Raw genomic sequence first — 57,671 nt, forward strand, 5'->3', positions numbered from 1 at the left:
CCGGTGTCGACCACCGTGAACCGGCGTCCCCGCCAGGTGGCGTCGTAGGTGACACGGTCGCGGGTCACCCCCGGCACGTCCTCCACGACCGCCTCGCGGCGGCCGATGATCCGGTTGACCAGGGTGGACTTGCCCACGTTGGGCCGGCCCACCACGGCCACGACGGGCTGCGGGGCGTTGTCGTACGCCTCGTCCCGGTCGCCCCCGTCGTTCGTCGAGCTGTCGTCGGTCCCCGGATCGGCGAGCTCCGCGTCGATCCAGCCGTTGTCGTCGTCGTATTCCCCGGTCACGCCTTTTCCTTAATCACACGCAGTATTTCGGCGATGACCTCTTCGAGGTTCAGCGCCGTGGTGTCGAGCTCGACGGCGTCGTCCGCCTTGGCCAGCGGGGCCGTCGCGCGGGTCGAGTCGAGGGTGTCGCGGCGGGCCATCGCGGTCCGCTGCGCCTCCACCGTGGTGTCGTTCAGCTCCGCCGTACGGCGCAGCGCCCTGGCGTCCGCGCTCGCGGTCAGGTAGATCTTGACCGCGGCGTCGGGCGCCACGACCGTGCCGATGTCACGGCCCTCGACGACGATCCCGCCCGTGCCGATGATCTCACGCTGCTGGGCCACCAGGCGGCGCCGTACCTCCGGCACCGCGCTGACCGCCGAGACGGCCGCGGTGACCTCCGCGGTACGGATCGGCCCGGCGGCGTCGGCTCCGTCGACGGCCACCGCGGGGGCGTCCGGGTCGGTGCCCAGCGTGAGGACCGGGTCGAGCGCCCGCGCGGCGATCGCGCCGGGGTCGGCGAGGTCGACGCCCCGCTGGAGCATCCACCAGGTGATCGCCCGGTACATCGCACCGGTATCGAGATAACGCAGCCCAAGGGCCCGCGCCACCCCTCGTGACGCGCTCGACTTGCCCGATCCCGAAGGACCGTCCATGGCGACGACCAGTCCGGTCACGACGCCTCTCCCTTGCAGCCCGCTTCAGTTGTCCGTACGAGGCTACCGGGAGCCGGGAAGGAACCGCGCATCGAGCGCCCGCCCCCCGTCCGGGGACGGTGGTGGCCGGCCCTCGCAAAGCCGCCCCCGGGGAAACCCGAGCCCCCTCGCCGGAGGGCCCGAGCGGCCCTCAGGGCAGGTGCCAGCCGTGCTCGCGGAGGGCCTCGCTCAGCGTGGGCACCGCCTGGGGCTGCACCCAGAGCTCGGCCGCTCCCAGCGGCAGGCCGGGGGCGTGCTCCAGCCGCACGTCCTCGATGTTGACGCCCACCGCCTCGGCCACCTTGAAGAGCCTGGCCAGCTCACCGGGACGGTCACCGATGATCACCTGGACGGTGGAGTAGGCCCGCGGGGGGCCTCCGTGCTTGCCGGGGATGCGACCGGTGCCCGCGACGCCGCGGTGCAGCAGCTCGGTGACGGACGCCATGGCGGCGGGGTCGGCGGCCGACCGGAGCGAGGCCGCCGCGGCCGCCAGGTCGGCCGCCACCGCCTCCAGCACCTCGGCCACCGGCAGCGCGTTGCCCGACAGGATCCCGGTCCACAGGGCCGGGTCGCTCGCCGCGATCCGGGTCACGTCCCGTACCCCCGGCCCGGCCAGGCCGAGCGCGGCGGCCGGGGCGTCCGCGAGGCGGGCGGCCACCGCGGAGGCGGCCACGTGGGGGGCGTGCGAGACCACCGCGACGGCCCGGTCGTGCTCCTCGGCGCCGATCCTGACGGCCTCGCCGCCGCAGAGCTTGACGAGCCCGTGCATGATCTCCACCGCGTCGGCCGAGGCCTCCTCGGTCGGGCAGAGCGCCCAGGGGCGCCCGAGGAACAGATCGGCCCGCGCCGCGGCGGGCCCGGAGCGTTCGCGGCCGGCGAGCGGATGCCCGGCCACGTAGGTCGTCAGGTCGCATCCCAGCTCGGCCGCCCGGCCGAGCGGCAGCACCTTGACGCTGGCCACGTCGGTGTAGAACCGGGCCGCCCCGGCCTTCTGGAGGACGGCGAGCCGCTCCGCGACCGCGTGCGGCGGGATCGCGATGACCGCGACGTCCACCCGCGTCCCCTCGTCCCACTCCACGCCCGCGCCGAGCTCCCGTGCCAGCCGCAGGGACGCGGCGTCGCGGTCGGCCAGGTGGACGGTGACGCCGTGCTCGCGCAGCGCCAGGGCGATCGAGGTGCCGATCAGCCCGGTACCGACGATCAGGACGCTCTCGAGACCGCTCACGCGCGCTCCTCGGGGGTGGTGACGACGTACGAGGAGGTCACTGGGCGATGTCCACGCGCAGGGCGACGGCCCCGCGCAGGTAGACGTGCTGGATCTCGTGGCGGGGGCGGTCGACGTCGACGTGGGCCATCAGCCGCACCACGCGGGGCAGCGAGCCCGGGACGTCGATCTCGGAGGCGCAGATCAGCGGGACGTCGTGGAAGCCGAGCTTGCGGGCGGCGAGGGCGGGGAACTCGGCGGTGAGGTCGGTCGTGGCCGTGAAGATGACGCTGATCACGTCGTCGGTGGTGAGCCTGTTCCGGCCCATCACCTCGGTGACAAGTTCGGTGACCCCGGACAGGATCTCGTCCCGGTCGTTGGCCTCGACCTGGATCGCACCGCGGATCGCCCGCACCATCGCCGTTCCTCCATATCGACCCACGCCGGACCACCCCGAGGGGTGATCCGGCGTGTTCTGACTCGCGTATCAGGAAGGTTACAGCCCGACGGCCGCGTAGAGCTCCCCGACCTCGGTGAGGGTCAGCGCGCGGACCGTGCCCGGCTTGAGGCGGCCCAGCTTGACCGGGCCGAACTCGATGCGGGCCAGGTCGATCACGGGGTGACCGACCTCCTCCAGCATCCGGCGGACGATGTGCTTGCGGCCCTCGTGCAGCACGATCTCGACCAGGGCCTGCTGGCCGTGCTCCTGGACCAGGGTGAAGGAGTCGGCCTTGGCCAGGCCGTCCTCCAGCTCGATGCCCTTCTTCAGGCGGCGGCCGAGGTCGCGCTCGATCCGGCCGGGCACCTTGGCCCAGTACTTCTTCTGCACGCCGTAGCTCGGGTGGGTGAGGCGGTTGGCCAGCTCGCCGTCGTTGGTGAGCAGGATCAGGCCCTCGGTCTCGGTGTCGAGACGGCCCACGTGGAACAGGCGCTCGGTGCGGTCCGCCACGAAGTCGGCCAGCGAGGGCCGCCCGTCCGGGTCGGACATGGTGCTGACCACGCCGATCGGCTTGTTGATCGCGAGGTAGACGAGGTCGGGCATGGTCGGCAGGCGCTTGCCGTCGACGTGGATGACCTGCCTGGCCGGGTCGACCCGGGCGCCGAAGCGGCGCACCGTCTGGCCGTCGACCGTCACCCGGCCCTCACCGATCATGTCCTCGCAGGCCCGGCGGCTGGCCACGCCCGCCTGGGCGAGGACCTTCTGCAGCCGGATGCCGTCCGGGACCTCGGTGGTGTCGCGCTCGTCGACGTAGTCGCGGTCGTAGAAGTCGGGGTCGCGCTTGGGCTGGCGGGCGGTCTTGAACCGGTCGTTCGCGATCGTGCCGGGCCGCAGCGGCGCCTTGGCCGCGGGAGCCCGCCCGGTGGTGCCACGGCCGGTGGAGGAACGGCCGGTGGAGGAACGACCCGCCGGGTTCCGGTCGGAGGTACGGCGCTCGCCGTACGCCTCGGCACGGTCGCCGCCGATCGTCTGGATGCCGTCGCGGCGGTCGGTCCTGCCGAAACGGCCACGGGAGCCTCCGGAGGGCGCGTCACCGCGGCGGTCGGAGCCGGGCCTTCCGCGGGAGCCGTCCCGCTCGGCGCGGAAGCCGCCCCGGTCCTCACGGCGCGGGCCGTCGGCGCGGAAGCCGCCTCGGTCCTCACGACGCGGACCGTCGGAACGGAAGCCGCCTCGGTCCTCACGGGGCCTGTCGAAAGAGGAACCACCACGGTCGTCACGACGCGGACCGTCGCTGCGGAAGCCGCCGCGGTCCTCACGGCGCGGGCCGTCCGAGCGGAAACCGCCCTGCGAACCACCCGGGGAACCGTCGAAGCGGCTGCGCGAACCGTCGCGCTCGGCACGGAAACCACCGCGATCGTCGCGGCGCGGGCCGTCCGAACGGAAGCCCCGGTCGTCGCGGCGCGGACCGTCGGAACGGAAACCGTGGTCGTCGCGGCGCGGCCCGTCCGAGCGGAAACCGCCCTGGGAGCCGCCCTGCGGCCTGCCGTACGAGGATCCGTCGCGGTCGTCGCGGCGCGGCCCGTCGGAGCGGAAACCACCCTGTGAACCGCCCTGCGGCCTGCCGGAGGGTCCGCCCCGGTCGTCGCGGCGCGGCCCGTCGGAGCGGAAACCGCCACCCTGACCACCGGAGGAACCGCCGAACCGGCTCCGCGAGCCGTCGCGCTCCGCGCGGAAGCCACCGCGGTCGTCACGGCGCGGAGCGTCCGAGCGGAAACCGCCCGACGAACCACCGGACGAACCACCGCGGGAACCTCCCGAGGACCCGCCCCGGGAACCGCCCGAGGACGATCCGCCCCGGGATGATCCACCCCGGAATCCACCGGACTGCGACCCTCCGCGGGAACCGCCGCGCGGGGCTCCGCCACGGCCTTGACCGCGTCCATCACCGGACGGGGTGCTGCGCCTGTTGTTCACTGCTTCTGCTCCTCTAGGGATTCCATGTCGTCGGGCAGGAAGGGCGCCAGTTCGGGAAGCTCACCGAGCTCCCGCAGGCCCATCCGCTCGAGAAAATACGAACTCGTCCGGTAGAGCACGGCTTGGCTCTCCGGTTCGGTGCCGGCCTCCTCGACCAGCCCCCTGGTCACCAGCGTGCGCATGACGCCATCGCTGTTGACACCGCGGATGGCCGCCACCCGGGCCCGGCTCACCGGCTGCCGGTAGGCGACCACGGCCAGGGTCTCCAGCGCGGCCTGGGTCAGGCGCGTCTGCTGGCCGTCGCGGACGAACCGCTCGACGAGAGGAGCGCACTCGGCCCGCGTGTAGAACCGCCAGCCGCCCGCGACCTCTCTGAGGTCGAAACCCCGTCCGGCCCTCGTGTATTCCGCCGAGAGCTCCCGGATCACCCGGGCGATCTCGGCGACGGGCCGGTCCAGGACCTGGGCCAGGGTGACCTCGGCGACGGGTTCGTCCACCACCAGCAGGATCGCCTCCAGCCCGGCGCGCAGCCCCGGCTCCGAGGCCGCGTCCGGGACGAAGCCCGCGATCGTGTCCGGGACGAAGCCCGCGATCGGGGCCGGGCCCGGCTCGGGCGCCACGTCACTCATCGGCGGGCTCTCTCCTCGCGGTGGTCTCGTCGTAGTCGTCGGCCACGGCGACGTCGCCGTCGTCACTGCCGGTCCAGGTCACGTGCAGGTCCCCGAGAGGCTCCACCTGCTCGAAGGAGACGGCCGCCTCCCGGTAGAGCTCCAGGACGGCCAGGAAACGCGCCACGACCTCGAAGGTGCCGGTGCAGTCGGAGGTGAGGGCCCGGAAGGTCGCCCGCCGTACCCGGCGCAGCCGCTCGACCAGGATAGCCGCCTGCTCGCGGACATTGGCGAGCGGTTGGTAGATGTGGGCCACCGAGACCGACGGCGGCGTCCTGGGCGCGAAGGCCCGCCGGGCGATCTCCGCCAGCCGGTCGGGGCCGATGCCCAGCACCAGCGCGGGCAGCAGGCTCGCGAACCGCGCCTCCATCGGCACCGTACGGGGGAAACGCAGCGCCGCCTCGGCCATCCGGGCGGAGAAGACCTTCACGACCTCCTTGTAGGCCCGGTACTGCAGCAGGCGGGCGAAGAGCAGGTCCCGGGCCTCCAGCAGGGCCAGGTCCTCCTCGTCGTCGACCTCCCCGGACGGCAGCAGCCGGGCGGCCTTGAGGTCGAGCAGGGTGGCCGCGACGAGCAGGAAGTGGCTCGTCTGGTCCAGGTCCCACTCCGGGCCCCTGGCCCGGATGTAGGAGATGAACTCGTCGGTGACCTGGCTGAGCGAGACCTCGGTGATGTCCAGCTTGTGCTTGGAGATCAGACCGAGCAGTAGGTCGAACGGGCCCTCGAAGACCTCCAGATGCACCGTGAAGGCGTCATCCACGGCTCGCGGCTGCTCGGTCATCCCCCCAGTGTCCCGTACCCGGCCGTCCCCTACCCGCAGGAGGGGATCACTGCTCCAGCGCGGCCCACCTGGCGAGGACCTCCCTGGCGAGCTCCCGGTAGGCGCTGGCGCCGAGCGAGGACGAGTCGAAGCTGGTGATGGGCTCACCGGCCACGGTCGCGTCCGGGAAGCGCACGGTCCGGTTGATCACCGTGTGGTAGACCTTGTCGTCGAACGCCTCCACGACCCGGGCCAGCACCTCGCGGCCGTGCAGGGTGCGCGCGTCGTACATGGTGGCCAGCAGGCCCTCGATGACCAGCTCGTCGTTGATGCGCTCCTGGACCTTGATGATCGTGTCCATCAGCAGCGCCACGCCGCGCAGCGCGAAGAACTCGCACTCCAGCGGCACCATGACGCCGTGCGCGCAGGCCAGCGCGTTGATCGTGAGCAGGCCCAGGGACGGCTGGCAGTCGATCAGGCACACGTCGTACTCGGGCAGCAGGGGCTTGATGACCCGGCCGAGCACCTGCTCGCGGGCGACCTCGGTGACGAGCTGGACCTCGGCGGCCGACAGGTCGATGTTGCTGGGCAGCAGGTCCATGTTCTCGACGCCGGTCTCCAGCAGCACGTCCCTGGCGGTGATCTGCCGCTCCATCAGGAGGTTGTAGACCGTCAGGTCGAGCTGGAGGGGGTTGATGCCCAGGCCGACCGACAGGGCGCCCTGCGGGTCGAAGTCGACGAGCAGCACCTTCAGCCCGGCCTCCGCCAGCGCGGCTCCCAGGTTGATGGTGGTGGTCGTCTTGCCGACCCCGCCCTTCTGGTTGACCATGGCGACGACCCTCGCCGGCCCGTGCACCGTACGAGGGGGCGGGTCGGGGAAGACCGGCCGGGGGCGCCCGGTCGGGCCGAGGACTCCCCCGCTGCGAGGGGTCCCGGCGGTCTTGGTGTCGCCCCAGGGATTCTCGGGGTTTGCCGGAGTAGCCCCCCGGATAGAACCGTCGGTGGTCACAGTCACCAGTCGAACCTCCCTGACGGCCTCTAACCGGAACCGTCCGGACGGACACTATGGCGTCAACACGTATGCGGCAAGGCGGCACGCCCGGACATAAGCAAGGTCAATCCCGCGTGCGCGGATGAGCAGCGGCACAGACCCCTCGGAGCTTGTCGACCGTCACCTGGGTGTACACCTGGGTGGTGGTCACCGAGGCATGGCCGAGTAGTTCCTGAACCAGCCTAACGTCCGCACCCCCGTCGAGGAGGTGGGTTGCGAACGAATGTCGCAACATATGTGGCGACACGCCGTCCAGCCCGCCGCGTTCCGCGGCGCCCCGGAGGACCTCCCAGGCCCCCTGACGGGTCAGCCGGCCGCCCCGGGCGTTGAGGAACAGCCCCGGGCCGCCGCGCCCCTGGGAGACGATACGGGGGCGGGCACGGGTGAGGTAGGCGCGCAGGGCCTCCCCGGCGAAGCCGCCCAGCGGCACCAGCCGGGCGCGCCCGCCCTTGCCGCGCAGTCGCACCCGCCAGGCCCCGGCCTCCAGGTCGACGTCGTCCACGCAGAGCCCCACGGCCTCGGAGATGCGCGCGCCGGTGCCGTACAGCAGCCCCAGCAGGGCCCGGTTGCGCAGCGTCAGGGGGGCGCCGTCGGAACCGCAGGCGGCGATCAGCCGTTCCACGTCGCGGGCGCTGATCGCCTTGGGCAGCCGCCGCAGCTGGCGGGGCGGGCGTACCTGGTGGGCGGGGTCGTGCCGGCAGATGCCCTGGGTCAGCGCGAAACGGTGCAGGCCCCGCACGGCGGAGACGGCCCGCGCCGCCGAGGCGGCGACGAGGGCCTGGTGCGCCTCGTCGCCCTCCCTGAGCGCCGCCACGAACGCGGAGACGTCGCCCTCGGCGACCCCGCCGAAGGTGACGTGACCGCGGCTCTTCAGATGTTCCAGGTAACGCAGGAGGTCACGGCGGTAGGAGGCCAGGGTGTTGGCGGCCAGGCCCCGCTCCACCGCCAGGTGAGCGAGGTAGCTGGACAGGACGGCCTCCGTCTCGCTCAGGGTGTCCTCCTGATCATGCCTCCGGTGCGTCGGCGGGCCGCAGCGAGGCGAATCCATCCGCCGAAGCGGCGTATGCGGCGAGAATACCGGCCACGGCTTGGGAATTGTGGATCATTCCCGCCATGGCACGCCGAACCGCGTCGGACAGGGGAATCCAGGCCAGCGGCATGTCGGCCTCCTCGTGCCGCCGGACGAAATCGAGTTCCCCCTCGGGCAGGAGGGCCAGATCCCTGGCCAGGAAGATCCGGGTGCGCTCGTTCGCCATGCCCGGCGAGGTGAAGGCGTCGACCAGGACGTGCCAGGTCCCCGCCCGGTAGCCGGTCTCCTCGGCGAGCTCGCGGGCCGCCCCGACGTGCAGGGGCTCGCCGTCCACGTCGCGCAGCCCCGCGGGCAGCTCCCACAGCAGCCGCCGTACGGGATGGCGGTACTGGCGCAGCAGCAGGATCCGGCCCTGCTCGTCCAGCGCGACGACCGCCACCGAGCCGGGATGGACCACGTAGTCACGGTCGGCGATCTCGCCGTCCGGCATCACCACGGCGTCGGTGACGCCGGTGATCACCCGGGCGCGGAAGCGCTCGGTGCTGGAGTCGACCTTCCACTCCTCGGGCACGTCCCGGACCTCCAGGTCCTCCGGTCCCCCGACGAACTCGATCCGGCCGGCGGAGCCGGTGCCCTCCGCGGTGCCGCTCACTTGCCCCGCCCGGCCTTCGCGGCGGTGCCTCGGATGTCGGCGTACGTCAGGGAGGCGGAGATCAGGCCCTTGAACAGCGGGTGGGCGCGGGTGGGGCGGGAGCGGAACTCCGGGTGCGCCTGGGTGCCGATGAAGAAGGGGTGGACGTCACCGGGCAGCTCGGCGTACTCCACCAGGCGGCCGTCGGGCGAGAGCCCGGAGAAGACCATGCCGACCTTCTCCAGCTGCTCGCGGTAGGAGTTGTTGACCTCGTAGCGGTGGCGGTGGCGCTCGTCCACCTTGGCCATCCCGTACAGCCTGCGGGCCAGCGACTCCTCGGCGAGCCTGGCCGGGTACAGGCCGAGCCGCATGGTGCCGCCCATGTCGCGCTCGCCGGAGACGACGTCCTGCTGGTCGGCCATGGTGGAGATGACCGGGTGGGTGGTCTCGGCGTCGAACTCGGTGCTGCCGGCGTCCTCGATGCCGGCCAGGTGGCGGGCGGCGTCGATGACCATGCACTGCATGCCCAGGCAGATGCCCAGCAGCGGGACCTTGTTCTCCCTGGCGTGCCGGATCGCGCCGACCTTGCCCTCGATGCCGCGCACGCCGAAGCCGCCGGGGATCAGCACGCCGTCGACGCCGTCCAGCTCGCGGGCGGCACCCTCGGGGGTCTCGCAGTCGTCGCTCTTGACCCAGCGGATGTTGACGCGGGCGTCGTTGGCGAAACCGCCCGCGCGCAGCGCCTCGGTGACCGACAGGTAGGCGTCGGGCAGGTCGATGTACTTGCCGACGAGCGCGATCGTGACCTCGTTGGCCGGGCGGTGCACCCGGCGCAGCAGCTGCTCCCACTCCTTCCAGTCCACGTCCCTGAAGGGCAGGCCCAGGCGGCGCACCACGTAGGCGTCCAGCCCCTCGGAGTGCAGCACCTTGGGGATGTCGTAGATGCTGGCGGCGTCGATGGCGGAGACGACCGCGTCCTCGTCCACGTCGCACATGAGGCTGATCTTGCGCTTGATCGCGTTCGTGACCGGGCGGTCGGACCGCAGGACGATCGCGTCGGGCTGGATGCCGATGCTGCGCAGCGCGGCCACCGAGTGCTGGGTCGGCTTGGTCTTCAGCTCGCCGCTCGGGCCGATGTACGGCAGCAGGGAGACGTGCAGGAAGAACACGTTGTCGCGGCCGACCTCGTGACGGACCTGGCGGACGGCCTCCAGGAAGGGCAGCGACTCGATGTCGCCCACGGTACCGCCGACCTCGGTGATCACCACGTCCACCTCGGGCCCGGCCATGGACCGGATGCGGTCCTTGATCTCGTTGGTGATGTGCGGGATGACCTGCACGGTGTCACCGAGATACTCGCCGCGCCGCTCCTTGGCGATGACGTTGGAGTAGACCTGGCCGGTGGTCACGTTGGCCGAGCCGTGCAGCTCGGTGTCGAGGAACCGCTCGTAGTGGCCGACGTCCAGGTCGGTCTCGGCCCCGTCGTCGGTGACGAACACCTCACCGTGCTGGAACGGGTTCATGGTGCCGGGGTCGACGTTGAGGTAGGGGTCGAGCTTCTGCATGGTGACCCGCAGGCCGCGCAGCTTGAGAAGGCGTCCGAGGCTGGAGGCCGTCAGTCCCTTTCCCAGGCTGGAGGCGACGCCGCCGGTGACGAACAGGTGTTTGGTGTGTGCGGCGCTGCGCAAGAAGGCTCCCGTGGTCGTTACAGATCAGTCGGCGCACCCTTATGAATGGCCTACAGGTCCACGGGCTCTCAGAATATCAAACGGCGCAGGCGGACGGCCCGGACGATCTCGACCCGCATGCCGAGGGTCCCCGACCGAGCGGTAACTTGTTCCGTCATGTCACTTCGTGGTGTGGTGCGGCGTGCCGCCGGCAGCCTCGTTCACCGGCTCTGGGCCGCCGCCCGCGAGGCCGGCACGGTCACTCCGGCCAGTCCCGGCGGTTACCGCTTCCGCCGGCTGGGCGAGGGCGCGTGCCTGTCGTTCCCGGTCGGGGCGATCTTCGGCGAGGCCTGGATCGAGATCGGCGAGCACTCCCTGATCGGCGAGCGGGTCTCCATCTCCGCGGGCATGGGACCGGGGGTCGACCTGGGCCCGGACTCGATCGTGCGGATCGGCCGGAGCTGTTCCATCGGCCGGGGCAGCCACATCGTGGGCCACCAGTCGATCGACATCGGCGACGACGTCTTCACCGGCCCGTACGTCTACGTCACCGACCAGAACCACGTCTACGACGACCCCGAGGCGCCGATCGGCCGGCAGTGGCCGCGCAACAACCCGGTCTCCATCGGGGCGGGCTCGTGGCTGGGCACCGGCGCGATCATCCTGCCCGGTACCAGGATCGGCAGGCAGTGCGTGGTGGCGGGCGGGGCCGTGGTGCGCGGGGAGTTCCCCGACCACAGCGTGATCGCCGGCATCCCGGCCAGGGTGGTGCGCCACTACGTGCCCGGCCGGGGCTGGCTGCCGCCCCACCCCGACGGCACCGACGCCGGGACGGGCATCGCCGCGGGCGCGGACATCGCGGGTGCGGACATCGCGGGTGCGGACATCGCGGCGGTCGTCGGCACGGGCGCGGGCATCGGGGCGGACCTCGACGTGGGCGTCGGGGCGGACGCCGGAGCGGACCTTGACGCGGGCATCAGGGCGGACCTCGTGAACGCGGCCGAGGGCGCGGGAGCGCGGGCGGCACGGGGGCGCCCGCCGATACCGGAGTGATATCCACCGAGGCGGCCGATCGGGATCGTTCGGCGGGCGGTGACCGTTGAACCCCGCAGAGAACACTACGGAGGTGCGATGCTCGCGGCACTGACAGGCCTCGGACTCTCCACCGCGGCCGGGCTCAACGCCTACATCCCGCTGCTGGTGGTCGGCCTGCTCGCCAACTTCACCGACCATGTACGGCTGCCGCAGGAGTTTTCCTGGCTCACCAACGGCTGGGTGCTCGGGATCATCGGGGTGCTGCTCCTGGCGGAGTTCGTGCTCGACAAGGTCCCGGTGGTCGACAGCGTCAACGACATGATCCAGACCGTCGTCCGCCCGGCCTCCGGCGGCGTGGTCTTCAGCGCCACCGAGGCGGCGGCCCGGCTGGACGGCTCGACCTGGATGAGCCACAACCCCTGGCTCAGCTGGGTCCTGGGCATCGGGATCGCGCTGGCCGTGCACACCATGAAGGCGGCCACCAGGCCGGTGGTGAACGCCACCACGGCCGGGGTGGGAGCGCCCGTGGTCAGCACGGTGGAGGACGCCGGATCCCTGGGCATCAGCCTGGTGGCGATCTTCCTCCCGGTCCTGGTCGTCGTGGTGGTGGCGGTGCTCGCGGTGCTGGCCTGGCTGGCGACCCGGCGGATACGACGGCGGCGCGCCGCCCAGCCGAGCCTGAGATGACGGCGCTCCGCCCGGCGCCTGCCGGTTCCGCCGCGTCCGGCGCCCTCGCGGGGGCACCGGCGCGGGCTATGCTCGAAACACCGCGTCCAACCCCTGTCGGGAGGTGGCTCCGATCGGCGATTTCCTCATCGTCCTGCTGGTGATCCTGCTGTTCCTGCTTCTCCTGGGAGGCGTCGGGATCTACCTGCTGGTCCAGGTCGGCAAGAAGGCCAGCAAGAAGGCCAGGAAGGTGACCGAACGGGTCACCTCGCACATGGCGGCGATGGGCACCGGCGACGCCGCCGAGACCGAGCGGATGCGGCTCGACCTGCGGCGCGAGGTGTCGCTGACCCGCCAGGCCGTGGAGCACGCGCTGCGCGGCGGCTGGGGGCTGGGCGACCTGCCCCACCTGGTGGCCGAGATCTCGGTGCACGCCGACCAGCTGGACGCCCAGCTCGCCCACTACGCCCAGGAACGCCGGGTGTCGCCCTACGTCGACCACACGGCCCTGAGCAGGCTGCGCGAACACCACTCCAAGCTGACCACGTCCTGCGCCCGGATCAGGGCCGACCTGCGCAACGACCAGATGGAGCACGCGGCCGGGAACATCGACCAGATCCAGGGCCGTACCGATCTGGAGATCGAGGCCCGTCGCCGCGCGCCCGACCCGCTGGACGAGATCGACGAGCTCTACAACCGCACGATGATCAACCGCTCCCGCCCGGACGACGCCCGCTGACCCTCAGCTCCGCTCCCCGGCCGCACGAAGCCCGAACGGCCCGCGCGCCGGGCACGGAGAGTGACATCATGACTCCGTCGGATAATGTTCCAGGGTGCCGACGAAGGAGGTTCTCTGATGACAGCCGTTTTCCCCGAGTGGTTCTACCCGGGACCGGCCGGCGGGTGGACCGCCGACATGCTCGACGACCTCCCTGCGGACGCGCCCCGGCATCTCGAACTGATCGACGGGTCGCTCATCATGATGTCTCCCCAGACCGCTTTCCACATGTTCGTCATCAATCTGATGATCGATCGCCAACGCGGTATACGACCGCCGGATCACCTTGCCGTCGTCCGGGAGATGACCGTGACCCTGGGGATCCGGCAGCGGCCCGAGCCCGACATCATGGTGGTGTCGAGGTCCGCGCTGACGAACCTGAGGACGACCTCGTTCAGACCCGAGGACGTGCACCTGGTGGTCGAGGTGGTCTCTCCCGAGTCGCTGGAGCGAGACCGCACCACCAAGCCCAGCAAGTACTCCGGCGCCGGGATCAGGCATCTGTGGCGCGTGGAGCAGGAGAACGACAAGCCGGTCGTCTACACCTTCGAGCTGGAGCCCGCCGTCAGGGCGTACGTCCCCACGGGCATCCATCGCGATCGGCTGACGACGGACATCGGTTTCCCGGTCGACATCGACCTGGACCTGAGCACGTTCATCGGCCCATGATCGCGAGGTCGGCGAGGTCGGCGAGGTCGGCGTAGGTGGCTCCGGCGTTGATCCGGGCGCGCAGCGCCTGGGCCTGGGGGGTGCTGGGCAGGAAGCCGTCCAGCAGGGCGGGCAGGCAGAGTCTCCAGCTGAGCAGGGCCCGCGGCGACTGCCGGTGCCCGGCGCGGACCACCGAGACGCCGACCCTGATCGCGTGCTCGTTGCCGGGCGGTACGCGGGGACGGTCGATCTCGACGGCCGAGTAGCGGAAGCCGTCGGCGAGGTCGCACGGCGGGCAGCCCCGGGGCCCCCTGCTCAGCGGGCCCCGGCATTCACGGCAGACGATCCGGTCGAGAGCGGCGTCGACGACCCGCCAGCCGTGCCGGTCGGGCTCGTCCGCGATCATCTCGGCGATGACCGGCTCGTCCTCGGGGGACGGCCCGTCCGGGCCGAAGCGTTCCCGCAGGAACTCCCGCCAGCCGTCCTCCACGATCCGGTCGACCAGTGCCGCGCACCTGTCACAGCCGGGCGCCCCGCCGTACTCCCAGCAGCCGCATCCGGCGCACCGTCGCATCCCCCGACCGTATCCGCGGCCCCCGGAGAGCGGCGAGCCGTTTTACGGCCGGAGCGAGCCGTTTTACGGCAGGGGCGAGCCGGTCGCCACCGGCCGGGTCCCACTCCCCCGCGTGTCCCGCGCCCGATGGCCCCGGACCCTCCCGTGAGGGCCCGGGATCGCGTGGTCGGCGGCCGGGGTGGCCGGAGTGGCCGGAGTGGCCGGAGTGGCCGGTCAGGAGACGCCGGCCTCGCGCATGTCGCGTACCTCCCGCTTGAGCTCCTTGATCTCGTCGCGGAGCCGGGCGGCGACCTCGAACTGGAGGTCGGTGGCGGCCTGGTGCATCTGCGCGGTGAGCGACTCCATCAGCGCCTCCAGCTGTGCCCTGGGCATCTCACCGGCGATCGCCTTGGCGTGCTGGCCCGCCTGCTTGAGCGCGAAGCCGGGCACCGGGGCCTTGCCGCGCGACTGCTGGCGGCCGCTGCCGCCGAGAAGCTGCTCGGTGTCGGCGTCCTCGCGGTTGAGCGAGTCGAGGATGTCGGCGATCTTCTTGCGGAGCGGCTGCGGGTCGATGCCGTTGGCCTCGTTGTAGGCGATCTGCTTGGCCCGGCGGCGGTTGGTCTCGTCGATCGCCCGCTCCATGGAGGGGGTGATCCGGTCGGCGTACATGTGCACCTGGCCGGAGACGTTCCGGGCCGCGCGGCCGATGGTCTGGATCAGGGAGGTCTCCGAGCGCAGGAAACCCTCCTTGTCGGCGTCGAGGATGGCCACCAGCGACACCTCGGGCAGGTCCAGGCCCTCGCGGAGCAGGTTGATGCCGACCAGCACGTCGAACTCGCCCATCCGCAGCTCGCGCAGGAGCTCGATGCGGCGCAGGGTGTCGACCTCGCTGTGCAGGTAGCGGACCCGGATGCCGAGCTCCAGCAGGTAGTCGGTGAGGTCCTCGGACATCTTCTTGGTCAGCGTGGTGACCAGGACCCGCTCGTCCCGCTCGGTGCGGACGCGGATCTCGTGGATCAGGTCGTCGATCTGCGACTTGGTCGGCTTGACGATCACCTCGGGGTCGATCAGGCCGGTCGGCCGGATGACCTGCTCGACCACGTCGCCCTTGGAGCGGCCGAGCTCGTAGGTGCCGGGGGTGGCCGACAGGTAGACCGTCTGGCCGATCCGCTCCAGGAACTCCTCCCACTTCAGCGGGCGGTTGTCCATCGCCGACGGCAGGCGGAAGCCGTGGTCGACCAGGGTGCGCTTGCGGGAGGCGTCGCCCTCGTACATCGCGCCGATCTGCGGGACGGTCTGGTGGGACTCGTCCAGGACGAGGAGGAAGTCCTCGGGGAAGTAGTCGAGCAGGGTGTTGGGCGCGCTGCCCGGGGCCCGGCCGTCCATGTGGCGCGAGTAGTTCTCGATGCCGGAGCAGCTGCCGATCTGGCGCATCATCTCCAGGTCGTAGGTGGTGCGCATGCGCAGCCGCTGGGCCTCCAGGAGCTTGCCCTGGCGCTCCATCGTCTCCAGGCTCTCGGCCAGCTCGGCCTCGATGCTGCGGATGGCGCGCTCCATCCGCTCGGGGCCCGCGACGTAGTGCGAGGCCGGGAAGATGTAGAGCTCGTCGTCCTCGGTGATCACCTCGCCGGTCAGCGGGTGCATGGTCGAGAGCTTCTCGATCTCGTCGCCGAACATCTCGATCCGCACGGCGAGCTCTTCGTACTTGGGGATGATCTCGACGGTGTCGCCGCGCACCCGGAAGGTGCCCCGGGTGAAGGCCATGTCGTTGCGGGTGTACTGCATGTCGACGAGACGGCGCAGCAGGACGTCGCGCTCGATCTCCTGGCCGACCTTGAGCCTGGTCATGCGGTCGACGTACTCCTGGGGGGTGCCCAGGCCGTAGATGCACGACACCGAGGCCACCACGATGGTGTCGCGCCGGGTCAGGAGCGAGTTGGTCGCCGAGTGGCGGAGCCGCTCGACCTCCTCGTTGATCGAGGAGTCCTTCTCGATGTAGGTGTCGCTCTGCGGGACGTACGCCTCGGGCTGGTAGTAGTCGTAGTAGGAGACGAAGTACTCGACGGCGTTGTTGGGCATCATCTCGCGCAGCTCGTTGGCGAACTGGGCGGCGAGCGTCTTGTTCGGCTGGATGACCAGGGTCGGCCGCTGGAGGCGCTCGATCAGCCAGGCGACCGTGGCGGTCTTGCCCGTGCCCGTGGCGCCCAGCAGGACGTTGTCCCTGTCACCGCCCTTGACGCGCCGTTCGAGCTCGGCGATCGCGGCGGGCTGGTCACCCGAAGGGATCATGTCGGTGACGACCTCGAAGGGGGCCACCTTGCGCTGCAAATCTGTTACCGGCCTCACCTGTCTCACTGTAGGCGGCGCGACCGACAGTTCTCCCCCGGACGGCCCCGCCCGGCCCGGACGGCCCCCCGCCCTTCATCCCGGCGACCGCGTCCCTTCCCCGGACGGCCGTGTCGGGCCCGTAGGATCCCCGCGCGGACGCGTCCCTTCCCCGGACGGTCGCGTGGACCCCGGACGATCCCCGCGCGGCCGCGTCAATCGTCCGGCAAGCGGTTCGCAAGCGGGTTCCCCTTTACTGTCCGGAGTGCGCACGATCACAAAGCGTGATATATGGGCCTTTCTAGTTATGAATAATCCGGAGGTGTGATGTCCCGGCCAAGGGAAGCCATGCAGTACGCCAGGACCGCGGCCCAAACGATAGGCCAGGGCGGCGACATGCGCCAGGTGGTCGGCCAGGCCGCCCAGCAGTTCGCCGGCCAGGTCCAGGGCCAGTTCACCGGCCAGGGTCAGGGCGGCGGACAGGGCGGGCCCGGGGCGGCCATGGGCTTCGCGCTCACCCCCTCCGACTTCACCGCGGCCCGCGACCAGGGCGCGTCCGTGGGAACGGTCATCGAGGCCCGCAGCGCACCGCTGAACGAGGCCGGCGAGATCGTCAACCGCAGCTTCAGCGGCCAGGGCCCGAACGGCGAGCCGGTCCACGTCATCTCCCCGGTGGTCATCCCCAAGAGCACCACCGCCAGGGTGATCGTCCCGCTGGTCGTGCTGGCCGGTCTCGGCGTGGTCGGCCTGGTGGCCACCGGGCTGCCGGAGGGCGCCCGGGTGCTGTTCGGCCCGCACTACTGGGTCGTCCTGGTGATGGCCGCGGCGTTCCTGTGGTGGCGGCGCAGCGTGGTCATGGTGCCCGAGGGCTGCAAGGCCCTGATCACCAAGTTCGGCAAGCTCGTGCAGATCGCCGATCCGGGCCGGGTGACGCTGTTCAACCCGTGGAAGCGGGTCAGCTACATCGTCAACACCACCCGCGAGTACCCCTTCAACGCGCCCATCAGCGAGGCCCCGACCCAGCAGGGCGTCAAGGCCAGCGTCGACCTGTTCCTGCAGTTCCGCATCGAGGACCCGGCCGAGTTCATCTTCGTGCTCGGCTCGGTCGGCGGCTTCCAGGCCAAGCTGCAGAACGCCATCAGCGAGGTCACCCGCTCGCTGATCTACGCCCAGCGCGCCGAGGAGATCTACGACCTGGTCGGCGAGAGCACCATGGGCATGCTGGACAACCTCAACCAGCAGTTCCTGCCCGCGGTACGGCTCACCGACGTCAACATCACGCACGCCGAGCCGACCAGCCAGGAATACCGGATGGACCTGGCCGCCCCGGAGATGATCAGGGTCGCCAAGGAGGCGTACACCTACGAGTACGAGCTCCAGCTGCGCAAGGAGCAGAACGAGGGTGACCTGATCAAGGAGCTCGCCGGGCTGCAGGAGCAGCTCTCGGCCATCCACGCCGAGATCGCCGGGCACCAGGCCAGGATCGACACCGCGCTGGAGCGCGCCTCCCACCAGGCCAAGGCCCAGGGCGGTCAGCGGCTGGTGGAGGCCGAGTCCACCGCCAAGGCCAACGCTGCGCTGCTGGAGGCCCAGGCGCTGGACATCCGCGCGCTGAGCGCCGCCCAGGCCCCCGAGATCCTCGGGTACCGCTTCCAGCAGGACCTGCTCGACAAGCTCGAGTCCGTCGCCCCGTACCTGCCCCGCCTGGTCCAGGTCGGCGACACCGCCGACGTCGACCTGCTCGCCCTGGCCGGGCAGCTCGTCGGCGGCCACGAGGCACAGCTGTTCTCCGAGGCGGACATGGCCGCGATCAGGGCCCGTACGGGCGAGATCGGCGGGCGCGTCGAGGAGCGCGGGGCGGAGATCGCCGCCCTGCTCAACGCCCCGGCCGACGTCGTCGTCCCCGTCCCGTCCTCGACGACACCCCAGGCCACGACCCCGGCCACGACCCCGGTCACGGCCGCGGGCGCGACCACCGGCGACGACGCGGCGACCGCCGTACAGGAGGAGGTCCGATGAGCGGCAGAGAGTTCTCCAAGATCAAGGAATCGCTGGCCTCCTGGTCGGAGATCCGCCAGCTGCTGCGCGGCGGCGAGTCGGGCCAGCTCGTGCCGGTGGTGATCCCCAAGGACCGCCGGGGCTTCGCCTGGGTGGGGCTGCTGCTGGCCGCCCTCTACCTGGCCGGCACCGCGGTGTTCGCCGACGGCGCCCTGTCCCTGCTGGCCGCGGCCGCGTCCGTGGTCACCATGGTCGCGGCGGCCGTCTGGCTCTGGCGCCGGGCCATCATCGAGATCGAGGAGGGCACCACGGGCGTGCGCAGCCGCTGGGGCGCCATCGTGGGCACCCTGCCGCCCGGACGGCACTACCTGTGGCTGCCCTGGGACCGGGTGGACGCGGTGGTCGACACCTCCACCGAGATCCCCTACTCCGCGCCGATCGCGGCCTGCCCGACGGCGGAGAACGTCCCGCTCAAGTCGATCGAGTTCTTCCTGAAGTTCCGCATCGTCGACCCGGTCGCCTTCGTCCGGACCATCGGGGCCGGCAACTTCGACCTCGTGCTCAGCAGCGCCGTGCAGGACGCCATCCGCCAGCGCAGCCGCCAGGTGCACACCGAGCGCGCGTACGACCTGCGCGGGTCCGACGTCGGCGACATGCAGGAGCTGCTCACCCGCCAGCTCGGCCGGTACGGGGTGCGCATCACCGGCGCCAACATCCCCGACGTGCAGCTGCCCGACCAGTACCAGCAGCACCTGGCCACCCGTGAGAAGGTCGCCAAGGAGCTGTCGGCGTTCGAGCGCGAGTGGGAGCTGACCCGCAAGCGCCGGATCGACACCCTGCTGATGGAGATCGAACGCTCCAAGAAGACCCGTGACGCGCGCATCGTCGAGGTGCGGGCCGCCGCCAACACGGCCCGCAAGGACGTCGCCCGCATGCTGGAGGAGCACGAGACCGAGGCGCAGCGGGTGCGCTGGGAGATCGAGGCCAAGGGCCGGGCCGAGCTGACCTCCGCCGAGAACGAGGCCAAGGGGCTGCGCAGGCTGGCCGACTCCTACCGCGACAACCGTGCCGTCCTGCAGTACGAGCTGGCCCGCCGCCGCCTGGACGTGGGCGCCAGGCTCGCCGAGAGCGCCCCGCGGCCGGTCGTCGTGCGCACCTCAGGAACCTCCGGCGACACCTCCGCGTTGTCCACACTGCTGCTCGCTCAGCTGCTGCCCCGGCTGAACGACGGCACGAACGGCGTCGGCGGCCTGAACGGCGCCGGCGGGCAGGCCGGACCGCAGAACCAGACCCCCTGACAGACCTCCACCGATTCCCCGCCGCAGAAGGCGGCAGTTCCCCTAGGAGAGATCAATGGTGTTCCGCAAGCTGATGGCCGCGTTCGGGGCCGGTGTCGAGGTCGACACGGTCCTGCAGAACTCGCACGTCCGGCCCGGCGAGGTGCTGCGCGGGCAGGTCAACTTCCGCGGCGGCGGCTCCGACTACAAGGTGGAGGGCATCTTCATCGACTTCACCGCCGTCGTCGAGGTCGAGAGCGGCGACAACGAGTACAAGTCGACCTACAGCTTCCTGCGCCAGCAGATCACCGGCTCCTTCCAGCTGGCCGCGGGCGCCCCGCAGTCGGCCCCCTTCGAGATCCAGGTCCCGTGGGAGACCCCGATCAGCGCCGTCGCCGGCCACCCGCTGCGCGGCATGCAGCTGGGCGTCTCCACCGAGCTGGCCCTGGCCGGCGCGCTCGACAAGGGCGACCTCGACGCGCTGTTCGTCAACCCGCTGCCCGCCCAGGACCACGTGCTCGGCGCGCTGGGCAACATGGGCTTCGGCTTCAAGAAGGCCGACCTGGAGCGCGGCACGCTGCAGGGCTCGCGGATGCCGTTCTTCCAGGAGATCGAGTACTACGCGGGCCCCGAGTACCGCCGCCACTTCAACGAGCTGGAGCTCACCTTCATCGCGGGCCCGCAGGCGATGGACATCATCCTGGAGGCCGACAAGCGCGGCAGCTTCGGCTCCAGCCAGGACACCTACAGCCGTTTCACGGTCCACTACAGCGACCACCCCGGCCAGGTCGAGCAGTCGCTGCGCGGCGCCCTGCACTCCATGGCCCAGAAGCGCGGCTGGTTCTAGACTTGCTCCCGTACGGGTGTGCTCCGCTCTCCGGGGCACACCCGTTCCTCGTTCCGTCGCCTGGGGCCGGCCCGTCACTCCGGCGGGCACTGCTACCGGATGCTGGGCTCGTTCGACGAGGCCGAGGACCTGACGCAGGAGACGTTCCTGCACGCGTGGAGGGGCCTCGGCGGTTTCGAGGGGCGCTCGACGTTCCGGGCCTGGCTGTACCGGATCGCCACGAACGCCTGCCTGGACGCCCTCGACGGCCGCGCGCACCGGGTGCTCCCGCAGCGTCTGGCCGGGCTGCGGATCGAGGACGACCGGATCGCCGAGGTCACCGCCTTCCACGATCCCGGCCTGTTCCCGGCGTTCGGCCTGCCCATGACGCTGTCCGCGGCACCTTCCGTGAGGCTGGCGACGGCGCGCCGATGAGTTCTCGCGGGAACCACCGTCTCAACGCGGGTCACACGAAATCGACCCCGACGGAGACACCTCATGAGCAGGATGCTGTATTCGGTCACCATGTCGCTGGACGGCTTCATCGCCGGGCCGGGCGGCGACATGTCCTGGCTGACCCCGTACCTCGGGCCCGACCCTGTGGTGGACGGGCTCATCGGTGAGATCGGCGCGCTTCTCGTCGGCAACCGCACCTTCCGTGGTGACGACCCCCACCGGGGCACCGACAGGGAGGAGAAGCCGTTCGGCGGCGACTGGACCGGGCCGCAGTTCGTGCTCACCCACCACATCCCGGACACACCGGTGCCGGGCGTCACCTTCGTCGGTGACCTGGGCGGCGGTGTCGCCGCGGCCAAGGCCGCCGCGGGTGGGAAGTACGTCAACATCCTCGGCGCCGACGTCGCCCGGCAGTGCCTGGCGGTGGGTGTGCTCGACGAGATCCTCGTGTTCGTCGCGCCCGTGATGCTGGGCGACGGCGTCCGGCTGTTCGACCACCCGGGCGGGACCCACGTCAGGCTGGAGCGCGTCGACGTGGCCCGGTCGCCGCACGCCACGAGCCTCTGGTTCCGCGTCATCGGATGAGCCGTCCCGGCGCGGCGGCGGGGCGCCCGGTGACCACCGGTCCGGCCCGTCACCGCGCCGCGGGACGTCCCGGAGGCCAGCCCCTCGGTCCCCCGATCGTTCGAAAGGTCAGAGGTCGAGCTGGTACTGGAACGTCCTGTGGGTGGGCCGGTAGCCGAGCGCGTCGTTGACGGCCCGCATGCGGGTGTTGCTCTCGGCCGTGTCCGCCAGCAGCCCGGTCAGGTCCGGGTGCCGCTCGCGGACCTGCCGGATCATCTCGGCCTTCATCCACCGGGCCAGGCCACGTCCCCGGTGTTCCGGCAGGACGCCCGTGCCGTAGTGCTGGCCGTCGCCCTTGCCGTCACCGGGGACGACCAGCTCGGTGAACCCGGCGATCGAGCCGTCGGACTCGTCGACGGCGGCGACCGTGTACAGCCGTTCGCCACGGTCCTCGACGGCCCTGGCCGCCGCCCTGACCCGCTCGACGTCCCAGACCACGAGGCCGTAGTCGGTGTCGTCCATCGGCATGTCGTCCATGGCCCGGCGGGAGGCGGTGAAGGTGGCGGCGAGCTCGTCCGGCACCGTCCCCTCCCAGGACCGCAGCCGATACCCGGCGACCGGCCGTCCGGCGGCCGTGTCCGCGACGGTGTGGGCCAGGACGAGCCTGACGTAGGTCAGGGTGAGCACCTTCCGGAACCCCCGGTCGGCCAGGAAGTGGTCACCCGGCGTACCGGCCACGGCTTGGGCGAGCACGCAGCGCCGCCCCTCCCCCACGACGCCCGCAACCGCCCGCGCCAGCAGCTCGGAGCCGACACCCCTGCGCCGCTCCGCCGGATGCACGCTCAGCTCCAGCTCGGCCAGGTGGTCCTGCCCCTCGGTGTCGAACAGGCGCAGGAACGCCGACCCGAGGGGGACCCCGTCACCGCCGACGGCCAGCCACACCAGGCGGCGGCTGGACGCGCTCGGGTGGGGATCGGTCAGCGGGACGATCTGAATCGACACGGTCTCTCCATCTCGGGGCCTTCTCGGGTGCCCGGTCGCCCTCATATTCGGGACGGAGGCCGGCCCGGACGCCACCGCTCAGGATGCCTTACGGGCGAGTGTGAGCATATGGCCGCTGACGCCCAGCAGGGAGGGGACCGACTCCAGGCGGCGCTGGGCATCGAGCACCAAGGCGCGGCGCTCGGGGTCGTCGAGCCAGTCGTCGATGTCGCGGTACAGCCAGAAGGCTCCCTCCAGGCCGTGGCGGGTGGCGCCGGGAAGCCCGGCGTCGGCGAACTCGGCCGGGACGTCGTCCGGGTCGTGCAGGTAGGCGGTGAAGCCTTCGTACGCGGGGCGCAGGTTCCCGTCCGCCAGGGCCGAGAGCGCCACCTTCCGCATCTCCGGCCGCAGGTACAGCTCCAGGTGGATCATGTCGTGCACGGCCGCGGAGCGGTTGATCGTCGCGGCGGCCACCAGGCCCCCGGGCCGTACCACCCGTACCGCCTCGGCCAGCGCGCGGACCCGGTCGGCGCGGTCGGGCAGGTGGTAGAGCGGGCCCAGTAGCAGCACCGCGTCCACGCTCTCGTCGGGCACCGGCAGATGCCTGGCGTCCCCCTGTCGCGCGGTGATCCCGGCCAGCCGCGCCGCCCGCTCCACGTGCAGCGGTATCAGGTCGATCAGCTCGACCTCGTACCCGTCGGCGGCCAGCCACTCGGCGTGCACCCCGGTACCACCGCCCACGTCCAGCACCCTGGCGGGAGCGCCGGGCAGCGCCGCGCGCAGCACCTCCTGCGTCCGCCACAACTCCAACCGGCCACGTCCGGTGCGGAGCCTGTCGTGTTCCTTGTCCAGCCCGTAGTGGGCGAGGAGTTCCGGTGTCATCGCCATGCTCGATGATGTCTTCGCCCTTGGTGAAGGGGCAAACGAATTACTCCGTCGAGTGAATGGAAGGGACCGTCCGGGCGAGAAAAAGGCAGGAAAAACTCGGGTGAGACATGTGATGCTCAACGCTTTACCACAGCGGGCTCGACCACGGCGGAACGGAGACCGAGCGTGCCGGAAAAGAAGCCGGACGACACCGCGGAGCGACGGCCCTATATCGCGCTTCTCGTCCACAGGGTGGTCGTGGAGGGCGGGTACGCGCCTGCTCGTTACACCGAGGACACCGTCCTCATCCATGAGCGCTCGATCGAGGGTGCGAGCAGGCGGGCGGAGGCGATGGGAAAGGCTGACGAGGTCGCTTACCTGAACGAATTCGGTGAGACCGTGACGTGGACGCTCATGGGGGTCGCGGACGTCCGGGAGGCCCTGTACGACGACCTTGACTCGGACACGAGTCTTTATTCACGAAGCTTCGACGATCTCTCGCGATACGGCGACCTCTTCTCTTTCTCGTCACTTGGCGGTCAGGAAGCCTGAGTCCGGCACCACCGGGCCGGAACCATGCCGATCGTGAGCCTTTCCGGTCGCCTCGCAGGTGCGCCGACGCCTGCCGTACAAGGTGAGCAGAGCGGCGGTCGTCCCGTAAGACGGCGATCCTTTTACCTTTGCTCGCGCACCGATCACGGCCGCGTCACCCGGCACCAGACGCGATCCGGCCTGCATCGTCCTCATGGCGTTCCCAGAACAGGACAGCCCGGTGGACCAGGGCCTCATGGCGCTTGTGGCCCGAGGTCCCGGCCTACCTGGAGAGCCGACCTCGGACGCGCCGTACGGGTTCCCAGCGAAGCCTCCTGGCCTTTGGCTCGGTCACCAGCGGTCGGCAATTTCCTCCTGCTTCGGAAGTGCACCTGAGCACGAAGCCTTCCTCGGCCTCGGCTGCGCCTTGATCTGCTGGCGCCGCCTCAACCCATCGTGTTAACAGCTCTTAAGGAAGCCAGTCCTGAAGTCCGGCGAGATGCCCGAGTTCCGACTCGATGCGCTGCCTGTCGCTGGAGGTGAGCTCCAGAACGCGCAAATCGGCGCCCCATGGATCGATGGGCTCGCCGAGGACCATGGCCAGGTCGATGAGGTGACACAGAGCGATGGCCCGCTCGACCACCGGGGCGTCCGCACCATGCCTGCGCACCGCAGACTTGAGCGCGCGAAAAGCCTGCAGGTCATCATTCTTGAACTCACGCAGAATCCGGGCGTTGTCGAGCGCCCTGGCCAGGCCTGTCAGCTTCTTCGAGCCGCCATACTCCAGTTCGGACGGCTCGTCACGCTGGATGAACATGATCGAGTTCCCGGACGGATCGATCAGCGTGAACCGGGACGCACCTGGCCGGTAGCGGGTGATCCGCGGCAGGCCGGAACTCAGCACCTTGCCGTGGACCCGGCGCATCGCCGCGACGAACGCCGCGTGATACGACGCCACGGCGTCGACCATGACCAGGCAACCTCCGGACTCCTCCCGGGCCGGATCCAGTCCTTTGGGCGCCGGGCCGAAGTGCAGTTGGAATCCGCTCCATTGCAGCGCCAGATAGACATAGGGCTTGCTCTGCTTGCAGGTCGCCTCGAACCCCAGTGCCTCGTAGAACGCCAAGGTCTCCTCCATCGACGCGCACGGCATCAACGGCACCGTCGTCTCGTTCGGCTGAATCGCGATCTCACTCACGTCATTCCACCTTCCGGATCGTCCGACGATGCTTGCACTCTGCAGCGAACCTCGCATATGGATCGTTCCAGTCCCAGTAAGAGGTGGGTCACTGTCAATGGGCAGCCGCGACGTCTGTTCGAGTTGCAGGATGCCTGAATGCGATGAGATCACTTCACCGACTACCGAAGTGTATACGGGCCACTTTCATCAAGGGCCCTTACTCGCATAGGCCTTAAATCCGTCAGCCGCCTCGACCAGGAAACCCACGATGGAAGTGTGCCCTTTCACGGGCAATAAGGATCTTGCGGATCCGATCTCACCTTCGCCCACGTGAACAGCGCAGTTTCCTCACGGTCGTAAAGCCGGATCACTTCGCTTTGCCGATGCCACCGCTCTCGGCGACTCGGCCGGAGCGTACGGTCAGAGTCACTCTCGACCGGTGATCACATGCCCGGCCGTTTCGGCGGCCGGGCAGAGGTACGGTTTCTTCACCACGGTCTTCACTCACCCGAAGAGCCGTCCGCATGTAGTACATAAGTAGTACCATGACCATATGGAAGCCACAGCCCGGGAGTTCAACCAGCAGTCCGCTCGCATCCTCGCCGCGGCAGAGCAGGGCGAGACGATCGCGGTCACCAAGAACGGCCGCCATATCGCAACCTTGGTGCCAGCCCACCAGGCCGAGCCGCCGCTCCCGTTTCCCACCGATCCCATGGGGGACGACGATCTTCCCCTGTTCGACGGGCCCACCGATCTGTCGGCGCGGACCGATGAGTTCCTGGCCGGAGGTTTTGGTCGGTGAACGTCCCTGTGGCCATCGCTGACACCTCGGCTCTGCTGGCGACCTTCAACCGCCAGGACGCAGAGCATGACGCATGCGTCAAAGCCCGAGCTCAGGTCGGTCACCTGGTCATATCCCCCCTTGTCCTCGCCGAGCTCGACTATCTGATCACGAGCAGGATCGGCCAGCAGGCCGCCTTCGCGGTCCTCGACCACGTCATGGGCAGGATCGACGTCAAACGGTACGAGGTTCCCGAGGTGTCACCGCATCTGCGCACCGCCGGCGCGCTCATGACCCGCTACCGGACGATGAACATCGGCCTGACCGACGCGATGAACGCGGCTCTGGCGGCCGAGTTCCGTACCGACGCCGTCTTCACGCTGGATCGCGAGCACTTCCGCGCGATCCGCCCGCTTACCGGCCACGAGTGCTTTCGGTTGCTGCCCGACGACATCTGACAGGCCCGAGCGATGCGAACCGCGACCGGCGCCGCCAAGCGCCAAGCGCACGCTCATCGTTCAAGCGGTGAGCACCAGTGCCCCCACCGTCGCGGTCACGCAGGTCACCACCAGCACCGCCCCCGTCAGCACGAACGTCAGCATCGGGACCCGCACTCCCCTGCGGCGGCACCACTCGAACCACAGCAGGGTCGCGAGGGAGGCCCACGGGGTGATCACCGGGCCGATGTTGGTGCCGATGAGCAGGGCGAGCAGCAGGTCGCGCTCTCCCGCGGGGATGACGTGCTCCACCACCGTGTAGGCGGGCAGGTTGTTGATCAGGTTGGACAGCACCGCGCCGACGGCCGCGACGCGGTAGGCACCGTCGCCTCCCGATCCTCCGGAGGTCCCGGCGAGCGAGCTCATCACCGAGGCCAGGCCGTACCGGCTCAGGGTGGGCACGACCAGGAACAGGCCGACGACGAAGACGAGCAGCTGCCAGGGGAACAGCGCGGGGGTGAGCTTCGAGCGGTCGCGCCAGGCGAAGGCGGCGAGCATCAGGGCCGCCCCAGCCAGGGCGGCGAGCTGGATCGGCACCTCCAGCAGGATCGCGGCGACGAACAGCACGCACGCTCCGGTCGCGACCCTGAACAGCAGCGGGTCGGCGACCGCCTCGGCAACCGGCGGTCGGTAGCGGCCGGTTCCGCGTCGGCCCCGGCGCCAGAAGAACACCCACAGCAGGACCGCGGTGACCGTGATGGACACGAGCTGGGGGAACCACAGACGTCCGGCGAACTCGCGGGTGGACATACCGAGCCGGTCCACGGCCAGCAGGTTCGTCAGGTTCGAGACCGGCAGGAGCAGGGCGGCGGTGTTGGCCAGCCAGAGGGTGGTCATGGCCGGTGGCAGCGCGGCGATACCGGTCCGGCGACGCGGGTGGCTCAGATCAGGAGAGAACGGTACGGGCGGTTCGAAGCCCGAAGAGAACGGGGGCGGACGGCTCAGGCGGTTCGAACCGGAGAAAGGACGGTTCAGGCGGTGGCGCGGGCGGTGAGGTCGGACCAGAGGTCGTCCATCCGGGCCTCCAGCTCCTCCAGGGTGCCGTCGTTCCGTACGACGATGTCGGCGATCTTCAGGCGTTCCTCGCGGGTCGCCTGGGCGGCGATCCTGGCCCGCGCGTCCTGCTCGGTCATGCCGCGCAACTCGATCAGGCGGGCGAGGCGGACGTCGTCGGGGGTGTCCACGACGACCACGAGCTCGTACATGCCCGCGAGGCCGTTCTCGGCCAGCAGCGGCACGTCGTAGACCACGATGCTTCCGGTGGGGGCCTGTTCCTGGAGCTCGGCGATCCGGGCGCCGACGAGCGGGTGGACGATGGCGTTGAGCGAGGCCAGCTTCTCGGAGTCGGTGAAGACGATCGAGCCGAGCCTCTCCCGGTCGAGGGAGCCGTCCTCGCGGAGGATCCCGGTGCCGAAGACGCCGACGACGCGCGCCAGGCCGGGGGTCCCCGGCTCCACCACCTCGCGGGCGATCTTGTCCGCGTCGATGACCATGGCGCCTCGGGCGGCCAGCCGCTTGGAGACCTCGCTCTTGCCGGACCCGATGCCGCCGGTAAGCCCCACCTTGAACATGATCCGCAGCATACGCGGTAAGGGACACCCCACAGAATCTCCGACCCGGATCTTCCGCGGGATGCGGGTCAGGGCGGCCGTGGGCCACCTGTCGTGGCTCGTCAGGTGACGGGACCGGCAGGGGCGGCCCGAGGGCGGGATTTGGCACGCGGCCGAAGGGGAGTGTGTCACGCGGCCTCACCCATGAGGTCTCGCGTGTGCCCTGATGGCCGCTCGTGTCATGACCGGAGCACGCAAGGAGGCCATCGGGAGCAGGAGACGCTCACGTCCGCCTTCGCGGGACATCAGTTCACAGCGGTCGTCTCTGTACGACATCGGCGATGACGGCGTTCACGTCCCTGTCGGCTTTCTCCGGCTCCGGCGGGACCCTCTCCCGGCCGGCGAACGCGCCTTCGCCGGTACTTCACCCACCGCGAACCGCTGCCCAGGTTGCGAAGTGGGCATCCGCCCACGATGGTGGGCGCACGCTCATTATGGTGCGGGAGCAACCAGCGCCTCCGCGGGACGAGCTTCGTGAAGTCAGGCAGACGGCGGAGTCGTTCGGGGGCCACGCCGACCGCTACGACCGGGCCCGGCCGAGGCGGCGCAGGTGCTGCGTCCCAGCGGCCTGCCGGCGGTGTCCGCCCACGCCTGCGGCCCGCCGCCCTTCGTCGCGGAGGCGTTGGCCACGGTCTTCCGGAAGGTGGCGCCCGACTCGCCGCTCAGCCGTGGGCCGGGAGCGGCAGCGTCCCGGCGCCGGATGTCCTGAAGCTCGTCCAAGGCCGTCTTCACAACCGGCCCCCGGACAGTGAACCGCTGCCGCCGTACAACGAGATCGCCTGGGCAGGGCCGACCCGTGCGACCCGTGCGAGGTCGCGGCCTCAGGGAAGTCCCTCCGCCGTGGAGTCACCGCTTCACCCCACGGGAAACGTCACCCCGGTGAGCTCCTCGGAGACGGCCCACAGGCGCTGCTGAACGGCCTGGTCGTGGGAGTCAGGGCTGGAGGTGACCAGCTTCGGATATCCCCGGATCTCACCCCGGTTGCCGGGACCGTAGTACTGGCCGCCGATGACGGCCGGATCGGTGGCGGCGCGCAGGGTGGGCAGGGCGCCCATCTCGGCCTTCTGGGTGAGCAGCGGCGCGAGCCAGGTGACGGGCACCCGAAGCGCGGCGGGGGTGTTGCGGGTGAGTTCGGTGTTGGACACGCCGGGATGGGCGGCCACCGCGACCGTGGTGCCGTGCGGCGCTAGCCGGCGCTGCAGTTCGTACGTGAACATCAGGTTGGCGAGTTTGGCCTGGCCGTAGGCGCCGGTGCGGCTGTACGAGCGCTCCCACTGCAGGTCGTCGAAGTGGATGGCGGCCCGGATGCGGTGGCCGGTGCTGCTGACCGTGACGACGCGGGAGCCGGGGACGGGCAGGAGCCGGTCCAGCAGCAGGCCCGTGAGGGCGAAGTGGCCGAGGTGGTTGGTGCCGAACTGCAGCTCGAAGCCGTCGGCGGTGGTCTGCTTCGGGGTGTACATCACACCGGCGTTGTTGATCAGAAGGTCGATGCGCGGGTGGGTGGCGCGCAGATCGGCCGCCGCGGACCGGATCGACTCCAGGGAGGTCAGGTCGAGGGCTTGGACGGTGACGTCGCCGTCGATGCGGGCGGCCGCACGCTTGCCCTTCTCGACGTCGCGGACGGCCAGGACCACCGCCGCCCCGCGCGCGGCGAGCATCCGGGCGGTCTCGAAGCCCAGCCCGGTGTTGGCGCCGGTCACGATCGCCACCCGGCCGTGCTGATCGGGGATGTGCTGCTCGGTCCAGTTGCCACTCATGGCGCACTCCTAAAAAACCATCGGTCTGTTACGAGAGCGAGCTTAAGAGACTGGCGGTCTGATGTCAAAAGACCGACGGTCTTTAAGATACGATGAGGACGTGACATTCCAGCGGGCGCGAAGCGAGGAGCAGCGGGAGATCCGCCGCCGGGCGATCCTGGACACGGCGGCGGCGATGCTCGATGAGATGCCCGTGGCCGAGGTGAGCCTCAACGAGCTCAGCCGGCGGGTGGGCCTGGCCAAGTCGAACGTCCTGCGATATTTCGAGTCGCGCGAAGCGGTGCTGCTCGAACTGCTGGACGACTTTCTGGGAAGCTGGCTCGCCGAGCTGGCGGACGAGCTGGCCGTGGGCATCGAGGGGCACGCGGCGCCGGAAGTGCGAGCGGGCCGGCTGGCCGAGATCCTCAGCCGGTCGCTGGCGGGCCGGGTGGCGCTGTGCGACCTCTTCGGCGCGCAGGGCGGCGTCCTCGAGCACAACGTCTCGGTCGAGGTGGTCAAGCGGCACAAGCGTTCCTCCCTCACCAGGCTCGCGGTCATGACCGAGCTCGTGCGCCGCCACGTGCCCGAGCTCGGCGACGGCGCACAACTGTTCTGCCTGATGAGCCTCGTCTCGGCGGGCGCCCTGTCCTCCTACGTCCCGCCGCCGCCCAGCCTCCTCGCCGCCTATGCGGACGAGCCCGCCCTCGGCGTGCTCCACCTGGAGCTGCGTGACGCTCTGCGGATCTCCTTCACCTCGGCGCTCCTGGGTGTGCTGCCACGCTCCTGAACCTTTCGCCGACGCCTTCGGTGGGGTCCAGTCATCCGGGAGCATGCCCCACGATCCCGGACGACCTCGACCCGGGGAGCACTTGCTCAAAGCCTTTCGGCCACGCGGCGTGACAGCAGGCCTTCTCACGGCTCCCGGCGCATGTGCACCAGCGTCAGATGGTCGCTCATCCGTTCCCTGCCGGTCTCCCGGTAGCCCTGACGGCGGTACAGGCGCAGGTTGGCCTCGGACAGGTGGCCGGTGAACAGGTCGAAGGCGAGGGCCGTGGCGGCCTCGGTGTGCAGGGAGGTCAGCAGGGAGCCCCCGATGCCGACCCCCTGCCGGTCCGGGGCGACCACCAGGCGGCCGACCAGGCAGGTCGTGCCGGACATCCGGCCGCGTACCGCGCCCACGATCCTGCTCCCGTCCCTGGCGACGAGCACGGTGGCCGTCTCGACGGCCTGGCGGACCTGGTCGGCCGACTCCACCAGGGGCGGGATGAACGGGTCACCGTAGAGCTGGGCCTCACCCACGTAGGCGGCGCGCTGCACCGTCAGGATCTCGCCGGCGTCCTCGGGCTTCGCGTACTCGATCACGGTCACGGCGTCACCCTAGCCGGGCCGTGGGAGGGAGGGGTGAGCCAGGGCACGGGAACGGCCAGGGACGGAGAAGCCCACGGGGTTCGGGCCCGGGGTGCAAGCGCGGTGGGACCGGGCCGAGCCGGACCAGGACCGGGACCGGGACCGGGACCGGGACCGGGACCGGGACCGGGACGCGGAAAGGGCCCCGCCGGAGCGGGGCCCTTCCGTGGAACGTCTACCGCGTGATCAGTTCTGACCGCCCGCGAGCTTCTCGCGCAGAGCCGCGAGAGCCTCGTCGGAGGCCAGGGCGCCACCCGCCGGAGCGGAGGAGCCGCTGCTGGCGGCACCGGTGGAGCCACCACCGGCCGGCGGGGTCTCGCCGGAGTAGGACGTGGGGGCAGCCTCGCCCGCCTCGGCCTCGGCCTTGCGGGCCTCCTCGACCTGCTTCTTGTGCGCCTCGAAGCGGGTCTGGGCCTCGGCGTACTGCCGCTCCCACTCCTCGCGCTGCTTGTCGAAGCCCTCGAGCCACTCGCCGGTCTCGGAGTCGAAACCCTCGGGGTAGATGTAGTTGCCCGAGTCGTCGTAGGTCGCCGCCATGCCGTACAGCGTGGGGTCGAACTCGACGTCGGCGCCCATCGCACCCTCGTTCGCCTGCTTGAGCGACAGCGAGATCCGGCGGCGCTCCAGGTCGATGTCGATGATCTTCACGAAGATCTCGTCACCCACCTGGACGACCTGCTCGGGGATCTCGACGTGGCGCTCGGCCAGCTCGGAGATGTGCACCAGGCCCTCGATGCCCTCCTCGACGCGGACGAACGCACCGAACGGCACCAGCTTGGTGACGCGACCCGGGACGACCTGACCGATCTGGTGGGTACGGGCGAACTGCTGCCAGGGGTCTTCCTGCGTCGCCTTGAGCGACAGGGAGACGCGCTCGCGCTCCATGTCGACGTCGAGCACCTCGACGGTGACCTCCTGGCCGACCTCGACGACCTCGGAGGGGTGGTCGATGTGCTTCCAGGAGAGCTCGGAGACGTGGACCAGACCGTCGACGCCGCCGAGGTCGACGAACGCACCGAAGTTGACGATCGAGGAGACGACGCCCTTGCGGACCTGACCCTTCTGAAGGGTGTTGAGGAACGTCTGGCGAACCTCGGACTGCGTCTGCTCGAGCCAGGCACGGCGGGACAGGACCACGTTGTTGCGGTTCTTGTCCAGCTCGATGATCTTGGCTTCGAGCTCGCGGCCCACGTACGGCTGGAGGTCGCGGACGCGCCGCATCTCGACCAGGGACGCCGGCAGGAAGCCTCGCAGGCCGATGTCGAGGATGAGACCACCCTTGACGACCTCGATGACGGTGCCGGTGACGATGCCGTCCTCGTCCTTGATCTTCTCGATCGTGCCCCAGGCCCGCTCGTACTGAGCGCGCTTCTTGGACAGGATCAGGCGGCCTTCCTTGTCCTCCTTCTGGAGGACCAGGGCCTCGACGTGCTCGCCAACCTCGACGACATCCGCCGGGTCGACATCGTGCTTGATCGAGAGCTCGCGCGAGGGGATGACACCCTCGGTCTTGTAGCCGATGTCGAGCAAAACTTCGTCTCGATCGACCTTGACGACGGTGCCCTCGACGATGTCGCCGTCGTTGAAGTACTTGATGGTCAGGTCGATCGCTGCGAGGAACTCTTCCTCAGAGCCGATGTCGTTGACCGCTACCTGCGGGGTGCTCGAGGTGGCCTCAGTGCTGCTCGTCATGTGTGGAGTTGCTCCGAACGCGGACAGATGTCGATGTGGCGAACGCGCGGCAGGCCTCTTACCGTCAGCCGAAGAATTGACGTCGACATGATCGAGCGCGAGCCCACTCCGTCCGAGACACGCGCGAGCCCACAGCGCAGCGATCAGCATATGAGACCAGACGGGTATGGTCAATCCGACGACACTACGCGACCACCGGTCACGAGGTCGACGATCTCGCTCAGTATGCGTTGATCAATTGCTTCCGATCGCTCCTGATCTTACCCCGAAGCCCGCGTGGGACGGAGATGCGGTCCGGGTCGCCGTCCGCGGTGTAGCGCTCGCGCGGATGCCTGTCCAGCCACTCCAGCCAGTACTGCGAACACCATTTCCGGCATTCGCCCTTTTTACCGTTGCTTTGGATGCGCTGGATGGAGCGGTGGTCGTAGCGCCTGACGAACGGCGAGACCGACGGCTCGGCCCCGGCCAGGAAGACCCCCTTGAAGCGGTACGGGACGCCCTGCCACTTCCCGGACTGCACGGTGGCGCGCTTGCGCGGCATCGCCCCGAACGGCAGCGCCATGGTCTCCGACGGGGGCACGCCGAGCCTCTTCAGCATCCGCTCGACCCGGGCGAGCTGCCCGGCGATCTCCTTCTTCCCCAGGCCGGGCAGGTAGGGGTGGCTCCAGGTGTGGTTGGCCACCTCGAAGCCCCGCTCGACGAGCCAGCGCACGGCCCGTTCCTGGTCGCGCCGCTCCTGCAGCCCGAACGGGTACCGGTTGACCCAGAAGGTGGCCACCGGCCGGAAGCCGGGATACTTCCTGGCGACCTGGTAGATGATGCCGACCGCGCTGTTCCTCGCCGGTGTGCCGTCCGCCTGGAGCGCGAAGTGGCTGTGGTGGCCGTCGTCGAAGGTGAGCACGACCGGGTGCTTGCCCGCGGGGACGTCCATCCGGCCGGTGGCGAACTCGCGCGCGGTGACCGGCACGTAGCCGTCCCGGGCGAGCCTCTCCAGCTCCTTGCGGACCTGGTCCGGCGTACGGTCGATCGAGGCCAGCCGCCTGTGGGTGATCCGGTGGTACATCAGGATCGGGACCATGCCCGCCTCGTTGGCCTTGACCTGCCGGGCGAACTCCGGCGAGGCGGTGATCGGCGGTGGCAGCTCGGCCGAGGGCAGGCTCGGGTCCGGCGTGGGCGAGGCGGACGGCTGCGGCGGCTGGGACGGCCCGCGGGTGGGGCCGCCGGAGGCGGACGCCCCGGGCCGGGCGGGCGGGGTGGGGAGCGTGAGGAGCACCACCACCGCCATCGTGACGACCAGCACGTTGGCCAGCATGATGATCCGCGTCAGGGGGATTGAACTCAGCACAAAACTCCCGTGCCCGTCGAGCTTATCGGCTGGGCCACCACCCTAGAACAGACTCGGACAGGCCTGGCCAATCACCAGGGGACGGGCCCCCTCGGACGCCCCCGCGGGCACCCTGTGGACGGTCACGCGGAGAGCCCGGAAACGGCCCGTGAGCGGACACGCGAACGGTCTCGCGCACCCCGGTGGTCACCCCGTCCAGGAGGCCCTGGAGACCGTCTGAGGGCCGCGGAGACGGCCTCCGGGGACTTGGAAAGACAGCGGTCAGTGCCCCGCGTCCTCCCAGGTGCGTCCGACGCCCACCGAGACGGCCAGCGGGACCCGCAGGGAGTAGGCGGCGTTCATCCGGTCGGTGACCAGCTCGCGCAGGGTCTCCAGCTCGCCGGGGGCCACCTCGAACACGAGCTCGTCGTGGACCTGGAGCAGCATCCGGGAGCCGAGGGCGGCCTCCTTGAGCGCGCCCTGCACACCCAGCATGGCGATCTTGATGATGTCGGCCGCCGACCCCTGGATGGGCGCGTTGAGCGCCATCCGCTCGGCGATCTCGCGGCGCTGGCGGTTGTCGCTGTTGAGGTCGGGCAGGTAGCGGCGCCGGCCCATGATGGTCTCGGTGTAGCCGTCGTTCCTGGCCTGGGCGACGATCGCGTTGAGGAAGTCGCGGACGCCGCCGAACTCCTCGAAGTACTCCTCCTTGAGCGCCCTGGCCTCGGAGACCGGGATGCCGAGCTGTTCCGAGAGCCCGAAGTCGGACAGGCCGTAGGCGAGGCCGTAGTTCATCGCCTTGATCTTGGCCCGCATCTCCCCGGTGACCTTCTCGGGGTCGGTGTCGAAGACCCGGGCCGCGGTGGCCTTGTGGAAGTCGTGGCCGGACTCGAAGGAGGCGATCAGCGCCTCGTCGCCGGACAGGTGGGCCATGATGCGCAGCTCGATCTGGCTGTAGTCGGCGGTCAGCAGGGTCTCGAAGCCCTTGCCGACCGTGAAGCCCTGCCGGATCCTGCGGCCCTCGGCGGTGCGGATCGGGATGTTCTGCAGGTTGGGCTTCTCCGAGCTGAGCCGGCCGGTGACCGCCACGATCTGGTTGAACGTGGTGTGGATGCGGCCGTCGTCGGCGATCTCCTTGATCAGGCCCTCGACCGTGACCTTGAGCTTGGCCTGGTCGCGGTGGCGCAGCATGATCGTCGGCAGCTCGTGCTCGGTCTGGGTGGCCAGCCAGGCCAGCGCGGAGGCGTCGGTGGTGTAGCCGGTCTTGGTCTTCTTGGTCTTGGGCAGGTTGAGCCGCACGAACAGGATGTCCTGGAGCTGCTTGGGCGAGCCCAGGTTGAACTGCTCGCCGCCCATGGAGGCGTGCGCGGCCTCGACGGCCTGCTTGACCGCGGCGCCGAACTCGGCCTCCAGCGCCTCGAGGTGGTCGCGGTCGGCGGCGATGCCGGCCCGCTCCAGCTCGGCCAGGACGGTGACGAGCGGGAGCTCCACGTCGCGCAGCAGGTGGATGGCGCCCAGCGGCTCCAGGAACGCCTCCAGCGCGTCGGCCAGCTCGCCGACCGCCAGCGCCCGCAGGGCCAGCTCCCGGGCGCCGTCGGCGTCGGTGTCGTCGAAGAGGCTGGCCTGGCCGCCGTTGTCGGTCTCGCTGCGCAGCTCGCGCCGAAGGTAGACGCGGACCAGGTCCTCCAGCGGGAACGAGCGCTGCCCCGGCGTGGCCAGGTAGGCCGCCAGGGCGGTGTCGCAGTTGAGGCCGCACAGCTCCATGCCCTGGGCCCACAGGGCGAGCATCGGCCCCTTGGCGTCGTGCACGGCCTTGGGGATCGAGGGGTCGGCCAGCCACTCGCGCAGGGCCGCCTCGTCCGCCTCGGTCAGCGTGGCCGGGTCGACGAACGCCGCCCGCCCGCCGGACGCCTTCTCCGCCCCGTCGCCGGCCGCGTCCCCGGCACGCGTCCCGGCCGCCGCGATGGCGATGCCGTCGACGCGGCCGGTGCCGCTGCCGTAGGCGCCCCTGAAGGCCAGGCCGGCGCGGCCGGCGGGCAGGGCACGCAGCCAGGGGCCGACCTCGTCGGGGCCCAGGGTGACGGCCTCGACCGCGAAGCCGTCCTCGGCCTCGGCCCCGGCGCCGCCCTGGGGCGAGGCGATCGTCTTGAGCACCCGGTCGCGGATCTCGCCGCGGAACTCCAGCGTGTCGAGGATCTTGTCGATCTCCTCGCGGTGCGGCCTGCCGAGCGCCAGGTCGGTGACGTCGCGGTCCACCGGGACGTCGCGGATGAGCTGGGTCAGGCGCCGGTTCATCAGGACCTGGTCGAGGTGGTCGCGGAGCTTGTCGCCGACCTTGCCCTTGACCTCGTCGATCCGGTCGACCAGGGCCTCCAGCGAGCCGAACTCGCGGATCCACTTGGCCGCGGTCTTCTCTCCCACGCCGGGGATGTTCTTGAGGTTGTCGCTGGAGTCGCCACGGATGGCGGCGAAGTCGGGATACTGCGCGGGGGTCAGCTCGTACTTCTCCAGGACCGCCTCGGGGGTGAAGCGGGTCATGTTGCTGATGCCGACGCGGGTCATCAGCACGGTGACGTGCTCGTCCACGAGCTGCAGCGCGTCGCGGTCGCCGGTGACGATCAGCACGCTCATGCCCTGCGCGGAGGCGCGGGTGGCCAGGGTCGCGATCAGGTCGTCGGCCTCGTACCCGGCCAGCGACAGGTGCGGCACGGCCAGCGCGTCGAGCATCTCGTGGATCAGGCTCATCTGGCTGCGGAAGCTGTCGGGGGTCGCGCTCCGGCCGGCCTTGTAGTCGGCGTACTCCTCGTGGCGGAACGTGGGCTCGGAGCGGTCGAAGCAGACCGCCACGTGGGTGGGCCGCTCGTCCCTGAGCACGTTGACCAGCATCGAGGTGAACCCGTAGACGGCGTTGGTCGTCTGGCCCGTGGAGGTGGAGAAGTTCTCCTCGGGGAGGGCGTAGAAAGCCCTGTAGGCCAGTGAATGACCGTCCAGCAGCAGGAGACACGGACGAGTGGGGGTCGCTTCGCTCTTCGGCACAGCGAAAGCCTAGTCTCCTCCTACGACAGAACGCCTGGCCTCGCTCGACAGGAGACGCCCCCTTGACCATGACAGACCCCGACGAGTCCGCGCGGTCCCTCCAGGAACAGGTGGGCGTCATGCACCGGAACACGCTCGTGGACCGGATGGGCATCGAGATCACCGAGGCCTCCCCCGAGCGGGTGGTCGGCACGATGCCCGTCGAGGGCAACATCCAGCCCTACGGCCTGCTGCACGGCGGCGCCTCCTGCGTGCTGGCCGAGACCCTGGGCTCGACCGGCGCGGCGCTGCACGCCGGGCCCGGCCGCATCGCGGTGGGCGTCGAGATCAGCGCCACCCACCACCGTTCGGCCACCTCGGGCCTGGTCACCGGGGTCGCCACCCGGGTGCACGGCGGCCGGACGCTGGCCACGTACGAGATCGAGATCACCGACGACCGGGGCCGCAGGGTGTGCAGCTCGCGCCTGACGTGCATGCTCCGCGACACCTGAGGCGGCGGCTCCGTCCCGGGCCCCTCTCGAGCCCCGTCCCGGGTCCCGGCCGGCGCCTTCCGGTCATGACCCGCAGGTGCCCGGCGGACGTCTGATCACATCTCGTACTCGATCATATTCGGACCGCCTTTTTGCCCTCGTGGAGCAACCGGTCCGCTACGGTGGGTGACGGTGATGTCCGTGGGGGGACCGAGTAGAAAACGTACGGGGTCGGGGAAGCTCCGTATGGCGCCAAAGGTCTCCCCCGGGCTCGCCGGGTCCGTGGGGCGGCCGGGATCCATCCGGCCCCTTCCGTCCACCGGCCCGCGCCGGACGGGCGCGGACCGGTGGACGGGCCGGGTCGGACCATGGCCCGGGTGGCCCCTGACGGCCCTCAGGGGCCGGGGGACCGGGATTCCCGGACGGTGCGGCCCGGAGGCTCAGACGTCGGTGTGCGTCGGGTCGAGCACGCGGCGCAGGAAGGTCTGCGTGCGCTCGTTGCGCGGGGCGCCGATCACCTGCTCGGGGGTGCCGTCCTCCACGATCACGCCACCGTCCATGAACACGACCCGGTCGGCCACGTCGCGGGCGAACGCCATCTCGTGGGTGACCACCAGCATGGTCATCCCCTCCTCGGCGAGCTTGCGCATGACCGTGAGCACGTCGCCGACCAGCTCGGGGTCGAGCGCCGAGGTGGGCTCGTCGAAGAGCATCAGCGCCGGGCTCATCGCCAGGGCCCTGGCGATGGCCACCCGCTGCTGCTGCCCGCCGGAGAGCTGGGCCGGGTAGGAGCTCCACTTCTCGCCGATGCCGACCTTCTCCAGGTTCTCCCTGGCGATCCGCTCGGCCTCGGCCGCGCTCCGCTTCAGGACCCGGCGCTGCGCGATCATCACGTTCTGCAGCGCGGTCATGTGCGGGAACAGGTTGAACTGCTGGAAGACCATCCCGACACCGCGCCGGGCCGCGTCGATGTCGACGTCGCGGTGGGTCAGCTCCACGCCGTTGACGACCACCCTGCCCGCGGTGGGCTCCTCCAGCAGGTTCACGCACCGCAGCAGGGTGGACTTGCCCGAGCCCGAGGGGCCGATGACGCAGACCACCTGGCCGGGGTCGACCGCGAAGTCGATGCCCTTGAGGACCTCCAGCTTCCCGAAGCTCTTGTGCAGGTCGCGGATCTCGACCGCGTGGTTCGCCGAGATCGCCGGAGTCACCGGAGTCACTGGAGTCACCGTCCCCTCGCCTGGCGCTTCTCCAGCCGGGACGCGAGGTACCCGAGCGGGATGGTGACCAGGAGATACGTCACTCCCACGACCAGGATGGGCGTGGCGTTGGCAAAGGTGGAGGCCGTGTCGTTGCCGAACTTCGTCAGCTCGACGTACTCGCCGGAGACCCCCAGGAACAGCACCAGCGAGGAGTCCTTGAGCAGGGACACGAACTGGTTGGTCGTCGGCGGGATGACGATGCGCACGGCCTGCGGGATGACGATGCTGATCATGGCCCGGCTGTAGGACATGCCCAGCGAGCGGGCCGCCTCCATCTGCCCCTTGGGCACCGCCTGGAGCCCGGCGCGCAGCGTCTCGGCCATGTAGGCGGAGCCGACGATGGTCAGGCCCAGGATGCCCTGGCCGTAGGTACCGCCGGGCACCTCGAAGCCGGACAGCGCCAGCGGCAGGAACAGGATGAGCAGGAAGATCAGCAGGGCGGGCAGCCCTCGGAAGATCTCGATGTAGGTGACCGCGATCCACCGGTAGGGCCGCACCGACGACATCCGCATCAGCGCGAACAGCAGGCCGAGCAGGAAGGCGAAGAAGAAGCCACCGACCGAGTAGATGATCGTGTTCTTCAGCGCGACCGTGAACAGGTCCGGCAGCGTCTCGGCGGCGACGTCGAGCTTGGTGAAGTTCTCACCGAGCTTGGCCCACTCGATGCGCAGGACGAGAAAGACGGCCACCGCCACCAGCACCACGTACTGGAAGGCCCGGCTGATCTGCTGCCTCTTGCGAGGGCTGAGCCCGCTCCGGGTGGGGGCGCCACCGCCGGGAGCGGGCTCCGTCGTCGTTGACTGGTCGGTCATCGATTAACCGAGCTCGCCGGGCTTCTTACCGAACCACTTGACGAAGATCTGCTCGTAGGTGCCGTCGGACTTGGCGGCGGCGATGGAGTCGTTGATCGCCTTGAGCAGGACCGGGTCGGCGCCCTTCTTGAGGCCGATGCCGTACTGCTCACCGGTGTCGAGGCTGGCGATCAGCTCGAACTTCTCGGCGATCTCGGGCTTCTTCAGCCAGGTCAGGACGACCGGGAGGTCCTGGACGATCACGTCGACCTGGCCGGACTGCAGGCCGAGCAGCTCCTTGGGAGAGTCGGCGAACTCCTTGGGGTTGAGGCCCTTCTCCTTGACGTAGTCCAGGCCGGTGGTGGAGGCCTGGGCGCCGAGCTTGAGGCCCTTGGCCTTGACCTCGTCCAGGGTCTTCACGCCGGCGCCCTTCTTGGCCAGCAGGGCCTGCGTGGCGTCGAAGTAGGGCTCGGAGAAATCGATGTTGGCCTTGCGCTCGTCGGTGATCGTCATACCGGCGGCGGCCACGTCGCACTTGCCGGCGGCCATCGCCGCGCCGCTCTTGATGATGGCGAAGTCGATGTCGACGATCTCCTGCGTCAGGCCGAGCTTCTTGGCCGCCAGGTCGACGATGTCGACGTCGAAACCGACGACCTTGTTCCCCTCCTTGAACTGGAAGGGCTCGTAGGGCAGGTTGGTGCAGGTGGTCAGCTTGCCGGGAGTGATCACCTTCGCGCCGGAGGCGGCCGCCGGGGCGCTGGCCGAGGCACCGCCGCCCGGGCTCGCGGTGGTGGTCTCGCCACTCCCGCAGGCCGACAGGCCGAGCGCACCGGCGACGACCATGGCGCCTACCGAGAGTGCGCGTCGGGATACAAAACTCAGGCCCACGAAGGCCTCCTTACGGTCAATGTCACGTCTTGTATGGATACCTCAGTGCAGGTGATGCTGCATCACCTGCATAACCATGCAGATCACCACTACGACACAATTCGGACAACAACTGCAGTCGGAGCCCCCGGATTCAATACCCTGCCCCCTCGGCACCCCGACGGCGGGGCATCTGCCGGATCGTCGATGCCACGCGGGCGAGCCGTTGAACTTCGGGACTCATCTCGGTTACGTTGCCCGGTGTGCGCAACCCCCTAATCGCGTTGACCGGTGCGGTTCTCGCCGCCGCCGTGGTGGCCGGCTGCACCGGGACGGATCCGGGGAAATCCGCGGTCCCCAGGGCCGTCCCCTCCCCCACCCCGACCTACGAGCTCCCGCCCCGGCCGGTACGGCCCGGTGAGATCCCGGTCAGGGCCGCCCCGGTGACCGACGGCGAGACCCGGTTCCAGGTGATCGGCCTGCAGAAGGGCCTCGACGGCTTCTTCGGCAGCCACGCCGAGTGGCGGGCCAAGGGCCAGTACGTGGTCGTACGGGTCGTGGTGGAGAACCTCGCCCGCACCACCGCGCACTTCGACGCCAGGCTGCAGAGGCTCGTCGCCGCCGACGGCACCTCCCACGCGCCGAACAAGTTCGCGCAGGCCATCAAGCGCCAGCCCGAAACGCTCTCGCTCGGCGCCCAGGTCAGGGTGGAGATGGATCTCTGGTACGACATCCCCGAGGAGGCGAAGGTCTCGGCGATCCGGCTGTTCGGCGACCCGCCGCTGGGGGTGACCGGCGGCACCGACGGGGCGCAGGTGGCGTTGCCCTGAGCCCCCGTCCCGCCGGGCCGATCCCCGCACCCGCCCGGAAACCGGACCCGGGCCCGCCGTGGGACGGGCCCGGCGGGGCGGGCCGCCGGACGGCGGGCCCGCCCCCGTCACACCGAGGGGGCCGTGGCGCGGATCAGCTCCGCTCCCCCGGGACGTCCCGCTCCCCCGGAGCGGGCGCGGGAGCCGGGGCGGGGGCCGGTGTGGCACCCGTCCCGCCGGTGGGAGCGGCCGTGGGAGCGGCCGTCTCCCCGGCGGGGTCGGCCGACACGCCGCCGCCCAGGTAGGCGGCCTGCACGGCGGGGTCGTTGAGCAGCACGTCCGCGTCCGCGCTCTTGACCACCGAGCCCGTCTCCAGGACGTAGGCGCGGTGGGCCAGCTTCAGCGCCTGCTGGGCGTTCTGCTCCACCAGCAGCACCGTGGTGCCACGGCGGTTGATCTCCTCGATGATCGAGAAGATCTGCTGGACCATCAGCGGGGCCAGGCCCATCGACGGCTCGTCCAGCAGCAGCACCTTGGGCTTGGCCATCAGCGCGCGGCCGATGGCGAGCATCTGCTGCTCGCCTCCGGACATCGTGCCGCCCATCTGCGTCCTGCGCTCCGCCAGGCGGGGGAAGAGCTCGAACACCTCGGCCAGGTCCGCCGACAGGTCGCCCGAGCGCGTGTAGGCGCCCATGAGCAGGTTGTCGTACACCGTCATGCCGGGGAACACGCCCCGGCCCTCGGGCGCCTGCCCCAGACCCGCGATGACCCGCTTGTGGCCGGGCATCTTGCTGATGTCCTTGCCGTCGAAGATGACGCTTCCCGAGGTGAGACCGCGCAGGCCCGAGATCGTCTTCAGGGTCGTGGTCTTGCCGGCCCCGTTCGCCCCGATGAGCGTGACGATCTCGCCCTCGTTCACCTCGACCGAGATGCCCTTGAGCGCCTCGATCTTGCCGTAGTGGACATGGATGTCCTTGACCTCAAGAAGCATCGGCGGGAGCTCCCAAATACGCCTCGACGACCCGGGGGTCGGTCCGCACCTCGTCCGGCAGGCCATCGGCGATCTTCTGGCCGAAGTCCAGCACCGCGATGCGGTCGCTGATGCCCATGATGAGGCTCATGTCGTGCTCGATGATCAGAATCGTCCGGCCGGCGTCGCGGATGTCCCGGATCAGCTGCTGCAGGGCCACCTTCTCCGCCGGGTTCATACCGGCGGCGGGCTCGTCCAGCAGCAGCAGCTTCGGGTTCGTCGCCAGCGCCCTGGCGATCTCCAGACGGCGCTGGTCACCGTAGGGCAGGTTCTTGGCGTGCTCGTCCGCGCGGTGCGAGATGCCCACGAAGTCGAGCAGTTCCATCGCCAGCCTGTGCCCGTCCCGCTCGGCCTTGCGGTGCCAGGGAAGCCCCAGCGCCACGCTGACCATGCCGGCCCTGTGGTGCGCGTCCGCGCCCACCATGACGTTCTCGATGGCCGTCATGTTGTGGAACAGCCGGATGTTCTGGAACGTCCGGGCGATGCCGCGCTTTGTGATCTTGAAGCGCTTGACGCCGCTGATCCGCTCACCCAGGAAGCGGACCTCGCCCTCGGTCGGCTGGTAGACGCCGGTCACCACGTTGAAGACCGTGGTCTTGCCCGCGCCGTTCGGGCCGATCAGGGCGAAGATCTCGCCTTCCTTGATGGTCAGGTTCACGTCGCGCAGCGCCGTGACGCCGCCGAACCGCATGACGAGGCTCTTCAGCTCCAGCATGTCGCGGCCGGGACGCACCGGCGACGGGGACGATTCCGTCCCGGTCGGCTCTGCGGTCGTACCGCCGGGGTTGACGTCGGCGCTCATTTGGAAGCCACCTCCTCACCGTGCGACTCGGGCCCGGGAACCTCGGCTCCGAGCGTACCCATCCCGCCCGTCCCCTCTTTCAGCTCCGCCTTGCGCTGGCGCGACGGGAGCAGACCCTCCGGACGGAAGATCATCAGGGCCACCAGCACCGCACCGAAGATCAGCATGCGGTACTCCTGCAGACCTCGGAAGCGCTCGGGCAGCCAGGCCACCACGAACGCGCCCAGCATGACACCGGGCAGGTTCCCGGCGCCGCCCATGACCACCGCGGCCAGGATCGTCGCCGAGAGCAGGAACTGGAAGTCGTTCGGGTTGATCGAGATGGCCTTGGCCGCCCAGAGCACGCCCATCGCGCCGCCGATGGAGGCGCCGATGGCGAAGGCGAGCATCTTGAAGCGGAACGTCGGCACGCCCATGACCTCGGCCGCGTCCTCGTCCTCGCGGATCGCCGCCCAGGCGCGCCCGACCCGGCTCTTCTCCCACCGCTTCACCAGGATGATCACGATGACTGCCAGCGCGACCAGCAGGTAGTAGTAGGGCCGAGGGTCCAGCACCCCGTACTTGAAGGGATCGACCCCGAACACCTCGGAGAAGTTGATCCCGAACAGCTGGAAGTCCTCGACGCTCGGCGGGTGCGGGATGCCGCGGACGCCGTTCGGGCCGCCGATCTCGTCGGTGTTGCGGGCCGTGATGCGGATGATCTCACCGAAGCCCAGCGTGACGATGGCCAGGTAGTCACCGCGCAGCCGCAGCGTCGGGGCGCCCAGCGTGATGCCCGACAGGGCACAGATGCCGATGCCGACCAGCAGGATGATCCAGAAGTTCCATCCCAGCCGGGTGCCGATCAGCGCCATGGCGTAGCCGCCGACCGCGTAGAACGCGACGAAGCCCAGGTCGAGCAGGCCGGCCTGGCCGACCACCACGTTCAGGCCGATCGCCAGGACGACGTACGTCCCGATCGGGAAGAACAGGATGCTCGCCCAGTCGGTGTAGGGCGACATGACGGGTGCGAGGCTCTCCGAGGGCAGCAGCAGCGCCCCGATGATCAGAGCCACGTACAGGATCCAACGTTGCCAGCCGGGCGTCTTCAGCCAGCGTTCGTGCATGGTGTCACCGAAGGTGCCGAGACCGCTGCGGAGGCCCGTCGGGAGTTTCTTCTGGTTCATGCGCGCGCCTGCTGGAGTGATTCACCGAGGATTCCGGTGGGGCGGAACATCAGGACCAAGACGAGGATGCTGAAGGAGATCACATGCTTCCAGTCGGAGCCGAAGAAGATCGCCCCGTAGTTCTCCACCAGCCCGAGGGTGATTCCACCGACCAGGGCTCCCCGCAGGTTGCCGATGCCACCCAGGACCGCCGCGGTGAACGCCTTGATACCGAAGAGGAATCCGATGTAGTAGTTCGTGTTCTCGTACGAGATCAGGTAGAGCGCGCCCGCCACACCGGCCATGGCGCCACCCACGAGGAAGGTCATCCGGACGATCCTGTTGATGTCCACGCCCATCAGGACGGCGGCCTCGGGGTTCTGCGCGGTGGCGCGGATGCCTCGGCCGATCTTCGTCCGGTTCACCAGGGCGTCCAGCGCGATCATCATGCCGATCGCGGCCACGATGACGAACACCTGGTCCACCCGGACCGGGTAGCCGAAGACCGAGAACAGCTCGCTCCGCTCCATGATGCGGGGCAGGCCCATCTGGATCCGGCCCTGCTCGGGACGATTGAACACGCTGGGGATCACCAGGAGCGCGAAGAGCTCCTGGAGGAAGATCGAGGCACCGATCGCGGAGATCAGCGCCGCCAGCCGGGACGCGCCGCGCTTGCGCAGCGGCCGGTAGGCGATGCGCTCCAGGGCGATCGCGGTGCCCGCCGAGGCCAGCATGCCGGCCAGGATCATCGCCACGATCAGGCCGACCAGCGCGATGCCGGTCAGTGGCGAGTTGATGCCGAACACGAACGGCACGAACATCGCGCCGAAGGTGCCGATCATGAAAACTTCGGAGTGCGCGAAGTTGATCAACCTGAGCACGCCGTACACCATGGTGTAGCCGAGCGCGATCAGGGCATAGATCGAGCCGAAGGCCAGGCCGTCGATCGTCGCCGGCCAGAACTGATTGATGAAGTCATTGAGCACTAGGGTTACCACTTCTAGCGGGGGTCGCCTGCACTGTCCGGGTAGGACGACACCTCCTGCAGGACCTCGTGGATCCTGCCGAAAGTACGACGGGAGCGGGAACGCACGCGGCGTTCCCGCTCCCGGCGCGTCGACTACCTACTCTTCTTAGCGCGTCGGACTACCCCACCTTGGCCTCGGCGGACTTGCCCAGAAGGCCGATGACGCCGTCCTTGACCTGGTAGATGTAGATGTCCTTGGCCGAGACCTCACCGTTGGCCTCGAACTTGACCTGCTTGGAAACCCCGCTGAAGTCCACCGTGGCGATGAACTCGTTGATCTTCTCGGGGGTGACCGCACCGGCCTTGACCGCGTTGACGTAGACCGTGCCCGCGTCGTAGCCCTCGGCCGCGTAGATCGCCGGGTCGGCGCTGTAGGCGGCCTTGTATGCCTCGGCGAAGGACTTGACCTTCTCGTCGGTCACGTCGGGGGTGGCGATGTAGCACGGGCAGCCGACCAGGGCGCCCTCGGCGTTCGCGGCACCGGCGCCGTCGATCAGGCCCTTGTCCAGCGAGCCGTCGCCGGAGAGGAACCTGGTGTCCTTGACGCCCTTGTCGCGGAGCTGCTTGAGCAGGTTGCCGCCCGCGGCGTAGTAGCCGCCGAAGAAGACCGCGTCGGGCTTGGCCGCCGCGACCTTGTTGACGACCGAGGAGAAGTCGCTCTCGGCCGGGTCGAGCGAGTCGTTGGTGACCTTCACGCCCTTCTCGCCGAGGGTCTTGCGGACCGCGTCGGCCAGGGGCTTGCCGTACTCGGACTTGTCGTCGATGACGAAGACGTTCTTCGCGGCGACGCCGGCGGCGATGAACTCGCCGATGCCGGGGCCCTGGATGCTGTCGCTCGGCAGCACCCGGTGCCAGAACTTCCAGCCGTTCGTCGACAGAGCGGCGTTGGTGGCCGAGGGCGAGATGCTCGGCAGCTTCGCCTCTTCCAGCACCGGCGCCACCTGGGCGGACTCACCGGAGAAGGCGGGGCCGACCATCGCGACGATCTTGTCGGTCTTGATGGCCTGCTGGGCCAGGGCGACGGCCTTGGAGGGGTCTCCCTGGCTGTCGTACTCGACCAGCTCGATCTTCGTGGCCGGGTTGGTCTTGTTGTACTCGTCAATGGCGAGCTTCGCGCCGTTCCGCGGGGGAATGACGATACCGGCGTTGGCACCGGTCAGGTCACCCATGAAGCCGATCTTGACGGTACCAGGGGCGGCAGCACTGGAGCCGCCCTCGGCCGGCGTGGTCCCCGCACCACTGTCACTCCCACCGCAGGCAGCGAGACCGAGGGTGAGCGCCACACTGGCGGCAAGCACTCCACCGAGGCGTGCAGTCTTAGGCCGCAAGGTTGCCTTCCTTTCGCCCGGCCCTTCGTCGGGCCCGGGTTCACAGATGCCCTCCCTGGCGGGTGGCCAGGGGTTGTGTCGGTTAGTACAACCAGCGGATGTCACGGGTCGATACAGTACGGCCCGCCGTTACCGCTTCGTTACAGCACCGATCCTTTTCGGCTATCAGATGCAAAAGCCGTGGTCACTGGCAACCTTACGGCCACCTGGAGATCACCTTGAGCACCGGGAACCCCATGTCACACCCCCGGTACCGCGTCACGCGCGTCCCCCGACGGCCTCTCCGGGCACGTCACGGCCGTTCTCGCCCACCCCAACCGAAAAGGGCCGGAAAGACCGAAAAGCTCGGTCAGGCGTCCGGGGACCCCGCACCGGGCCCCGCGCCCCCCGGCACGGCCGCGCCCGGCCCGCCCGCCGCCGTCCCCGGTCCGGCCGCCGTGCCGGACCCTCCTCCCGCCGTGCCGGCCCCTCCCGCCGGGGCCGGTCCGGCCCCCGCCGCGCCGGATCCGCTCCCCGCGTCCTGCCCGGTCTCCCCCGCGGGCGCTGCGCCCGTGCCGGCGTCCGCCACCACGATCTGCGCCACCTGCTTCATGCTCAGCCGGCGGTCCATCGAGGCCTTCTGGATCCACCGGAAGGCCTGCGGCTCGCTCCAGCCGTGCCGCTCCATCAGCAGGCCCTTGGCCCGCTCGACCAGCTTGCGCGTCTCCAGGCGCTCGGAGAGGGTCCCCACCTCGCGCTCCAGCGCGGCCATCTCCTGGTGCCTGCTGACCGCCATCTCGATCGCCGGCACCAGGTCGGACTTGGTGAACGGCTTCACCAGGTACGCCATCGCGCCGGCGTCCCTGGCCCGCTCGACCAGGTCGCGCTGCGAGAAGGCGGTGAGGATCAGGCAGGGGGCGACCCGCTGCGACACGATCCGCTCGGCCGCGGAGATCCCGTCCAGGATGGGCATCTTCACATCCAGGATCACCAGATCCGGCCGGTGCTCCAGCGCCAGCGTGACCGCCGACTCCCCGTCACCGGCCTCCGCGACGACCGCATACCCCTCCTCCTCCAGCATCTCCTTGAGGTCGAGGCGGATCAGAGCCTCGTCTTCCGCGATCACCACTCGCCGCTGCGTACTCACGAGCAAGAGAGTACCGACGTCCGCTAGATTGGGACCACGCCGGTACCGGTCAAGGGATCGTCATCGGCTAGGCTGCACGGCAAGCGTTTTGGATAAATTCGGACACGTTCGAATTCCTGCCCCGGTACCCCAATTGGCATGAGGGAGCGGATTCAAAACCCGTACAGTGTGGGTTCGAGTCCCACCCGGGGCACATGTCGACCGCCCGGCTTCCCAGCCGGGCGGTTTTGTCGTTCCCGGAGATGAACGGCACCGGCCCTCGCGCGGGCGGGGACGGCGGCGACGGCCCCGCGGCGAGTAGGTTGCCAGCAGGGCCGGGGGTCCCCGGAAGGCGCCGTAACGGGAGGTGGCTGCGTGGAGGTCGTGGAGGACGGCCGGGAGGAGCGGGACGGACGCACCGTGCCGGAGGACGGGCAGGACCCGTACCGGAGCCGGACGCGCCTTCCGGAGCGGGTGAGGCTGAGCGGGCACGGGGTGGTGCTGCGCGAGTGGGACGACGACGACCTCGACGCGATGGTGAGGCTGTTCGACGATCCCGAGGTGGCCTACTGGACGCCGCTGGTCTCGCCGTTCGGCCCGCAGGCGGCACGGACCTACCTGGAGCGGTCCCGGCAGCGGCGGGCGGCCGGGGAACGCGTGCAGCTGGCGATCACCGTCGACGGGGGCGAGCCCGCCGGCGAGGTGCTGCTGATGCTGAGCGGGCTGGGCCTGGACGTGGCCGAGATCGGCTACAGCCTGGGGGCCGCCTGGCGCGGGCGCGGGCTGGCGTCGGCGGCGGTCCGGCTGATGACGGAGTTCGCCCGCGAGACGGTCGGGGTGGCGCGGCTGCTGCTGGAGATCGAGGACGGCAACACCGCGAGCGTGGCGGTGGCCCGCGCGGCCGGGTACCGCCTGACGGACGCCCCGCCGGTGCCCACCGAGGAGAAGGGACGGCCGGTGGCATTACGGACATGGGAGTACGAGGGATCCGGTCCGCGCCCATAGGGGACACGCATGGGGCGGGCGGGAGTTACGGAACGTCCCGGGAACGCGCGATGAACGAACCCTGTCTTTAATCTTGATTACGGTTGATCTCGACTCGGTTCGACGGATATGCATGAATGTCATTGTTTCCACGGAAAGGGAAGCGTTCGTGTAGTGATCCGGCGCCCCATGTCCGCGGAGCATGCCCGTTTCCTGCGGAAAGTGAGATCCGTGTGACGTCCTCGCCTGGCCCGTCCCCGAGCACCGCCCAGCTTTCCGAGGCCAAGCGAGCACTACTGGAGAAACGGTTGCGCCGCCGCGCGCCCGATCCGGCGTTCACGATTCCCCGCCGGGAACCGGGCCGGGCGGCGCCGCTCTCGTTCGGGCAGGAGCGGCTGTGGTTCATGGACCGGTTCGCCCCGGGCACCGCCGCGTACACGATCCCGATGACGCTGCGGCTGAGGGGCCGGCTGGACGTCGCGGCGCTGGAGCGGGCGGTCGCGAGGGTGGTCGCCCGGCACGAGAGCCTGCGGACCCTCTTCCCCTCCGACGAGGACGGGCGCCCGTCGGCGGTGGTCCAGGAGCGGATGGAGGTCCCGCTGGAGCGGGCCCGGGCGGCCGACGTGACGACGGCGCTGCGCCTGGTGAGCGACGCGGCGGCGATACCGTTCGACCTGGCGCGGGGGCCGCTGCTGCGGGTGCTGCTGGTACGGGTGGGCGAGGGCGGCACCGGGGACATCGGGGACGCAGACGGCGCGGCGGACGCCGGGGACGCCGGGGACGCAGACGGTGCCGAGGGGGGTGCCGAGGAGCACGTGCTGCTGGTGGCCCTGCACCACATCTGCGGTGACGGCTGGTCCGCCGACATCCTGGCCGAGGAGCTGGGAGCCTGCTACGCGGGGGCGGAACCGGACGGGCCCGCCCTGCAGTACGGCGACTACGCGCTCTGGCAGCGGGAGCGGCCGGCCTCGGAGGCGAGCCTGTCGTACTGGCGGTCGCGGCTGGCCGGGGTGGCGCCGCTGGAGCTTCCGCTGGACGGGCGGCGGCGCGGCGAGCAGACGTTCGCGGGCGCCTCGCGGGGTTTCTCGCTGAGCGCCGGGCTGACGGAACGGCTGACGCGGCTGGCACGGGAGTCCGACGCGACGCTGTACATGGTGCTGCTCGCGGCCTACCAGGTGCTGCTGGGCCGCTACGCGCGCCAGGAGGACTTCGCGGTCGGCTCCCCGGTGGGCGGGCGGCCCCGCAAGGAGCTGGAGAGCGTGATCGGCATGTTCGTGAACGTGCTGGCCATGCGGGCCGACTTGTCGGGGGACCCGACGTTCTCACAGCTGCTGGCGCGGGTCAGGCGGACCACCCTGGAGGCGTACGAGCACCAGGAGCTGCCGTTCGAGCAGCTGGTCGGGGAGCTGGGCGTGGAGCGGGACGTGAGCCGCTCGCCGGTGTTCCAGACGGTCTTCGCGCTGCAGAGCTACGGCAGCAGGAAGGGGACGCGCTGGCCGGGGCTGGAGGTGGAGCCGTTCGAGTTCGAGGCCAGGGCGACGCGTTTCGACCTGGAGCTGTTCCTGACCGAGCAGCCGGGCGGGATGGGCGGGCTGTTCGTCTACAACCGCGACCTGTTCGACGCGGCCACGGTGGAGGGGATGGTCGCGCAGCTGGTGACGCTGCTGGAGGCGGCGGTGGCCGCCCCCGGGACGCGGATCTCGGAGCTGGAGCTGCTGTCGGCCGGCGAGCGCGAGCGGGTGCTGGCGTGCGCGGCAGGCCCGGGTGAGCCGTACCGGGACGGGGCGACGCTGGGCGGGATGTTCGAGGCGCAGGTGGCGCGGACGCCCGGGGCGGTGGCGGTGGAGTTCGAGGGCGAGCGCCTGACGTACGCGGAGCTGGAGACGCGGGCCAACCGGCTGGCGCACCGGCTGCGGGAGCTGGGGGTGCGGCGCGGCTCGCTGGTGGCGGTGTGCGCCGAGCGGTCGGTCGAGCTGGTGGTGGCGCTGCTGGGCGTGGTCAAGGCGGGCGGGGCGTACGTGCCGCTGGACCCGGACTACCCGCCGGAGCGGCTGGCGTTCATGCTGGCCGACGCGGACGTTCCGGTGCTGCTGGCGCAGCGGGCGGTGCTGGAGACGCTCCCCGGACTACGGGACGGCACGGCGGCCGGCACGGGCCCGCAGAACGGCACGAGCACGGGCGGCGCGGGGAACGGCACGGACAGCGGCACGAGCACGGGGAACGGCGCGGGGGCCGGCCGGGTGGTGACGGTGGTGTTGGACGATCCGCTGGACGGGCCCGGCACGCCGGTGGAGCCCTCGGCGACCTCGGCGGACGCGGCGTACATGATCTACACCTCGGGGTCGACGGGCCGGCCCAAGGGGGTGCCCAACTCGCACGCGGGCATCCGCAACCGGCTGGGCTGGATGCAGGAGGTCTACCGGCTGACCGGTGACGACGTGGTGCTGCAGAAGACCCCGGCGGGGTTCGACGTGTCGGTGTGGGAGTTCTTCTGGCCGCTGGTGACCGGCGCGCGGCTGGTGCTGGCCCGTCCCGGCGGGCACCGGGACGCGGCGTACCTGCGTGACCTGATCGTGCACCGGGGGGTGACGACGACGCACTTCGTGCCCTCGATGCTGGCGGCGTTCCTGGAGGAGGAGGGCGTCGAGGCGTGCGGGTCGTCGCTGCGGCGGGTGGTGTGCAGCGGCGAGGAGCTGGCCCCGCACGTGGCCGCGCGGTTCTTCGACCGATTACCGGGCGCGGAACTGCACAACCTGTACGGGCCGACGGAGGCGGCGATCGACGTGAGCCTGTGGCGGTGCCGCCCGGGCGAGGACAGGATCCCGATCGGGCATCCGGTGCGCAACACCTCCCTGTACGTGCTGGACGGGCACCTGCGCCCGGTGCCGTTCGGGGTGCCCGGGGAGCTGCACATCGGCGGGGTGCAGGTGGCGATGGGCTACCACGCCCGGCCCGGCCTGACCGCGGAACGGTTCGTGCCCGACCCGTTCGGCGAGGCCGGGGCACGGCTGTACCGGACCGGCGACCTGGCGCGGCTGCGCCGTGACGGTGCCGTCGAGTTCCTGGGACGGATCGACCACCAGGTGAAGATCCGGGGGCAGCGGATCGAGCCGGGCGAGATCGAGGCGGCGCTGCGCGGGCTGCCCGGGGTGCGCGAGGCGGTGGTCACGGTACGCCAGGACGGCGCGCCGGACGACCGTCGGCTGGTGGCGTACGTGGTCCCGGAGGGCGGCGCGGCGGGCACGGGGAACGGGACGTCGGACGGGACGGGGAACGGGACGTCGAACGGTGCGGAGGGCGGGGCGGGCGCGGCGGCGGACGGGGCGGAGCTGCGGCGGGCGCTGAAACTGACGCTGCCCGAGCACATGGTGCCCTCGGCGTTCGTGGTGCTGGACGCGCTGCCGCTGAGCCCGAACGGCAAGCTGGACCGCGGCGCGCTGCCCGCACCTGGCCGTCCCGCCGAGCCGGCCGGGGCCGGGGCCGAGCCGCGGACGCCGGTGGAGCGGGCGATCGCCGACATCTGGCGGGAGCTGCTGGGGGTGGAGTCGGTCGGCGCCGACGGTGACTTCTTCGAGCTGGGGGGTCACTCGCTGGTCGCGATCCAGGCGGTGGCGCGGATGCGCAAGGCGCTGCCGGTGACCGGGGGCCGGGCGGTCGGGGTGATGGACCTGTTCAAGCACCCGACGGTGCGCGAGCTGGCCGCGCTGGTGGAGCGGCCCGCGGGCCCGTCGGGGCCGCGGAGCCTGCTGTACGAGCTGACCGCGCCGGGGCCGCGCCTGATGACGTACGTGTGCGTGCCCTACGGCGGCGGCAGCCCGCTGATCTTCCAGCCGCTGGCCGACGCACTGCCGGACGGGTGCGCGCTGCACGCGCTGGCCTTCCCCGGGCACGACCCGGGGCTGCCGGACGAGGAGACGCGGCCGTTCGAGGAGGTCGCGGACCTGTGCGTGGAGGAGATCCTGTCGCAGGTGGAGGGCCCGCTGGCGCTGTACGGGCACTGCGGCATCGGCGGGGCGCTGGTGGTGGAGGTGGCGCGCCGGCTGGAGGCGCGGGGCCGTGCGCTGGAGGCGGTGTACATCGGGGCGATCTTCCCGTTCGCCCGGCCCCGGGGACGGATCGCGGGGCCGCTGGCGCGGCTGACCCGCTACGACCGGCTGCGCGGCGACCGGGTGTACGAGAACCGGATGAAGTCCATGGGGACCGACATCTCCGGGCTGGACGACGAGCAGATCCGGTTCATGGTGCGCAACCAGCGGCGGGACACGCTGATCGCGGAGGAGATCTTCACCAAGGCGCTGGCGGAGCAGGTGGAGCGGCTGCGGGCACCGGTGATCTCGGTGGTGGGCGAGCAGGACCCGACGACCGACTACTACATGGAGCGTTACCGCGAGTGGCACTTCCTGAGCGACACCGCGGCGCTGGTGATCCTGGATGAAGCAGGACACTATTTCCTGAAATATCGGGCGGCTGAGCTGTCGGAGATCCTCACCAACACGCACATCGCCATCGGGTACGAGGCCGCGCACACCCTGGACCGGGCGTCCCGGGGCCCGGGGGCGGGCTGGTGGGTCGAGGAGGTCTCGGTCCGCTCCCCGGAGACGGACTCCCCGGAGACGGAACTCGGAAGGGCCGATCCGGCACCCCCACCGCCGACACCGGCGACCGGCACGGCCGTACCCGTGAAACCGTCGCCGGTGACGACGACGGCGCCCGCGCGGACGGCGAGGAGCGCCCCCGCGCGCACGGCTCCCGCGCGCACGGCCGGGAAGGCGCCTCCGCCCAGCCTGCGGCGGTTCCTGATCGTGGCGGCGTTCCAGCTCGTGTCGATGGTGGGCACCGCGATCACCGACTTCGCGATCCCGGTGTGGATCTACCTGACCACCGGCTCGCTGGTGGACTTCGCCCTGTTCGTGGCCCTGTCCATCATGCCGGGCGTGCTGATCGCGCCGCTGGCCGGAGCCGTGGTGGACCGGTCGAGCCGGCGCGCCATGATGATCCTCGGCAACTGCATGGCCGGGGGCACCCAGCTGGTCCTGGGCGCGCTGTTCTGGACGGGCGCGCTGGAGATCTGGCACATCTACCCGCTGACGGCGTGCCTGTCGATCGCCCTGATCTTCCAGCGGCTGGGCTTCACCACGGCGCTCCCCCAGCTGGTCCCCAAGGAGTACATGGGGCACGCGGCCGGGGTGGTCCAGATGGTGATCGGCACCGCGCAGTTCGCGGCGCCGCTGCTGGCGGTGGCGCTGCTCTCCTCGATCGGCCTGGGCGGCATCCTCGTGATCGACGTGGCGAGCTTCGCGCTGGTGCTGGGCGCCCTGCTGCTGATCCGCTTCCCGGACACGATGGCGCACTCCCCCAGGGAGCCGCTCTCCAAGGAGATCGCGCAGGGCCTGCGGATGTCGATCGGCAACCGCCACCTGCGGGCGGCGATGATCTACTTCGCCACGCTCAACGTGATGCTCGCCGCGCTGCTGCTGTCGATCACGCCGCTGGTGCTGTCGTTCTCCACGCTGACGGTCGCCGGTCAGATCTCCTTCGTCGGCGGCCTGGGCGGGGCGCTGGGCGGCCTGGTGATCGCGCTGTGGGGCGGGCCGCGACGACGGCGGATGCGCGGGGTGCTGCTGGCGACGCTGGCGCTCTCGGTGTTCGCGGTGATCACCGGGTTGCACCCGTCCCCCCTGGTGGTGGGGATCGGCGCGTTCGGCCTGTGGGGCTGTCTGTCGATCGTCAACGGGACCTTCCTGACGATCATCCACACCAAGGTGCCGCAGCGCTTCCACGGCCGGGTGCAGTCGCTCAACCAGATGGTGTCGTGGTCGACGCTGCCGATCGGCATGGCGGTGGTGGCGCCGATGGGCGAGCGGCTGCTCAACCCGCTGCTGATGCCCGAGGGGGCGCTGGCGCCGACGGTGGGCTCGGTGATCGGGGTCGGCCCCGGCCGCGGGGTCGCGCTGATGTACATCCTGCTGGGCCTGGGCATCGCGGTGCACGTGCTGATCTCTATGCGCACCCGGGTGCTGTCCACGTTCGACGACGAGATGCCCGACGCCCAGCCGGACGACCTGGTGGGCGCGCAGATCCTGCGCGAGCGGGCGGGCAACCGGGTGAGCGTGTCGTGGACCGCGCCGGCGTTCGCCAAGGCGATCACCATGCCACTGCCGCCCGAGCGGGCGCGGGCGCTGCTGCGCGTGCCGTTCCCGGACGTGGAGGTGCGCCGGGTGACGCTGCGGACCGGCGGCGAGATCAGCGCGGTGTACGAGGTCGGGTGCGCCGACCGGGACCTGATCGTGAAGATCTACCCGAACGTGCTGGCGGCCCGGCTGCACAAGGAGGTGCGCGTCTACGAGCTGCTGCGCGGCAGCGGCGCCCGGTGCCCCGAGGTGGTGCACTGGGACGACTCGCGGCGCGAGCTGCCGCACCCGTACTCGGTGATGACGAAGGTGGCGGGACGGCCGCTGTCGGAGGTCTCCGCCGGGCTGTCGGGCGAGGAGATCGCGCCGCTGTACCGGGAGATGGGGCGGACGCTGCGGGCGATCCACGGGGTGCGCGTGGAGGGCTTCGGTCCGATGGAGGGGCCCCAGGAGCCCTCCAACGACGCCTACCTGGGCGCGCGGCTGGAGACGCTGCTGGCGCAGTTCGTCGACTTCGGCGGGGACCCCGCGCTGCACGCGGAGCTGACCGGCCGGATCGCCCGCGACCGCCACCTGCTGGCGCGCTGCACCGTCCCGGTGCTGTGCCACAACGACTTCCACGAGCGCAACGTGATGGTCGAGACGCGGGACGGCGCGCTGCGGATGACCGGTGTGATCGACATGGAGAACGCGCTGGGCGGCGACCCGCTGATGGACCTGGCGCGCACCGAGTACTTCGCGGTCAGGGGCGACGCGGAGCGGCGGCGGCACCTGCTGGAGGGCTACGGCGACCTGCCGGACGACCAGGCCGAGCGCCTGGCCTTCTACCTGCTCTGCCACGCCCTGGAGCAGTGGCACTGGCTGGCCACCCTGGGCGAGACGGCCGCCCTGCCCGCGATCGCCGACCAGCTCCGCGAATGCCTGAAGGAGAAAGTTTGATGGACGTCTTCCCCGCCTCGTTCGCCCAGGAGCGGATCTGGTTCCTGCACGAGCTCATGCCGGAGCTGGCGGTCTACAACATCGCCTGGTCCTCGCAGCTGGCCGCCCTGCGGCCGGTGGATCCGGAGCTGCTGGAGCGGGCGCTGGCGAGGCTGGCCGGCCGGCACGAGTCGCTGCGGACCGCGTTCGAGCTGCGCGACGAGCAGGTCGTGCAGACGATCGCGGACCGGGTGCCGGTCACGCTGGAAAGGACCGACCTGTCGCACCTGGCGCCCGAGGCGGCCAGGGCGGAGTTCGAGCGGATCGCGGCCGAGGACGCGCGGCGGCCCTTCCGGCTGGAGACCGCGCCGCTCTGGCGGGCACGGCTGGTGACGCTGGGCGGCGGCGAGTGGCGGCTGGTGGCGATCATGCATCACACGGTCTTCGACGCCTGGTCGTCCGGCGTGTTCTCGCGGGAGCTGAGCGAGACCTACCTCGCGCTGCGCGAGGGCCGCGAGCCCGTGCTGCCCGAGCTGCCGATCCAGTACGCCGACTACGCGGCCTGGCAGCGCGACCGGCTGGGCGGCGGCGAGCTCGACGCCGACCTGGCCTACTGGAAGGAGCGGCTGCGCGGCAGCGTCCCGCTGGAGCTGCCGGGTGACCGGCCGCGCCCGGCGCAGCTGAGCTACCTGGGCGACGTGCTGGACTTCACGGTGCCCGAGGAGCTGTCGGAGCGGGTGGGCGCGCTGGCCAGGGCGCGGGGCACGACCCCGTTCATGGTGCTGCTGACGGCGTTCTCGGCGCTGCTGGCGCGCTGGAGCGGGCGGACGGACGTCGTGGTGGGCTGCCCGGTCGCCGGTCGAGAGCTGCCCGAGCTGGACGGCCTGATCGGCATGTTCGTCAACACGCTGCCGCTCCGGACCGACCTGGGGGGCGACCCCTCGTTCGCCGAGGCGCTGGACCGGGTCCGCACGACCGTGCTGGAGGCGTTCGACCACCAGAACGTGCCGTTCGCCAAGCTGGTGGAGGCCGTGGACCCGCCGCGCGACCCCGGCAGGACGCCGCTGTTCCAGGCGGGGTTCAACCAGGTCGCGGTGGACGGGCGCGGCCGGTTCGGCAACGGCACCTCCCAGACCGACCTCACGATGGAGCTGCACAACCCCGAGGGCTCCCTGGAGGGCTGGGTCGAGTACAGCACGGACCTGTACGACGAGGCGACCGTCCGTCGCCTGGTGTCGGGGTTCCTGACGCTGCTCGGCGCGGCCGTGGCCGACCCGGAGACGCCGCTGTCCCGGCTGCCGCTGATGGACGGCGCGGAGCGGGCCCGGGTGCTGTCGTCCTGGCACGGCCCCGCGGCCTCCTACCCCGAGCGCTGCCTGCACGAGCTGATCGCCGAGCGGGCCGGGCGGGCGCCGGACGCGACGGCGGTGGTCTGGGACGAGGGCGAGCTGACCTACGGGGAGCTGGAACGGCGGGCGGGTGTGCTGGCCCGGAGGCTGCGCGAGCGCGGCGTGCGGGCCGAGACCCCGGTCGCGGTCTGCCTGCCGCGCGGCGTGGAGCTGATCGTGGCGCTGCTCGCGGTGCTCAAGGCGGGCGGCGCGTACGTGCCGCTGGACCCGGACTACCCGGCGGACCGGCTCTCGTTCATGCTCTCCGACTCGGGCACCCCGCTGCTGCTGACCCGCTCGACGACGGTGGAGCGGCTGCCGCCGGACCATCCCCCGGCGATCCTGCTGGACGCGCTGCCGGTGAACGGCGGGCCCGTCCTGGAGCCGGAGCCGCTCTCCCCGGACGCGCCCGCGTACGTGATCTACACGTCGGGGTCGACGGGACGGCCCAAGGGCGTGGT

48 protein-coding genes, 1 tRNA gene and 2 pseudogenes (2 of these 51 running past the window's edge) are annotated in these 57,671 nt (G+C 70.6%); 19 read left to right on the plus strand and 32 right to left on the minus strand.

Going from position 1 to position 57,671, the window contains the following annotated elements:
- The 11 genes from der to ACIBCT_RS23840 form a co-directional block, all read right to left on the minus strand.
- Positions 1-290: the 5' portion of a ribosome biogenesis GTPase Der gene (der, locus tag ACIBCT_RS23790; RefSeq protein WP_399191952.1), read on the minus strand. The gene continues 1,156 nt to the left of window position 1, outside the view; the window shows 290 of its 1,446 coding nt (coding positions 1-290); its start codon is at positions 288-290; its stop codon lies off the left edge, out of view.
- Complete coding sequence (cmk, locus tag ACIBCT_RS23795) at positions 287-922, minus strand: (d)CMP kinase (RefSeq protein WP_399192269.1); 636 nt, start codon at positions 920-922, stop codon at positions 287-289. The genes der and cmk overlap by 4 nt, the downstream gene beginning before the upstream one ends.
- Before the next feature lie 190 nt (positions 923-1,112).
- The gene (locus tag ACIBCT_RS23800; RefSeq protein WP_399191954.1) at positions 1,113-2,186 is read right to left on the minus strand and encodes a prephenate dehydrogenase; all 1,074 of its coding nucleotides are present in this window, start codon (positions 2,184-2,186) and stop codon (positions 1,113-1,115) included.
- Positions 2,187-2,223: 37 nt separating this feature from the next.
- Complete coding sequence (aroH, locus tag ACIBCT_RS23805; protein ID WP_344904173.1) at positions 2,224-2,583, minus strand: chorismate mutase; 360 nt, start codon at positions 2,581-2,583, stop codon at positions 2,224-2,226.
- A gap of 78 nt (positions 2,584-2,661) precedes the next feature.
- Complete coding sequence (locus ACIBCT_RS23810) at positions 2,662-4,578, minus strand: pseudouridine synthase (RefSeq protein WP_399191956.1); 1,917 nt, start codon at positions 4,576-4,578, stop codon at positions 2,662-2,664.
- Positions 4,575-5,207: an SMC-Scp complex subunit ScpB gene (gene scpB, locus ACIBCT_RS23815; RefSeq protein WP_399191958.1), complete on the minus strand. Its 633-nt coding sequence runs from the start codon at positions 5,205-5,207 to the stop codon at positions 4,575-4,577. The genes ACIBCT_RS23810 and scpB overlap by 4 nt, the downstream gene beginning before the upstream one ends.
- Positions 5,200-6,027 carry a segregation and condensation protein A gene (locus tag ACIBCT_RS23820; protein ID WP_399191960.1) on the minus strand — a complete coding sequence of 276 codons (828 nt, stop codon included), beginning with the start codon at positions 6,025-6,027 and terminating at the stop codon, positions 5,200-5,202. Before ACIBCT_RS23820 ends, scpB begins: the two co-directional genes overlap by 8 nt.
- Before the next feature lie 46 nt (positions 6,028-6,073).
- The gene (locus ACIBCT_RS23825) at positions 6,074-7,021 is read right to left on the minus strand and encodes a ParA family protein (RefSeq protein ID WP_399191962.1); all 948 of its coding nucleotides are present in this window, start codon (positions 7,019-7,021) and stop codon (positions 6,074-6,076) included.
- A gap of 100 nt (positions 7,022-7,121) precedes the next feature.
- Positions 7,122-8,105 carry a tyrosine recombinase gene (locus tag ACIBCT_RS23830; protein ID WP_399191964.1) on the minus strand — a complete coding sequence of 328 codons (984 nt, stop codon included), beginning with the start codon at positions 8,103-8,105 and terminating at the stop codon, positions 7,122-7,124.
- Positions 8,062-8,700, minus strand: coding sequence for an NUDIX domain-containing protein (locus ACIBCT_RS23835; protein ID WP_399192271.1), 639 nt, complete (start codon positions 8,698-8,700; stop codon positions 8,062-8,064). Before ACIBCT_RS23835 ends, ACIBCT_RS23830 begins: the two co-directional genes overlap by 44 nt.
- A gap of 35 nt (positions 8,701-8,735) precedes the next feature.
- Entirely contained in the window at positions 8,736-10,406 is a 1,671-nt protein-coding gene (locus ACIBCT_RS23840) for a CTP synthase (RefSeq protein ID WP_399191965.1), read from the minus strand.
- 156 nt (positions 10,407-10,562) lie between these two features.
- Between ACIBCT_RS23840 and ACIBCT_RS23845 the strand changes: the two genes are divergently transcribed.
- The 4 genes from ACIBCT_RS23845 to ACIBCT_RS23860 all read left to right on the plus strand — a co-directional run bounded on the left by ACIBCT_RS23845 (position 10,563) and on the right by ACIBCT_RS23860 (position 13,533).
- Positions 10,563-11,438, plus strand: coding sequence for an acyltransferase (locus ACIBCT_RS23845; protein WP_399191968.1), 876 nt, complete (start codon positions 10,563-10,565; stop codon positions 11,436-11,438).
- Positions 11,439-11,516: 78 nt separating this feature from the next.
- A complete protein-coding gene (locus tag ACIBCT_RS23850) occupies positions 11,517-12,107 on the plus strand; it encodes a DUF4126 domain-containing protein (protein ID WP_399191970.1) in 591 nt (196 codons plus the stop codon).
- Between the two features lie 103 nt (positions 12,108-12,210).
- Positions 12,211-12,825 (plus strand): hypothetical protein, encoded by a 615-nt coding sequence (locus tag ACIBCT_RS23855; RefSeq protein ID WP_344904200.1) that lies wholly within the window; start codon positions 12,211-12,213, stop codon positions 12,823-12,825.
- A gap of 117 nt (positions 12,826-12,942) precedes the next feature.
- A complete protein-coding gene (locus tag ACIBCT_RS23860; RefSeq protein ID WP_399191972.1) occupies positions 12,943-13,533 on the plus strand; it encodes a Uma2 family endonuclease in 591 nt (196 codons plus the stop codon).
- Here ACIBCT_RS23860 and ACIBCT_RS23865 read toward each other — a convergent pair.
- On the minus strand, positions 13,520-14,086 hold the full coding sequence (locus tag ACIBCT_RS23865; RefSeq protein ID WP_399191974.1) for a hypothetical protein: 567 nt from the start codon (positions 14,084-14,086) through the stop codon (positions 13,520-13,522). The genes ACIBCT_RS23860 and ACIBCT_RS23865 overlap by 14 nt on opposite strands.
- A 213-nt stretch (positions 14,087-14,299) precedes the next feature.
- Positions 14,300-16,411: an excinuclease ABC subunit UvrB gene (gene uvrB / locus ACIBCT_RS23870; protein WP_399191976.1), complete on the minus strand. Its 2,112-nt coding sequence runs from the start codon at positions 16,409-16,411 to the stop codon at positions 14,300-14,302.
- Positions 16,412-16,738: 327 nt separating this feature from the next.
- Here uvrB and ACIBCT_RS23875 point away from each other — a divergent pair, with 327 nt between their 5' ends.
- The 5 genes from ACIBCT_RS23875 to ACIBCT_RS23895 all read left to right on the plus strand — a co-directional run bounded on the left by ACIBCT_RS23875 (position 16,739) and on the right by ACIBCT_RS23895 (position 21,532).
- Complete coding sequence (locus ACIBCT_RS23875; RefSeq protein WP_399191978.1) at positions 16,739-18,409, plus strand: SPFH domain-containing protein; 1,671 nt, start codon at positions 16,739-16,741, stop codon at positions 18,407-18,409.
- Complete coding sequence (locus ACIBCT_RS23880) at positions 18,406-19,686, plus strand: SPFH domain-containing protein (protein ID WP_399191980.1); 1,281 nt, start codon at positions 18,406-18,408, stop codon at positions 19,684-19,686. Before ACIBCT_RS23875 ends, ACIBCT_RS23880 begins: the two co-directional genes overlap by 4 nt.
- A 55-nt stretch (positions 19,687-19,741) precedes the next feature.
- Positions 19,742-20,512: a sporulation protein gene (locus tag ACIBCT_RS23885; protein WP_399191982.1), complete on the plus strand. Its 771-nt coding sequence runs from the start codon at positions 19,742-19,744 to the stop codon at positions 20,510-20,512.
- A gap of 18 nt (positions 20,513-20,530) precedes the next feature.
- Positions 20,531-20,926, plus strand: a complete 396-nt coding sequence (locus ACIBCT_RS23890) for a sigma factor (protein WP_399191984.1) — start codon at positions 20,531-20,533, stop codon at positions 20,924-20,926.
- 63 nt (positions 20,927-20,989) lie between these two features.
- Positions 20,990-21,532, plus strand: a complete 543-nt coding sequence (locus ACIBCT_RS23895) for a dihydrofolate reductase family protein (protein ID WP_399191985.1) — start codon at positions 20,990-20,992, stop codon at positions 21,530-21,532.
- Positions 21,533-21,640: 108 nt separating this feature from the next.
- Here ACIBCT_RS23895 and ACIBCT_RS23900 read toward each other — a convergent pair whose 3' ends face one another.
- A complete protein-coding gene (locus tag ACIBCT_RS23900; RefSeq protein ID WP_399191986.1) occupies positions 21,641-22,513 on the minus strand; it encodes a GNAT family N-acetyltransferase in 873 nt (290 codons plus the stop codon).
- A gap of 78 nt (positions 22,514-22,591) precedes the next feature.
- A complete protein-coding gene (locus ACIBCT_RS23905) occupies positions 22,592-23,380 on the minus strand; it encodes a class I SAM-dependent methyltransferase (protein WP_399191987.1) in 789 nt (262 codons plus the stop codon).
- Positions 23,381-23,545: 165 nt separating this feature from the next.
- On the opposite strand from ACIBCT_RS23905, the gene ACIBCT_RS23910 reads away from it, so the two are divergent.
- Positions 23,546-23,911, plus strand: coding sequence for a DUF4288 domain-containing protein (locus ACIBCT_RS23910; protein ID WP_399191989.1), 366 nt, complete (start codon positions 23,546-23,548; stop codon positions 23,909-23,911).
- Between the two features lie 448 nt (positions 23,912-24,359).
- Here the strand turns inward: ACIBCT_RS23910 and ACIBCT_RS23915 are convergent, their stop codons facing one another.
- Positions 24,360-25,043, minus strand: a complete 684-nt coding sequence (locus ACIBCT_RS23915; protein WP_399192273.1) for a glyoxalase — start codon at positions 25,041-25,043, stop codon at positions 24,360-24,362.
- Between the two features lie 580 nt (positions 25,044-25,623).
- On the opposite strand from ACIBCT_RS23915, the gene ACIBCT_RS23920 reads away from it, so the two are divergent.
- Positions 25,624-25,872 (plus strand): type II toxin-antitoxin system Phd/YefM family antitoxin, encoded by a 249-nt coding sequence (locus ACIBCT_RS23920; protein ID WP_399191991.1) that lies wholly within the window; start codon positions 25,624-25,626, stop codon positions 25,870-25,872.
- Entirely contained in the window at positions 25,869-26,309 is a 441-nt protein-coding gene (locus ACIBCT_RS23925; protein ID WP_399191993.1) for a PIN domain-containing protein, read from the plus strand. Before ACIBCT_RS23920 ends, ACIBCT_RS23925 begins: the two co-directional genes overlap by 4 nt.
- A gap of 60 nt (positions 26,310-26,369) precedes the next feature.
- Here the strand turns inward: ACIBCT_RS23925 and ACIBCT_RS23930 are convergent, their stop codons facing one another.
- From ACIBCT_RS23930 to ACIBCT_RS23940, 3 genes are all read right to left on the minus strand, one after another.
- Positions 26,370-27,353, minus strand: a complete 984-nt coding sequence (locus ACIBCT_RS23930; protein WP_399192275.1) for an ArsB/NhaD family transporter — start codon at positions 27,351-27,353, stop codon at positions 26,370-26,372.
- Positions 27,320-27,919, minus strand: coding sequence for a dephospho-CoA kinase (gene coaE, locus ACIBCT_RS23935; protein WP_399191995.1), 600 nt, complete (start codon positions 27,917-27,919; stop codon positions 27,320-27,322). Before coaE ends, ACIBCT_RS23930 begins: the two co-directional genes overlap by 34 nt.
- 893 nt (positions 27,920-28,812) lie before the next feature.
- Positions 28,813-29,715, minus strand: coding sequence for an SDR family NAD(P)-dependent oxidoreductase (locus ACIBCT_RS23940; RefSeq protein WP_399191997.1), 903 nt, complete (start codon positions 29,713-29,715; stop codon positions 28,813-28,815).
- A 100-nt stretch (positions 29,716-29,815) separates the two neighbouring features.
- On the opposite strand from ACIBCT_RS23940, the gene ACIBCT_RS23945 reads away from it, so the two are divergent.
- On the plus strand, positions 29,816-30,481 hold the full coding sequence (locus tag ACIBCT_RS23945; protein WP_399191999.1) for a TetR/AcrR family transcriptional regulator: 666 nt from the start codon (positions 29,816-29,818) through the stop codon (positions 30,479-30,481).
- Positions 30,482-30,606: 125 nt separating this feature from the next.
- On the opposite strand, the gene ACIBCT_RS23950 is transcribed toward ACIBCT_RS23945, so the two are convergent.
- From ACIBCT_RS23950 to polA, 4 genes are all read right to left on the minus strand, one after another.
- Positions 30,607-31,062 carry a GNAT family N-acetyltransferase gene (locus tag ACIBCT_RS23950; RefSeq protein ID WP_399192001.1) on the minus strand — a complete coding sequence of 152 codons (456 nt, stop codon included), beginning with the start codon at positions 31,060-31,062 and terminating at the stop codon, positions 30,607-30,609.
- Between the two features lie 225 nt (positions 31,063-31,287).
- A complete protein-coding gene (gene rpsA, locus ACIBCT_RS23955) occupies positions 31,288-32,793 on the minus strand; it encodes a 30S ribosomal protein S1 (protein WP_399192003.1) in 1,506 nt (501 codons plus the stop codon).
- A 220-nt stretch (positions 32,794-33,013) separates the two neighbouring features.
- Entirely contained in the window at positions 33,014-34,138 is a 1,125-nt protein-coding gene (locus tag ACIBCT_RS23960) for a polysaccharide deacetylase family protein (protein ID WP_399192006.1), read from the minus strand.
- A gap of 261 nt (positions 34,139-34,399) precedes the next feature.
- On the minus strand, positions 34,400-37,153 hold the full coding sequence (polA, locus tag ACIBCT_RS23965) for a DNA polymerase I (RefSeq protein WP_399192008.1): 2,754 nt from the start codon (positions 37,151-37,153) through the stop codon (positions 34,400-34,402).
- A gap of 119 nt (positions 37,154-37,272) precedes the next feature.
- On the opposite strand from polA, the gene ACIBCT_RS23970 reads away from it, so the two are divergent.
- Positions 37,273-37,644, plus strand: a complete 372-nt coding sequence (locus ACIBCT_RS23970) for a hotdog fold thioesterase (RefSeq protein ID WP_344904486.1) — start codon at positions 37,273-37,275, stop codon at positions 37,642-37,644.
- Between the two features lie 419 nt (positions 37,645-38,063).
- On the opposite strand, the gene ACIBCT_RS23975 is transcribed toward ACIBCT_RS23970, so the two are convergent.
- The 3 genes from ACIBCT_RS23975 to ACIBCT_RS23985 are packed head-to-tail and all read right to left on the minus strand — an operon-like array spanning position 38,064 to position 40,519.
- A complete protein-coding gene (locus tag ACIBCT_RS23975) occupies positions 38,064-38,834 on the minus strand; it encodes an amino acid ABC transporter ATP-binding protein (RefSeq protein ID WP_399192010.1) in 771 nt (256 codons plus the stop codon).
- Positions 38,835-38,848: 14 nt separating this feature from the next.
- Positions 38,849-39,697 carry an amino acid ABC transporter permease gene (locus ACIBCT_RS23980; protein WP_399192012.1) on the minus strand — a complete coding sequence of 283 codons (849 nt, stop codon included), beginning with the start codon at positions 39,695-39,697 and terminating at the stop codon, positions 38,849-38,851.
- A 3-nt stretch (positions 39,698-39,700) separates the two neighbouring features.
- A complete protein-coding gene (locus ACIBCT_RS23985) occupies positions 39,701-40,519 on the minus strand; it encodes an ABC transporter substrate-binding protein (RefSeq protein WP_399192014.1) in 819 nt (272 codons plus the stop codon).
- 287 nt (positions 40,520-40,806) lie between these two features.
- On the opposite strand from ACIBCT_RS23985, the gene ACIBCT_RS23990 reads away from it, so the two are divergent.
- Positions 40,807-41,373, plus strand: a complete 567-nt coding sequence (locus ACIBCT_RS23990; protein WP_399192016.1) for a DUF4352 domain-containing protein — start codon at positions 40,807-40,809, stop codon at positions 41,371-41,373.
- A 271-nt stretch (positions 41,374-41,644) separates the two neighbouring features.
- On the opposite strand, the pseudogene ACIBCT_RS23995 reads toward ACIBCT_RS23990, so the two are convergent.
- From ACIBCT_RS23995 to ACIBCT_RS24020, 6 genes and pseudogenes are all read right to left on the minus strand, one after another.
- Positions 41,645-42,343: pseudogene (locus ACIBCT_RS23995) on the minus strand (ABC transporter ATP-binding protein); the annotation flags it as partial.
- Positions 42,333-43,184, minus strand: a complete 852-nt coding sequence (locus ACIBCT_RS24000; RefSeq protein ID WP_399192018.1) for an ABC transporter ATP-binding protein — start codon at positions 43,182-43,184, stop codon at positions 42,333-42,335. The pseudogene ACIBCT_RS23995 and the gene ACIBCT_RS24000, both read right to left, overlap by 11 nt.
- Positions 43,181-44,350: a branched-chain amino acid ABC transporter permease gene (locus tag ACIBCT_RS24005; RefSeq protein ID WP_399192020.1), complete on the minus strand. Its 1,170-nt coding sequence runs from the start codon at positions 44,348-44,350 to the stop codon at positions 43,181-43,183. Before ACIBCT_RS24005 ends, ACIBCT_RS24000 begins: the two co-directional genes overlap by 4 nt.
- Positions 44,347-45,315: a branched-chain amino acid ABC transporter permease gene (locus ACIBCT_RS24010; protein WP_399192022.1), complete on the minus strand. Its 969-nt coding sequence runs from the start codon at positions 45,313-45,315 to the stop codon at positions 44,347-44,349. The genes ACIBCT_RS24005 and ACIBCT_RS24010 overlap by 4 nt, the downstream gene beginning before the upstream one ends.
- Positions 45,316-45,475: 160 nt before the next feature.
- Complete coding sequence (locus tag ACIBCT_RS24015) at positions 45,476-46,654, minus strand: branched-chain amino acid ABC transporter substrate-binding protein (RefSeq protein WP_399192024.1); 1,179 nt, start codon at positions 46,652-46,654, stop codon at positions 45,476-45,478.
- Between the two features lie 583 nt (positions 46,655-47,237).
- Positions 47,238-47,789, minus strand: a pseudogene (locus tag ACIBCT_RS24020) (ANTAR domain-containing response regulator); the annotation flags it as partial.
- A 139-nt stretch (positions 47,790-47,928) separates the two neighbouring features.
- Here ACIBCT_RS24020 and ACIBCT_RS24025 point away from each other — a divergent pair.
- The 4 genes from ACIBCT_RS24025 to ACIBCT_RS24040 form a co-directional block, all read left to right on the plus strand.
- Positions 47,929-48,003, plus strand: a tRNA-Leu gene (locus ACIBCT_RS24025).
- 161 nt (positions 48,004-48,164) lie between these two features.
- Entirely contained in the window at positions 48,165-48,794 is a 630-nt protein-coding gene (locus ACIBCT_RS24030) for a GNAT family N-acetyltransferase (protein WP_399192026.1), read from the plus strand.
- Positions 48,795-49,006: 212 nt separating this feature from the next.
- Complete coding sequence (locus ACIBCT_RS24035) at positions 49,007-55,843, plus strand: amino acid adenylation domain-containing protein (protein ID WP_399192028.1); 6,837 nt, start codon at positions 49,007-49,009, stop codon at positions 55,841-55,843.
- A protein-coding gene (locus ACIBCT_RS24040) for an amino acid adenylation domain-containing protein (RefSeq protein ID WP_399192030.1) crosses the window boundary here: on the plus strand, positions 55,843-57,671 show its 5' portion. 1,384 nt of this gene lie beyond the right edge of the window; only the first 1,829 of its 3,213 coding nucleotides appear in the window; it begins with the start codon at positions 55,843-55,845; its stop codon lies beyond the right edge, outside the window. Before ACIBCT_RS24035 ends, ACIBCT_RS24040 begins: the two co-directional genes overlap by 1 nt.

The sequence above is a fragment of the Streptosporangium sp. NPDC050855 genome, assembly GCF_044456585.1.
GTDB lineage: Bacteria > Actinomycetota > Actinomycetes > Streptosporangiales > Streptosporangiaceae > Streptosporangium > Streptosporangium longisporum.

Excerpts from the sequence above, each read along its gene's own strand:
- cmk (WP_399192269.1), bottom strand. The coding sequence starts at position 922 with ATGGACGGTCCTTCGGGATCGGGCAAGTCGAGCGCGTCACGAGGGGTG.
- aroH (WP_344904173.1), bottom strand. The coding sequence starts at position 2,583 with ATGGTGCGGGCGATCCGCGGTGCGATCCAGGTCGAGGCCAACGACCGG.
- scpB (WP_399191958.1), bottom strand. The coding sequence starts at position 5,207 with ATGAGTGACGTGGCGCCCGAGCCGGGCCCGGCCCCGATCGCGGGCTTC.
- ACIBCT_RS23820 (WP_399191960.1), bottom strand. The coding sequence starts at position 6,027 with ATGACCGAGCAGCCGCGAGCCGTGGATGACGCCTTCACGGTGCATCTG.
- ACIBCT_RS23830 (WP_399191964.1), bottom strand. The coding sequence starts at position 8,105 with ATGGATTCGCCTCGCTGCGGCCCGCCGACGCACCGGAGGCATGATCAG.
- ACIBCT_RS23845 (WP_399191968.1), top strand. The coding sequence starts at position 10,563 with ATGTCACTTCGTGGTGTGGTGCGGCGTGCCGCCGGCAGCCTCGTTCAC.
- ACIBCT_RS23850 (WP_399191970.1), top strand. The coding sequence starts at position 11,517 with ATGCTCGCGGCACTGACAGGCCTCGGACTCTCCACCGCGGCCGGGCTC.
- ACIBCT_RS23860 (WP_399191972.1), top strand. The coding sequence starts at position 12,943 with ATGACAGCCGTTTTCCCCGAGTGGTTCTACCCGGGACCGGCCGGCGGG.
- ACIBCT_RS23865 (WP_399191974.1), bottom strand. The coding sequence starts at position 14,086 with ATGCGACGGTGCGCCGGATGCGGCTGCTGGGAGTACGGCGGGGCGCCC.
- ACIBCT_RS23875 (WP_399191978.1), top strand. The coding sequence starts at position 16,739 with ATGCAGTACGCCAGGACCGCGGCCCAAACGATAGGCCAGGGCGGCGAC.
- ACIBCT_RS23880 (WP_399191980.1), top strand. The coding sequence starts at position 18,406 with ATGAGCGGCAGAGAGTTCTCCAAGATCAAGGAATCGCTGGCCTCCTGG.
- ACIBCT_RS23885 (WP_399191982.1), top strand. The coding sequence starts at position 19,742 with ATGGTGTTCCGCAAGCTGATGGCCGCGTTCGGGGCCGGTGTCGAGGTC.
- ACIBCT_RS23895 (WP_399191985.1), top strand. The coding sequence starts at position 20,990 with ATGAGCAGGATGCTGTATTCGGTCACCATGTCGCTGGACGGCTTCATC.
- ACIBCT_RS23905 (WP_399191987.1), bottom strand. The coding sequence starts at position 23,380 with ATGGCGATGACACCGGAACTCCTCGCCCACTACGGGCTGGACAAGGAA.
- ACIBCT_RS23915 (WP_399192273.1), bottom strand. The coding sequence starts at position 25,043 with ATGCCGTGCGCGTCGATGGAGGAGACCTTGGCGTTCTACGAGGCACTG.
- ACIBCT_RS23920 (WP_399191991.1), top strand. The coding sequence starts at position 25,624 with ATGGAAGCCACAGCCCGGGAGTTCAACCAGCAGTCCGCTCGCATCCTC.
- coaE (WP_399191995.1), bottom strand. The coding sequence starts at position 27,919 with ATGTTCAAGGTGGGGCTTACCGGCGGCATCGGGTCCGGCAAGAGCGAG.
- ACIBCT_RS23940 (WP_399191997.1), bottom strand. The coding sequence starts at position 29,715 with ATGAGTGGCAACTGGACCGAGCAGCACATCCCCGATCAGCACGGCCGG.
- rpsA (WP_399192003.1), bottom strand. The coding sequence starts at position 32,793 with ATGACGAGCAGCACTGAGGCCACCTCGAGCACCCCGCAGGTAGCGGTC.
- ACIBCT_RS23970 (WP_344904486.1), top strand. The coding sequence starts at position 37,273 with ATGCACCGGAACACGCTCGTGGACCGGATGGGCATCGAGATCACCGAG.
- ACIBCT_RS23980 (WP_399192012.1), bottom strand. The coding sequence starts at position 39,697 with ATGACCGACCAGTCAACGACGACGGAGCCCGCTCCCGGCGGTGGCGCC.
- ACIBCT_RS23985 (WP_399192014.1), bottom strand. The coding sequence starts at position 40,519 with ATGGTCGTCGCCGGTGCGCTCGGCCTGTCGGCCTGCGGGAGTGGCGAG.
- ACIBCT_RS24000 (WP_399192018.1), bottom strand. The coding sequence starts at position 43,184 with ATGAGCGCCGACGTCAACCCCGGCGGTACGACCGCAGAGCCGACCGGG.
- ACIBCT_RS24005 (WP_399192020.1), bottom strand. The coding sequence starts at position 44,350 with ATGAACCAGAAGAAACTCCCGACGGGCCTCCGCAGCGGTCTCGGCACC.